Below are 56,915 nucleotides of genomic sequence, written 5' to 3'. Positions count from 1 at the left end.
TGCCGGCGCCGTGGCCGACAAACCCGGCGAGCTCAAGCCCAAGGTCGGCGTGGGCGTCGGTGCGCGCTGGCGCAGCCCGGTCGGCCCGGTGCAGGCCGACCTGGCCTATGGCATCGACTCGAAGAAATTCCGCCTGCATTTCCGCCTCGGCTTCACCTTCTGACCCGCTTCATGCCGTCCACGCCCACCACAGCCACGCCCCGTCCCCGCTCGCGCACCCGCCGCGTGCTGCGCGCGCTGGGCTGGACGCTGACGGGCCTGCTGCTCGTCGTGCTGCTGCTCGCCGCGGGCACCTGGTGGTGGCTCGGCTCGAACACCTCGCTGGCCTTCGCGCTCGCGCAGGCCGCGCAGCGCCTGCCCGCGGGCCAGACGCTCGAGAGTCGCGACGTGACCGGCTCGCTGCGCACCGGCGGTCGCATCGGCTGGCTCAAGTGGCAAAGCGAAAGCCTCGCGGTCGAGGTGAACGACGCCACGCTCGGCTGGCAGCTCGCCCCGCTGTTCCAGCGCAAGGTGCAGCTCGGCGAGATCCACGCCGCGAGCCTGTCGATCGAACGCCGCGGCCCGCCCAGCGACACACCGACCGAGCCGCTCACGCAGATCGCACTGCCCGTCGAAGTGGCCGAGGTGCCTTTCCGCATCGACGAGGTGCGCTGGGCCGGACCGCCCGCGCTGGAAGCCAAGGGCCTCGCGGGCCGCTACAGCTACCTCGGCGCGCAGCACGCGCTGGACATCGAAGGCGTCGACATCGCCGACGGCCACTACAGCGCCCGCGTGCGGCTGCAGGGCCCGGCGCCGATGGCGCTCGACGCCACGCTCGACGGCCGCGTGAAGGCCCCGCTCGCCGAAGACCGCCACATCGAGGTGCAAGCCAAGGCCTCGGTGAAGGGCACGCTGGCCGGCCCCGAGGCGCGCCTGCAGGTCGCCGCCGACCTGCAGCCCACCGAGCCCGACACCGAGGCGCCCATGGCCGCCCAGCTGCGCGCGCAGATCGCACCCTGGCTGCCGCAGCCCGTGGTCGACGCCAAGGCCGACCTGCGCAACGTCGACGCCGCCAGCCTCTGGCCCGGCGCGCCCCGGACCCGGCTCACCGGCACCGTCGAACTCGCGCCCGACGCCGCCACCGGCCCCGCTGCATGGAAGGCCTCGGCCGACATCCGCAACGCCGTCGCCGGCCCGTGGGACGAACAGAAGCTGCCGGTCGAACAGGTCCAGGCCCAGGTCGGCTTCGACGGCACCACCTGGACCGTGCCCGAAGCCACCGTGCGCGCGGGCGGCGGCCGCATCGACGCCGAAGGCAGCTGGAGCCCCGCGCCCTCGCCCTGGCAGGTGCGCGCCACCGTGCGCGGCGTGCGGCCCGGCGCGCTGTACAGCGAGCTGTCGGGCGCGCCCGTCGGCGGGCAGATCAGCGCGCGGCAGGCCGAAGACTCCGACACCCTCGTCTTCGACGTGGCCCTCCGCGCCGAAGGCAATGGCGGCGCCGGCAGCAAGGCGCTGCCCGGCTTCGGCCTGGACCGCGCACTGGCGCAAGGCCAGTGGAAAGACCAGGTGCTCGACCTGCGCACGCTGCGCGTCGAAGCGATGCGCGCCAGCATCGACGGCACGCTGCAGGTGCGCGTGGCCGAGCAGGCCGCCAGCGGCAAGCTCGCCCTCTCGCTGCCCGGCGGCAGCGCGCAGCTCGACGGCCGCATCGCGCCCACCACCGGCGGCGGCGACCTCCAGGCGCGCATCGACGACGCCGAGGCCCTGCAGCGCTGGGTGCAAGGCCTGCCGGGCCTCTCGGGCGTGTTCGCGAACGCCAGCGCCAAGGGCAGCGCCCGCCTCGACGCCAGCTGGCAAGGCGGCTGGCAGACCGTGCAGCGCCGCATCGAGAACCCTGGCGCTGCCGCGCGCGGCAACGCCGAGCCCAGCCTCAAGGCCGCGCTCACCGTGCCGCGCCTCGACCTGAACCTGCCCGCGGCCCAGCCCGGCGGCACGGCCACCAGCGTGCAACTGCGCGCACTGCAGGCCGACCTCGCCGGCAGCATTGCCCAGGCCACGCTGACGCTCAAGGGCGAAGCCACCACCGGCACGCAGAAGCTCGCGCTCGACACCCGCGCCAGCGGCGGCCTCGCCAGCGCCAACCAGTGGCGCGCCACCCTCGCCAGCCTGCGCCTGCAGGCCCAGGACACCGTCACCGCGCGCCCCGGCCAAGGGCCTTGGGTGCTGGAGCTGGGCCGCGAAGTCACGGCCACCGTGCGCGCCGCCGACAACCGCCTCGACGTCGAAGCCTCCGGCGCCGACGCCACCCTGCGCGGCCCGCTGCCCGGCACCGTGCGCATCGACTGGCAGCCGCTGCGCTTCAACCAGAGCGGCGCCGCGCCCAACCGCGTGTTCCGCCTGCAGTCCAAGGGCCAGATGCAGGGCCTGCCGATGGCCTGGGCCGGCGCGCTCGGTGCCAACGCCACGCTGAGCGAACTCGGCATCAGCGGCGACCTGCTGTTCAATGGCGACTGGGACATCGACGCCGGCGACACCCTGCGCGCCAAGGCCCGGCTCGCGCGCCAGAGCGGCGACATCCGCGTGCAGGCTGGCGAGGCCGCGCTCGTCACCCGCATCACCAGCACCGGGACCGGCACCGCGAGCGAACGCACCATGAGCTCGGCCAGCGGCAAGAACGAGGTCAACGGCGTCGACGTCACCGCCACCCCGGCCGGCCTGCGCCGCGCCGAACTGCAGCTCGACGCACAGGGCGACGCCGTGCGCGCCACCCTGGCCTGGGACAGCGAACGCGCCGGCCGCCTCGACGCCGAACTCGGCACCCGCATGCAGCAGCGCAGCGGCGGCTGGCAGTGGGCGCCCGACGCGCCCCTGAACGGCACCCTGCGCGCCGCGCTGCCCAACCTGGGCGTGTGGTCCATGCTCGCGCCGCCCGGCTGGCGCATCGCCGGCACGCTCGACGCCAACGCCACCCTGTCGGGCAGCCGCACCGCGCCGCGCTGGAACGGCACCCTCGGCGCCGACCAGCTCGCGCTGCGTGCGCCGGTCGAAGGCCTCGATCTGCGCGACGGCCGCCTGCGCGCCTCGCTCACCGGCGACCGCCTCGAAATTGCCGAGTTCACGCTCAAGGGCGGTGCCGGCAGCAACGCACGCATCGGCGGCCAGAGCGGCAACCGCAGCACCGCGGCCAGCGAAGCGCGCACCGACGGCGGCTCGCTCACCGCGCGCGGCGACCTGAGTTGGGGCAGCAACAACAGCACGACCAGCACCGGCATCCGCATGGCCCTGCAGGCCGAGCTGCGCGCCCTGCGCGTGCTCGTGCGCACCGACCGCCAGGTGTCGCTGTCGGGCAACCTGCAGGCACGGCTGGACGACGGCCAGTTCAACGTGCGCGGCAAGCTCAAGACCGACCGCGCCGTCATCATCCTGCCCGACGAGACCGCCCCCAGCCTGGGCAGCGACGTCGTCGTGCGCTCGGCCGCCAAGGACAAGGCCGCCGCAGAGGCCGCGCAGCGCGAAGCCGCCAAGGCCGACGCCCAGGCGGCCAAGGCCGCCAACAAGCCCCAGACCGCCAAGCCGCCCGACATCGTCGTCACCTTCGACTTGGGCGACGACTTCGCCGTGCAGGGCCGCGGCATCACCACCCGGCTCGAGGGCGAGCTCGAGATCCGCAGCACTCGCCTGGACGCCCCGCCGCGCATCACCGGCGAGGTGAAGACCGTCAAGGGCCAGTACCGCGCCTACGGCCAGCAGCTCGACGTCGAGACCGGCATCGCGCGCTTCAACGGCCCCTTCGAGAACCCCGCGCTCGACATCCTGGCCATCCGCCCGAACATCTCGCAGCGCGCCGGCGTGCAGATCACCGGCTCCGCGCAATCGCCGCGCGTGAAGCTCTATGCGGAGCCTGCGCTGTCCGACGCCGAGACGCTGTCATGGGTCATCCTGGGCCGCGCCTCGGCCACCAGCGGCGGCGAGTCGGCCCTCTTGCAGCAGGCCGCCCTGTCGCTGCTCGGCAAGATCGGCGGCGCCACCACCGGCGGCAGCCTGGCCAGCCGCTTCGGCCTGGACGAACTCGGCTTCAAGGGCCCCGGCAACGGCGGCGACCTGCGCGAGTCGGCCGTCACGCTCGGCAAGCGGCTGTCCAAAGACTTCTACATCACCTACGAACGCAGCCTGGGCGGCACCTTCGGCACGATCTTCATCTTCTACGACCTGACGAAACGCCTCACGCTGCGGGGGCAGGCGGGGCAGACGAGCGGGGTCGACCTGATCTATACGGTGAAGTACGACTGAGGGCGGGGACACCCCAAGCTGGTAAAGTGCGGGCCGCGCCGCAGCAGCAACGGCGCACACCGTCTTCGTAGTTCAATGGATAGAACGGGGTCCTCCTAAGACTCAGATACAGGTTCGATTCCTGTCGAAGGCACCACGCTGACGTCCAAGCAAGTCCACCGATGCGCTTCGAGCCGAAGCCTTACCCTGGAGATACCGGGAAAATTGTCCAGGATCGTCCATGAAGGTGGAACTCCATCCGACACACTTGGGGGCATCTATGGGGGCAACACGCCAAGGCCTGGGGGCATCCATTTTAACCTCGTAGGGACGAGCGCCCCTGCTGAACAACCAGCGTAGCCGCCATACATCAGCAGGCCGCGTGCGACCTTTTACGATGCACACAAGCCTGGGGTGTTGGATTTCGCCGATCTCTGACCCTCTGCGATCCTGAAGCGTGGTACCTCCAGTTTCCCAGACCCATTCGGGTGAACAACCTATTGAGACATCACAGCTAGTCCCGGGCGACTGCCGATGCGAGAGCTTTCTTGTGCGTCGCGTGGGATATGCCGTACAGCTCCGAGAGAAGTTCCGGGCGCGGTGTCGGCGTGCCGACATCCAGCGCCAACAAGCGCTTTTGCAGCGAGGGCGCCACTTCCGACCATCGAGGAAGTCGTACTTGCCGGAGGAGGTTGCCATCGAAGCGCTTCACGCCTCCGGAAAACCTCGGCGACAGCACGGCCGAAAAAATATCGAGCGCCCCGCTCCTGAGCACGGCGAAAAGCGCCGCCAACGGCCATTCAGTACTACTCAATGAATAGATGGCGTTCGATGGTTGAGCTCCTCCATGAGACATCGCCACCCGGGAGAATTTGGACATGCCTGCGACGAGTATCTTCGGCGCGCTCATTCGCGTCCGACTCAGTCGATCTATCGTCCGATACCACTGCGACGGAGCAGCGACGCAGGCTCGCTTCTGCAGAGCTGCCTCGTGAAACTTCAGATGCGCACGAAGCTCAGGATACTCGTCGAGATCGACGAGGCTTTCGCCGTTGTTCCAAACGTCTACCAGTCGTGCGCTCGGCTCGACGGTACCGTCGTCGAGCAGGTCCCGCGTTTTGATCCACGGCACCAGGCGGTCGGATTCGATCGTCGTCTCTGTCTCCACGATGAAGACCGGTGCGCAGCCGAGCGCCATACCGCAACGCACCTCTACACCCGCTTCGGCGAGAGTGGGGGTGGATTCGACGATTTTGCAGAACGTCGCCGCGAGATCCGCACCGGCGAGTACGGCTCCTCCGCTACCCGTCAGCCGTGACGCGTGAGATGCCGTGGAACGCCCGGCATCGGGCAGCAGTCGTTTGCACAGATCGTCGATTGACGTGGCGCGCGCGACGACAACTTCCCCCTTCCGGTCTCGATCGAGAATCGTGATCGCAGCGTATGCGCCCACCTTTCGGGTGCCGACGAAAACGGGGACGTCGTGGACTTCGAGATGCATCGACAGTCGAACTGCGCTCTCAAGGGAACCTCTGGCCTCGGCTCCATAGGCACACCGAAGCCAACGGTCGGCGCAAAGAAAGGCGAGGTGCCCCTTGTCCTGATGCAAAAGCTCGACGGCGCGACAGACGAAGGCGAGGCAGAGATCACCGCGAGCGGCGTACGCCGGCAGGTATTTTTCGTACGATCGTCTCAACTTCTCCGGCACCTTGGACCATCGCATGTATGGCGGATTGCCCACTACATCGCTGAACGATGAGAGGTCGTTTGCTAGCAAAAAATCTTCGCAGCGCACCCAACCGCTAGCCACGCGCGCCGCGACTTTGCGGCTCAAGCCGGTGTTCGCGAGCAACTCAACCACTCGTGCCTTCAGGGCCTCCGCGGTTTCGGGATCGAACTCGAATGCGACGATCGCATCAGCGAGCCGTTGCTCGTCGCACACTCGGTGTCGACGCAGGCTGGCAACAAGGCGCTCAATGGCCGGTAATAGGAACGAGCCGTCGCCGCAAGCCGGCTCAAGCAGCCTGCGGCCCCGCAGGTCCGCATTCGCCGTCCAGCCGACTCGATCGAGCATGGCCTCCGCGACCCGAGGAGCCGTGTAGACGGCGCAGTGCGAATGCACGGCTGCAAAGTCCGCGAGGGAAGGCTTTCCGCTCGTGGACGCGGTCTTCCTCGACAGATTCGACTCGCCGGCTGTGTGCAGTTTCGGCTGTTTGAAGGCGACAGCGGGCGCATGTTCGGCCTTGCTCGTCACGCCGGCGCGCTCGGCGACGAAAGCGATCACCATCCCGGTTTTGCGGGTCGATTCCGCGATGTTGGAAGCGCGACAACGGACGAGGTATAGCGCTGAAGCATGTTGAACCGGGTGAACTGCTTGTCCTCCCACTTCTTGGCGATGTCCTTCAGATAGCTCAACGTCCGGAACTCTTGCCCGTCCCGAAGTACCGACACATCGGCACTGCTCGTCGATTTGTGCTGATGACGCTTCCATTCTTCCGTGTGCAACTCCGAGAGCATCAAGTCAGCGCAATCGGTAGGAAGGAAGGCACCGGTGGGAATGCGAGGTACGGGAAACAGCACATCTTCTTCGTGCACTTGGAAGTGCATCTGCGGGCCCCACTGGTTCGGATTCTTATAGTCGAAATGCATCTTGAAAGCGCGCTCCTCGGCGCGATGGATCTCGACGTGTACGGCGGAATTCGTTACTACCCAGACGGTGCAACCCTTGGCGACTTTTTTTGCCGGCCGGGTGAAGGCGCAGCTGAACGAAACAAGAAAATGAGTCGGTGCATAAGTCCTGCCAGGCCCATCGTATTCCGTACTCGGATTGAATTTGACGGGAGCTCGCGTGCTCCAAGTGAAATTCGGCTGAGCCGCATCGATATGACGAGTCAGATCGCCGACCACGTCGGAGAGGTGCATAGACGAAGTCTTGTCCACGAAAGAATCGGCGAGACGGGCAAACGCCTGGACCTCTTTCAAATAGTCATCGAGATCGATGAGAACGCTCACGATTCACCAGCCCCGGCTTGCGGCTCCGGCTCTAGGTCTGCCTGGTCTTCCAAACGAACTTTTCGTGCAAGCGACTTGTCTTCTCGAGCCGCCTCAATTCGCACCCAGGCGGGTGAGGCTTGGGGTGGAAAGTACTCGTCCGCCGCCCGCACGCATTCCGCAATTGCGGCGACCTCATCCGTCTCTATAAGGTCGGAATCCGAAACGACGACAGGATCGTCCAAGTCCAGTTCGACCAGCTGCACAGGATGCACCAGGCGCCCGAGCACGGCCGTTCGTTCCGAGCCGCTTCTAGGTAAATCCCAATCGATATCGTCTATTCCGGCGGTCCACCATCGTGAGCCGGCAAAATCGTGCAGGATTCCGTTGTAATGCACTTTGCCGAGCAGCTTCGACAATTCTGTTTCGGTGGCGAGCGCCTGCCTCAAGCAGGCGAGCGTCAGCCGCAGACGAACGGCGATATGACGTTCTCGAACCAGGAAGCTCGGATAGGGCAGGACGTGTCGCACCATCCAGGCGATCACGTCGCGCGCCAGCCTGATGTCGGGGCGCACCGTCGGTGCTCCGGGCTTGCTCACGGTCTGCGGCGCGACCCAGACCGGCGGCCTCCATTCGGCTACGTTTCGAACCGCGGAGGCAGACCAGCGGGCGCGTTGCGGCAGTTTGAGCGCCAGCCGCGCCAAATCCGTCGAATACGCCGCCGGCGGAGATTCGCGGAGTCGAGCTCCCAACTTGTGAAGTCGCGCCGTACCGTCCGCAAGGGAGACGATCTCACGAATGGAATCGCTTTCGGTTCCAACCTTCGGCGCGATCCATTCGACGCCTACCTGCTCGGCCAGCACGTGTCGCTTCGCCTGAAGTACCTCGACGCCGAGGGCGTCCGGCAGATGATTGCTGACCAACACAGCCGGCGGCCGAGCGTCGCCCACTAGCAGTCGGAACTGCTGGAAAACGCTCAGACCGTTGGTCTTGACGCCATCGAGATCGGGATCCGTCCGTTGCTTGTCGTCGTTGAAGAAATCGAAAACCCACAGGTTCGCCTTAGCTGCTGCGCGGGTCGCTGCCGGCTCGGCGGGCTGGAAATCCGCGAAGCGTTCGTCGGCTCCGACGGCTCTAGCTGGCGTGAGAAGCTCGTTGGGAGCGTCGTCGATATAGAGGATGTCTTGCGTCTTCGTCATCGCACCGGCACTTCGAATCGAATAGCTGTGGCGAAATCCGGGCTGGGCTTCACGAATTCGATCGTGCCGCCGTATTCTTGGACGAACGCACGCGTGATGGTCAGACCCATGCCCATGCCTTGTCCGAGCACCGCATCGGGCCTCTCGGTCGTCGAATGAAAAGCCTCGAAGAGGCGCATCGACTTTGCGATGTCGACGTGCATGCCGGTGTTCTCGACTGTCACTGCCATCACGCCCTTCGACAGGGTCGCATGCGTGCGAATCCGACCGCCTTTCTCTGTGAACTTCACAGCGTTCGAGACTAGGTTGGTGAAGATGCCCGCGAGTTCAGCCGGAAACATCGGTGGCGTTCTCAGGTCGACGCCTATAGCGTTTTCTAACACAATTGCTTTTTGTTTGATTCGTGTCGCGAAGAACGGCACTACCGCATCGAACCGTTCACGAAGCGGCAACCGGGAGCGCCGGCGTCGACCCTGGAACGAAGTGGAATCGACTAGGAAAATCGCGTTGCGCCGAATTCGATCCGCGAGTTCTAGCGCCGACTTCCGAGCTCGCCTGATTTTCGAAAGCGCCGCGGGCGTCGTGACATTGGGGATGGCATCGTCGAGATCCGCGACGATGCCACTGGCTTCTAACGCGAGCGCATTGATCTCGTGGACGAAGGCTGCGAGCTCGGTTCCGAGGCTCGCCAACACCCGCCACATGACTGCTTCGCTGCCGAACTCTTCCGAGAGCGCGCTTACTTCAGCGACATGCGGCTGGGCCGCTTTGGCCGCAGCAGCGGCCTTCTTCAAGTCTCCGGACTTGATGGCTGCCTGCACGATGTCCAACTGACTCGCTGCCGCCTGCGCGCTCTCGCGAACTCGCAAGGCCGACGGCGACTCGCCGACGTCCGCCCTCTTGGCGATGGCCTCTTGACGTTCGCGGTCTACGCGCTTGACCTCCTTCACGTCACGCCTCACGGAGTGACCTAGGCGAACGATCAAATCGGTCGTTACTCTCACCCATTCCGTAACGAAATCCAAGCCGGGGCCCGCTAGGAATCCCTCGCGATTGACAAGCATTTGCAGCTCGGGAGAGCTCGATCTCTGCAGGAAAACAGCACCCATGTAAGCGGAGCTCCCTTGCAACACGAGTTCCTCGGTTTCATTCGCTTCCGGAAGGTCCGGCGCCTCGATTCGATCGAGCGACGTCAGGCGGCGGCGTGCGCGCGACTTGTAGTCGCGATCCAGGCCCAGCCAATCGTCCGTCGCGTCACCGTAGGGAGGGACACGAAAGCCTTCCATGAAGACACGTATACCTTGAACCACAGGATCCCACACCGTATTCGAGCGCTGCAAAATTCTCGCCCTGAAGGTCGGACCTGACTCCTTGCCCAAGTGCTGCTCGAACCGAAATCCGGCGGAATCCTTGAATTTCAAATGCGTGGCCTTGGTAGGCGCGATCGCGACTCGCAGTAAGCCCGTTTTGCGTTCGAAATCGATCTCGGCGATCCACCCCGCGGACGCTGCGATGTCGGGCGAGAAGACGTCTGGAACTGCGAGATCACCCGAAAACTGAATCCTAAAACCCGGGTCTTTCAGCTGGTCGCGAACCGGCACCTTCTTGAACAGCAAAGGCTCGGTCACGATGTCTTCGGGCAGTTTGTCCCACAGAACGGGAGTAGGTGCCAGCGTCACCGCCTCCTTGAGAAAGCTCTCGATCGTGCGCTGCGTCCAGCCCCTGCGGAGCGGGGTCATCAGCAGCGACGTTCCGCTCGGGATCGACTTCCCTTTTGTCTGCTTCTCGACCTTGACGAGAACCGCATTCGATGCCGGTACCTGGTCGAGCGTTTCGAGCGCTTCGATCGCGTCCCAATCGATGGATGCGACTACGGTTTCGATGGCGGCAGGCAGCACCTCTGCTCCTCGTTCCGCGTGTTGGGCCTTCGACGAACGAATCGCCAGGCGCCTGGCGAGTTTGTGGGCCGCTAGTCGGCCCACGCCCTTTTCGCCCGTAAAACGCCTGCCGAACACCAGAGAACGCCGATCCGACGCGACTTTGGTTCGGCCCGCGATTCGCAGGAACCCATTCTCGAAGTCGGCCTGGGCCATACCTGAGCCATCGTCTGTCACGGCGATGGAACCCTTGGCGCCGTCTTTCAGATTCGAGCCGTGGACCGTTACGACAGTGGCGTCCGCATCGTACGAGTTCTTGATCAACTCGGTAAGCGCAGTCGACTCTTTGGCGACCAGAAGCTCTCCCAACTCCTGGAACAGTTTCGTGTCGACTGTGAATGCGGCCACGCGGGTCCCCCTCTAAGCCTGTTGATCGACGACCGTTTGTACTTGCCGGGCGCAGACTAAAAATCGTCATTTTGCCTGAGGGAATTCAAGGCCCGCCGGCACAGATAGAACCGCCTCCTCCACCGGTGTCTGAGCCCTTCGTCGCAGATGCCAGATATATGCCAATACATACATATGCGTTTACACATTTTAAGCGTGTGTGATGGTAGGATGCAATCCATGAAAGTAGCAGGATTGTTCGCGGGTATTGGTGGGTTCGAACTGGGCTTGGCCGAGTCGGGGCACGCGGCCGAGCTGCTATGCGACATCCTCCCGACATCACAGGCGGTGCTCAAGCACCGCTTCCCCGGCGCCGAGCTCGTCTCCGACATCGTCGACATGAATGCGCTCTCTAGCGACATCGAGATCGTCACCGCCGGGTTCCCTTGCCAGGACCTTTCCCAGGCGGGCAACACTGCGGGCCTAGCCGGCCACCGCAGCGGCTTGATCGGGGAGGTTTTTCGTCTCCTCGAGAAGCGCAAGAAGGCTCGACGTCCCGTGCCTTGGGTCGTCGTCGAGAACGTGCCGTTTATGCTCCAGCTCGGCGGCGGCGATGCGATGAGAGCCATCATCGGCGAGTTCGAGCGCCTGAAATATCGATGGGCCTACCGGGTCGTCGACACTAACGGATTCGGGCTCCCACAGCGACGCGAACGGGTGTATCTCGTTGCGACAACGGAAGGCAACCCGGAGGACGTGCTGCTGTCGGACGACAACCCGCTGGCGAGACCTGTCACCGATCTGAAGAAATTCGCGCACGGGTTTTATTGGACGGAAGGGCGCGGTGGCTTGGGCTGGGCGGTCGACGCCATTCCCACCCTCAAGAACGGCAGCACGATCGGTATCGCCAGCCCGCCCGCCGTTCTGATGCGCAGTGGCGCTATCGTCAAGCCGGGCATTCGCGCGGCAGAGGCGCTCCAGGGCTTCGATGCCGACTGGACGCAGGCCGCTGAGACGGTGGCCAAGCCGTCCATGCGGTGGGCGCTCGTTGGCAATGCGGTGAGCGTGCCGGTGCCGCGTTGGATCGGACGCCAGTTGAACAACCCCGGCTCGTACGACAAGAGCAGGGATGCGGCTTTCCCCGAAACCGGCCGTGCGCCGCGAGCCGCTCGGTTCGACGGGAAGAAGCGCTACATGGTCGACATCGGGCCGGATCCGCTGGGCCTGCGATCGGACAGCCTCGAAGCGTTGATCGGGCGCGACTACACCTTGCTATCGCGTAGAGCGACGTCGGGGTTTCTCGAACGCACGCGCCGCGCGACGCTGCGGTTCGCTCCGGGCTTCATCGAGGCCGTCGAAAAGCATCTCGACGTCGTCACCGGGTTAGAGGACAAGGCACCGGCAGCGAACTTGCGCAAAGCCGCGTAGCAGCGGAAGCCGCTTCGTCCTAAATCCGCGCGAAGCGCGTCGCGTAGAGCTGAGCGAGTCGCCTGACGAATCTCGCGTAGTCGAAGTTGGCCGTCGGGCCGGGGGCGGGCGGCGACTCGGTCACGACCCTGACTACGCTACCGTCGTTGCGGCATGCGATCACTACGACGCCGACCGCGTCGAAGCCGTCGTCGTCGATCTTCGCTCTGCATTGAAGCTTTTCGAGCCCCTCCAGGATCAACGTCGCCGCGTTTGCCTTATGGACCGAGATTCGTGTCGGGACGGAACCGAGGGGCCATTCGTTTCGATCTGGCGAGATGAACGTCTCGGACGCGTTCACGAGAACGATGCCCGCGGCGATGGCCTCGCTGTTGTCCCCATGAATGGTCTGGTGCGAACTGGTCAGCTCGTCATGAAGGCGCGGGCGGGCCTTTTGATGAGCAGTCATCGCCGCCTTCGCCTCAGTCGCTACGAGAACCGACGACACGCCGGAGCGAGCCAGCGTGGGCAAAGCGTGAAGCTCGTCCGACTCCTTAGGCGTTAGGTCGATGCCGTAAACGCTCGCGAGGGCTGCGAAATCCGCGGCCTTGCGAGCGCCCGCCTTGGAGCCGCCGCTGGATTCGAGCGGCGCACGTGTGCAGATCACCAAATCCAGATTCTTTTTCTTGTTGTTCCGGAAGTCGTGCATCTCATGGTTGATGCCCAAGCCCACTTTGGCTTCGGCAGCGTGCTCCCTCAACAACGAGCAGTGACGCATCATGTCGAAGACCAAGCCCCAGCAAGCGATCTTAGAGTGCCTGTCACTGCGCGAATGGTATTGCCACTCGTTTCCGTGCGCGAATTTGCTGGCGCCGGTGCCGGAGGTCGGCTTGCCGAGGGTTCGAGCTAAAAGCCCCGGGCCGTACATCTCCACTAAGAAACGCTCCCAAGGAATCGCGCAATGCCCTGACGAATCACCTCGCTGATCGTCACGCCGCGCGAAGCCGCCATGACCTTCAGCCGCTGGCGCTCGTCCTTCGTGATCAACACGGAAATACGCACCGCGTCCTCCGGCTCCGTGGGAGCTGCGGAAACTGGGTTAGAACGCCTGCGCGGTAACTGCTGGGCCATGGAGAACGCGAAAGCACGCGTAGATGCATACACGCGTACAGTTTAACCGGAGAGAATCGCCGCTATGGCCGACAACCTGACCCCGGAAGCGAGAAGTCAGTTGATGTCGCGCGTCAAGCAGAAGGACACCAAGCCCGAGCTGGTACTCCGCAAGGCGCTTCACGCGGCAGGTCTGCGATACGTTTTGCATCCGCGGTTACTACCGGGTAAGCCCGATATCGTCTTTCCGAAGTACCGCACCGCCGTCTTCGTTCACGGGTGCTTTTGGCACGGACACGACTGTCCAGCGGGATGCGCTCCGTCGTCGAACACAGAATACTGGGCGCTGAAGATTTCCGCCAACCGAGAACGTGACCGACGTAAGGAATCGGATCTGGAGGAGCAAGGATGGCGCGTACTGACGGTATGGGAATGCGAGACGAAGCCAGCAAACCTGCGGCTCTCCGTCGAAGCCCTCGTAAAAACGATTCGTGGTTCAGCTGCTTCGCCGCATAAGGTCTCGATGCGATGACCGCACCCCCTCGTGTTCGACCGCGCAGTCGTTCGCAGGCCCCGCGCCGTTTTCAACTGCGCGAAGCGGCAAGCGATTTTCGTACGGCCCGCAGTTTGATCAAGAGTTGGTCTATCTGTTAGTGCCAGTGCAATCTTGACCAGCTAAACCGCTGATCTCGATTGCACTGGCGCTAACAGTCTGCTGGAACGGAGACAACGCACGGCACAGCACCCGCGTACGCCCCGCCCCGCGCAGGGACGCGATTTCAATCGACGACCCGACGGCGCGATGGACTACTTTTAGATGCATTGCGTAACGACATGCTTTCCTTCGTAGCAAGAGACAAACAACAGGGGGCACACAATGAACAAGACCGAGGCCTTGGCGGCCATGGTGGAAGTGGCACGGATCGGGCGCGGCATGACGCCTGCCGATGCACTCACGCAGCTGGGCGAGCTGATTGCGCAGGAGTCGCCGGACGATCCGGCGCATGACGTGAAGGTCGAAAAGCTGCTGCGCCTGGGCGCCTGCATCTGGTCGCTGCGGCGCGGGGTGTTCCTGCCCGAGCCGCCCGGGCGCGGCATGGAGCCCGAAGAGGCCACGGCGCCCGCCCGGCCCCGCGAGATCGCGCCCATCGGCACGGTCCCCGCGCGGGTCTCGCACCCCGCCGCCTATCAGCCGGTGATCCCGGCGCTGAGCACGTCGGTGCACTACGCACGCGCGGCCTTCACACCACCCGAAACTCCTCCACCACAAAGGCCGTGATCTCCGCCAGGAAGGTCTTGGCGTGCGCCATGGTGCGCTGGCCTTCGGGCGAGGCGAACGCGGCGTTCAGCGTGTTGGTGTTCTCGAACCACAGTTCCACGATGCCGTCGATCGGCAGCTCGGCGTAGCCGCAGGGCGTGCCCTTCTCGAACTCGCGCGCTACCACCACGTTCTGGCGGTAGCCGGCCACGCCGGGCATGCGGCGCACGTGGTCGGCGTGTACCTTCCATTCGCGGCGGAAGTCTTCTTCGGACTGCGCGACCGGGCGGCGCAGGGTCGAAATGCGCTTGAGCATCGCCGGCCCCGCCGACGATGCGGACGACGGCGGCGCGATGACCTCGGTCTGCTCGACCGTCACGATGTGCAGCCCGCCCAGAAAGTGGCGCTCATCGGCGCGGATTTCTGCCGCCAGCTCGCCGGTGTTGAAGGCCGCATCGGCCTGCGCCGCCGCATCGAACTGCAGCTGCGAGAAGCCATCGAAGTCCCACGGGCCACGCGCGAAGTCGATGCCGCGCTGCAGCCTGTCGGTCACGCGGTTCTGGCGGTAGGCGCGCAGCGTGGGCAGGCGCGCGACGAGCGGGCCGTGGCGTTCGCGCCAGTGGCGGCTGAAGGCCTCGTCGGCCCAGCCGGGCTGCTTGCGGATCAGGCCCATGCGCAGGGTCGTGGTCGTCGTGGGTTCGGTCATCGGTCGGTCTCCTTGTGGGGTTGCGCGTTCTGCGCTTCGGCGCGCGCACGCGCCAGGCCGGGCGCGCGCTTGGCGAGCCACACGCCGTGGCGCACAGGCCAGCGCTGGTACTGCGGATCGGCACCGAGTGCGGCGGCCGCGTGGTGCGGCCAGTAGGGGTCGAACAGGGCTTCGCGGCCGAGCGCGACGAGGTCGGCCTGTCCGGCGGCGAGCACGGCTTCGGCCTGTTGCGCGTCGACGATCATCCCGACGGCCTGCGTGACCACGCCGGCCTCGCGCCGGATGCGTTCAGAGAACGGCACCTGGAAGCCCAGGCCGCGCGGCACGGGCAGTGCGCGCGTTTCTTCGGTGAGGCCGCCCGACGAGCAATCGATCACGTCGACGCCGCAGCGCTTCAGCGCGCGCGCGAGCACCACCGAATCGTCGAGGTTCCAGCCGTCGAGCGTGCCGTCCACGGCCGAGAGGCGGCAGAACAGCGGCTTGCCGGCGGGCCATGCGGCGCGCACGCGCTGCGCGATTTCCAGTGCGAGCGACATGCGGTTGTCGCGGCTGCCGCCGAGCGCGTCGTCGCGGTGGTTGGCGTTGGGCGACAGGAAGCTCGCCACCAGGTAGCCATGGCCGAAGTGCAGTTCGACCACGTCGAAGCCGGCCTGGTCGGCGCGCACGGTGGCATCGACAAAACGCTGCACGACCTCGGCCATGTCTGCGGCGTCGAGCGCGCGCGGCGCCGACCAGCCGGGGCCGGCCGCGAGCGCGCTGGGGCCCAGGCGCTCCCAGGGTTCTTCGTCGGCCGCCATGCGCGCCGGGTCGATGGCGGCACCGCCCTCCCACAGCGGCTCGCTGCCGGCCTTGCGGCCCGCGTGCGCCAGCTGCACGCCGATGGCGCTGCCCTGCGCGTGGACGAAATCGACCACGGCCTTCAGCGGCGCGATCTGGCTGTCGTTCCACAGGCCGAGGTCGGCGGTGCCGATGCGCCCGCGCGGATCGACGGCGGTGCTCTCGGTGAGGATCAGGCCCGCGCCGCCGAGCGCGAACTTGCCCAGGTGCACCAGGTGCCACGGTGTGGCATGGCCGCGCTCGGCGGCGTGCTGGCACATGGGCGAGATGACGATGCGGTTGGCCAGCGTGAGCTCGCGCAGCTGCAAGGGCTGGAACAGCAGGGGAAGAGATGAATCAGGCATGTGAAGGAATCAAGGGGCCGGCGCGGCCACCGGCCGCGTGCCGAGCCAGGTGCCGCTCATCACCGCGGCAAAGCCGAACAGGTGCCACCACGTGAGCACTTCGCCCAGCAGCAGCGCCGCGAACAGCACGCCGAACACCGGCACCCAGTAGAGAAAGACGGCCGTGCGCGCCACGCCGATGACGGAGATCGCACGGTTCCAGATGAGGTTGCCCGCGGCGGTGGCCGCGATGCCCGAGAACAGCACGAGCGCCCACGGCCACAGGCCGGGAAAGAGCTGCGCCGCGCCGAGCCGCGACGGCCCGAGCAGGGTATGCACGACGAGCATGAACGTGCCGATGAGGTAGATGACCCAGCTGATCGACAGCGGGTCGACCTGCCGCGCCAGCCGCTGCACGCCCACGCCGCCGACCGCGAAGCTCACCACCGACAGCGCGAGCATCAGGTCGCCGATGCCCGCGCTCGACAGCCCCGCGCCCGGGTGGCTCAGCACCACCGCCGCCACGCCCGCGAAGCCCAGCGCCACGCCCACCATGCGGCGCGCCGTGAAGCGCTCGCCGAAGACCAGCGCGGCCATCAGCGCCGACACCAGCGGGCTCAGCGCCATGATGAGTGCGCCGTTGGTGGCGGTGGAGCGCAGCAGCCCCTGCGCGAACAGGATCTGGTTGCCGTAGACCATGAGGAACGCACAGCCCGCCATCACCGCGAGTTGCCGCGCCGTGAGCCGGGGCACGCCGCCGCGCCGCCACAGCACGATGGCGCTGAGCGCGATGCACGCCACGCCCATGCGCAGTGCCGCCAGCGGCAGCGTCTCGAAGGAGGCGGTGAGCGCCTTCACGGCGGACACGTTCACGCCCCACACCAGCATCGCGAGCAGCATCCAGCCCTGCACGGACGCGGGCGTGGCGCCGTGCGAGGGCACGACTGCATTCATCTCAGAGCTTCCAACGCGCTTCGCACGATTCACGACACGCGAAACTGGCGCAGCCAAGGCCAGGAACACCGCGGAACCGGCTTTGCCGGGCCGCTGGTGTTGCCCCCGGTGAGGGGGTTGGCGAAGCGACACGAAGTGCGCGAAGCCTGGGGGAGAACATCCTAGCTTTCGAGGGCGTTCCACATCTCGATGTCGCGCTCGGCCGTCCAGATGCGCGGGTGCACATGGCCCGTGGCCTCGTCGTAGGCACGGGTCACGTCGAAGGGCATGCAGTGGTCGAAGATCACCCAGTGGCCGTAGGTCGGGCGCAGTGCGGCCACGGTTTCCTTGTAGATCACGTTGAGCGACTTGCCCTCGGCCACGCCGTTGTTCACCAGCGTGTAGACGTCGGAGATGAAGGCGCGCGTCGAGGCGATGGCCTTGCGCACGTCGGCGGCGTTTTCCAGCGCGGCGCCGCGGCCGGGCACCAGCTTTTCGAAGCCGAAGCCGGCCAGGCGGTCCAGCGTGGTGGGCCAGTCGCGGAAGTAGCAGTCGCCCGCGTAGGCGGTGCTCTGGTATTCGACGAGGTCGCCGGCGAAACAGATCTTCTGGTCTTCGAGGTAGGCGATGGTGTCGCCCTTGGTGTGGCCGCGGCCGACCTGCGCGATCTTCACTTCGAGCTTCTTGCCGAGCCACACGCTCATCGTGCCATCGAAGGTCATGGTGGGCCAGGTGAGGCCGGCGGGCACCGACTCGACGTTGCGGAACAGGCGCGGGAAGCGGCCGATCTCGCTGGCCTTGTCCTGCTCGCCGCGCTCGACGATCAGGTCGTAGGTGTCGCGGCTGGCCAGGATCTGCTCGGCGCCTTCCTTGAAGTACGCCGACGCGCCCAGCACGCGCACCGCGTGGTAGTGGCTCAGCAGCACGTACTTGATGGGCAGCGGCGTGACTTCGCGGATGCGGCGGATCACGTCCTGCGCCATCGCGGGCGTGGCCTGGGTGTCGACCACCATCACGGCCTCGTCGCCGATGAAGACGCCGGTGTTGGGGTCGCCCTCGGCGGTGTAGGCGTAGGCGTTCTCCGAGAGGCGGGTGAACGAGACTTTCTTTTCTTCGAGGTCGGCCTGGCTGGCGAATTTCTTGGTGGTCATGGATGGTCCTTTGATGTGAGCGATGAATTCAATGCGTACCGAGGTACGCCGACTTCACCTTGGGGTTGTCGAGCAGCTCGCGGCCGGAGCCTTCGAGCGTGATGCAGCCGGTTTCGAGCACGTAGGCGCGGTCGGCCACGCCCAGCGCCTGCTTGGCCATCTGTTCCACCAGCAGGATCGTGAGACCCGAGCTGCGCAGCTGGCGGATGGCGTCGAAGATGTCCTTGATGATGAGCGGCGCCAGGCCCAGCGAGGGCTCGTCGAGCAGCAGCAGGCGCGGCTCGCTCATGAGCGCGCGGGCGATCGCGAGCATCTGCTGCTCGCCGCCCGACAGCGTGCCGGAGAGCTGGTGGGCACGCTCCTTCAGGCGCGGAAAGCGCGCGAACTCGCGTTCGATGGCGCGCTCCACGAAGGCCTTGTCGCTGCGGCGCGAGTAGGCGCCCAGCATCAGGTTCTCGCGCACGGTCTGGTCGGGGAACACGCCGCGCCCCTCGGGCGACAGCGCCACGCCCAGGCCCACGCGCTGGTGCGCGGGCACGTGCGTGCAGTCCTTGCCGTCGATGAGCACGCGGCCTTCGGCCACGGGCTCCAGCCCGACGATGCTCTTGAGCAGCGTGCTCTTGCCGGCGCCGTTGGCGCCGATGATGGTGACGACCTCGCCCGCGCGCACTTCCAGGCTCACGCCCTTGACGGCCTCGATGGCGCCGTACGAGACCTTCACCGATTCGATTTTCAACATGATGGTTTCGGTCCTCTGGCTCAGGCGGGCACGGCGGCCATGTCTTCTTCGTCGTCCACGCCCAGGTAGGCCTCGACCACGCGCGGGTTCGACTGCACCTCGGCGGGCTTGCCTTCGGCGATCTTCACGCCGTAGTCGAGCACGATCACGTGGTCGGAGATCGACATCACCAGGTCCATGTGGTGCTCCACCATCAGGATGGACACGCCGCACTTGCCGATGCGCACCAGCAGTTCGCCGAGCTCGGCGGTTTCCTGCGGGTTGAGGCCGGCGGCGGGCTCGTCGAGCAGCAGCAGCTGCGGCTCGGTGGCCAGCGCGCGCGCCAGCTCCACGCGGCGCTGCAGACCGTAGGGCAGGCTGCCGGCGGGCCAGTGCGCCAGGTGGCCCAGGCCCACGAGGTCGAGCAGCTGCAGCGCGCGTTCGCGCGTGGCGCGCTCCTGCTTGCCGGCCGTGGGCCAGGCCACGAGCGACGACAGGAAGCCGTTGCTCATGCGGCTGTGCCGCCCGAGCATCACGTTGTCGAGCACCGAGAGGTCGGCGAACAAACGCAGGTTCTGGAAGGTGCGGCCCATGCCCAGGCAGCAGATGGTGTGCGCCGGCTGGCCCACGATGTTGCGGCCCAGGAAGCGGATCACGCCCGCGTCGGGTTCGACCACGCCGGTGAGCATGTTGATCATGGTGCTCTTGCCGGCGCCGTTCGGGCCGATGAGCGCGTGGATGTGGCCGCGCTGCAGGCGGAACGACACGTCCTGCGCCGGCTTCACGCCGCCATACGACTTGGTCACACCCTGCACCACCAGCAGCTCGCCTTCGCCGCCGGGACCGATCTGCCCCGGCACGCCGTTGCCGCCCGCCCCTTCGCCGCGGTGGCGCGACTTCAGGAACCACTTGTTGAACAGGCCCACCACGCCGCCCGGCATCACGTAGAGCGCGAACAGCAGCAGGAAGCCGTACAGGAAGTGCTGCGCCGAGGGCCAGCGCGCGAGCAGCGCGTCGGTCGCCGTGAGCAGCACCGCGCCCACGATGGGGCCGTACATCGAGCCTGCGCCGCCGAACAGCACCAAGAGCAGGATGAAGATCGACAGGTGGAAGGTGATGAAGTCGGAGTTGATGTACTGGTTCTGCTGCGCCACGAGCGCGCCCGCGATGCCGCAGGTGACGGCCGCGACCACGAAGGCCATGACCTTGGCGCGGTACACGCGCACGCCCACCGACGACGAGGCGATCTCGTCCGCCTGCAGCGACAGCAGCGCTCGGCCGAAGCGGCCCTGCAGCAGGTTGCGCAGCAGCAGGTGCAGCGCGGCGCTGAGCACGATGCCCAGGATCACCCATTGCACGCTGCTCAGCGGCTGTCCGTTCCAGGTCAGCGGGCGGATGCCGTAGATGCCCTGCGCGCCGCCGAACACGTCGGTCCATTCGCCCACGAGCTTCTCGACCACGATGCCGAAGGCCAGCGTGACCATCGCGAGGTACGGCCCCTTCACGCGCAGCGAAGGCAGCGCGATGAGCACGCCGCACACGCCGGAGACGACAGCCGCGATCACCAGCGCGAGCCACGGGCTCAGCTCGGTGCGCGAGGTGATGAGCGCGACCGCGTAGGCGCCGGCCGCGAACAGGCCTGCCTGGCCCAGCGATTTCTGGCCTGCGTAGCCGACCAGCACGTTCATGCCGGCGGCGCACAGGTAGTAGACGCACATCATGAAGGCGATGCGCAGGTAGTAGTCGTTGCCGGACAGCGAGACCAGGCCGCACAGCACGGCCGCCACCAGCACCACGGCGGCGGGATGGGCAAGGCGCTTCATACCTTCTCCACCGTCGAGCGGCCGAACAGGCCCGTGGGCCGGAAAGCCAGCACCAGGATGACGAGCGCGAACACCGCGACCTCGCGCCACTGCGCCTGCCAGAGGTTCACCATCGACTCGAGCACGCCCAGCAGGAAGCCGCCGATGACGCAGCCGCGCGGGTTGCTCAGGCCGCCGATCATGGCGCCCGAGAAACCCTTGAGCCCCACGGTCAGCCCCATGAAGAGCGACGCCTGCGCGATGGGCGCGAGCAGGAAGCCCGACAGCCCCGCCAGCGCCGAGCTGACGACGAAGGCGCCGATCATCATGGCGTTGGTGTTGATGCCCATGAGGCTGGCGACGTTGCCGTTCTGCGCCACGGCGCGCATGGCCTTGCCGATCATGGTGCGGTTCATCACGCGGTCGAAGCCGATCATCACGACCACGGCCACGCCCAGCGTGAGCAGTTCCTGCGGGCGCACGCCCACGCCGAACATGCGGATCACGGTGTCGCCCACGGGCGCGGGCACCACCACGGGCTTCGGGCCCCAGATGGCCAGCCCCACGCTCTGCAGGATCACGCCGAAACCCAGCGTGCTCATGACCCAGGCCATGCCGGGGCGGCCCGCGAACGGGCGCACGCCGAGCACGTAGAGCAGCCAGCCCAACAGGCCCATCACGCCGAGCGCGGCGACCAGCGCAAACAGCTGCGCGCCCGCGCCGGGCACGGCGTCGCCGAAGGTGGTGGAACTGAGCGGCTTGCCCAGCACGAGGAACAGCGCGCTCATGCCGATGAACGCGCCGGCCGAGACGAACTCGCCGTGCGAGAAGTTCAGCGTCTTGGTCGTCGTGAACGTGATGCTGAATCCGAGCGCCACCAGCGCATAGGCACCGCCGACGGCGAGCCCGCTGATGAGCGCCTGCAGGAGCGCTTCAACCATGGTGTGTATCTCCGTTGCGGAACGAGGCGGCGCCCCGCTCCTTTGTCTCAGACGTTTATTGCTTGAAGTCGGCCGGCTTGAGCGCACCGATCAGCGCGTCGCTGTAGGGCAGCAGCTTGCCGTCCTTCCAGCGGATCCAGACCAGGTCCTTGGCCGTCAGGGCTTCGTGGTTAGTCTTGCTGAAGGGCTTCTCGTAGGTCTTGAGCACGCCCTGCACCGGCGTCTTCAGGTCTTCGAGCGCAGCACGCACGGCGGCGCCGTCGGTGCTGTTGGCCTGCTTCATGGCCTGGGCCAGCAGCAGCACCGAGTCGTAGCCGTGCAGCGCGAAGGAGAACGAGCCCGGTGCCTTCAGCTTGCTGCCGATGCGGTCGAACAGCTTCTGCTGCACGGGCGTGCGCGTCTCGCTCACGGTGCGCATGAAGATCGGCTTCTCGGCCAGCGCCTTGCCGGCCGCGTCGTAGAAGGTGATGTTGTCGGCGGCCCACGAAGTGAGCGTCAGCGGGAAGTAGTTGATCTTCTCCATGCTGCGCACCAGCTGCGCGATGGGCGTGCCCTGCGCCCACACCACCACGGTGTCGACGTTGGCGGCCTTCATCTTGGACAGCTGCGAGGTCATGTCGGTGTCGCCGACGCCGAAACGCTCGGTGGCCGCGATCTTGATGTCCTGCAGCTTGGCGATGTCTTCCATGTCCTTCAGGCCGCCCTGGCCGTAGCCGGTGGTCTCGGCCATGAGGCCCACGACCTTGGAACCGGCCGTGTTGCGCTTCACGTAGGCCATGAGCGCGGCGACCTGTTCACGGTCGACCATCGAGACGCGGAACATGTAGTTGTCGGCGCCGGGGCTCATCGGCTTGGTGATGTCGGTGCCCGAGCCCACGTTGCCCAGCACCGGAATCTTCTTCTGGTTGGCGATGTGCTTCCAGGCCATGGCGTTGCCCGAGTTGGTGGGGCCGAAGACGGCGACGACCTTCTCGTTGTCGACCAGGTCGCTCATGTTCTGGATCGACTTCGGCGGTGCCGAGACGTCGTCGCGCGTGACCAGCGTGAACTTCCGTCCGAGCGCGCCGCCGGCGGCGTTCAGGTCGGCAATGGCCGCCTCCATGCCCAGCACCGCGGCCTGGCCGCTCTGCGCCGAAGGCGAAGCCGAGAGGTCGCCGTTGTAGCCGAGCTTGATGTCTTGCGCGTAGGCGCCTGCCGAGAACGCAGCGAAGGCGGCGGTCGCGAGCAGGGTCTTGTACAGACGGATCGTTTTCATTCTTTGTCTCCTAAGGGTTGACGGACGGGGAACGGGAAATCGAAAAGGAAGGGGCGTGGCTCAGACGGCGAGGAAGCCGCCGTCCACCGGCAGCGTGATGCCGGTGACGTAGCGCGACATGTCGCTGGCCAGGAAGATCACCGGGCCCACCAGGTCTTCGGTCTGGCCGACGCGGCCCAGCGGGATGCGCGTCATGAACGATTCGAGGCGCTGCGGGTTCTCGCGCGTGGCGGCGGTCATGGGCGTCTCGATCACGCCGGGTGCCAGTGCGTTCACGCGCACGCCGGCCGGTGCGAGTTCTTGCGCCAGCGACTGCGTGAGCATCTTGATGGCGCCCTTCGAGGGCGAGTAGCCCAGGCTCGCGGCCTGCCCCGCGTAGGCGGCAATGGAGGCGATGTTGATGATCGAGCCCTTCGTCTGCTTGAGCACGGGGATGAAGGCCAGCGTGGTGTTGAAGGTGCCGTGCACGTTCACGTCGATGGTCTTCTTCCAGTTGGCCGCGGCGTTCGGGCTGCTGGTGGTCTCGCGGATGATGATGCCGGCGTTGTTCACCAGCAGGTCGACGTGGCCGACCTCTTGCGCCACGCGCGCCGCCAGCGCCTGGCAGGCCTCGGGCGCGGTGACGTCGAGCACGAACGACCAGGCCTCGCCGCCTTCGTTGCGCACCAGTTGCGCGGTCTCGGCCACGGTGGCTTCGTTCATGTCGGTGACGACGACGCGCGCGCCCGCCTGGGCCAGGCCGAGCGCGAGCGCACGGCCGTTGCCCTGGCCGGCGCCGGTGATCAGTGCGAGGCGGCCTTCGAGCAGGCGCGGTGCGACGTGAGGAGGAAAGGGCATGGTCGGCTCCTTGGGTTGACTATCGGAACGGGGATCAGGCGCCGCGCGGCACGGCCACGGCTTCGCGCTGTTCGACGTGCAGGGGCACGGCCACTTCGGCCTGCGCGACCTGCAGCCCCGCGACGTAGCCGAAGGTGAGCGCCGGGCCCAGCGTGATGCCCGCGCCGGGGTAGTTGCCGCCCATCACGCTGGCCGCGTCGTTGCCGACGGCGTACAGGCCCTTGATCGGCTGGCGGTCGGCGTCGAGCACGCGCGTCTTCTCATCGGTGACGAGGCCGGCGAAGGTGCCGATGTCGCCGATGACGAGCTTGATCGCGTAGTACGGCCCGTTGTCCAGCGGCGCGACGCAGGGGTTGGGGGTGACGTTGGCGTCGCCCTGGTAACGGTTGTAGGCCTTGCTGCCCTTGCCGAAGGCGGGGTCGTCGCCGGTGCGCGCGCCCTGGTTGAACTCCTGCACGGTGGCTTCGAGTGCGGCGGGGGCGATGCCGATTTCCTTGGCCAGCTCGCCGATGCTCGCGCCGCGCTTGAGGTAGCCGGTCTTCAGGTGGCGGCCGATGGGCAGCGGCGCGGGCGCGACGCAGCCCAGGCCATAGTCGCGCAGCGCCTTGTGGTCGCACAGCAGCCAGGCCGTGACCTCGGGCTCGCCTTCGCAGGCCTTGACCATCGCCTGCACGAAGTCGTGGTACGAGTTGCCTTCGTTGGCGAAGCGCTGGCCCTTGGGCGTGACCGCGATCACGCCGGGCTTGGCGCGGTCGATGAAGTGCGGCATGACGCCCTTGCTGCCGTCGGGCCGCGTGGTGACCGAGGCCGGCACCCAGGCCGCGGCATGCGGGATGGTGCCGTCGACACGGCCGCCCACGGCTTCGGCCAGGCGCAGGCCGTCGCCGGTGTTCGTGGAAGGCGACGGCGAGTAGTGCTCCTTGCCGGTGGGTGCGTGCGGGAAGAGTTGCTTGCGGCGCTCCACGTCGTAGGGGAAACCGCCGCAGGCCAGCACCACGCCGCGTTTGGCGGTGATGCGCACCGACTTGCCTTCGTGCTGCACCACGGCGCCCGAGACGCCGTCGTACTCGACCACGAGCTTCTTCACGGGCGACGAAAGCCAGACGGGAATGTCCAGGTCCATCGCGGCCTTGGCCAGCCGGCCGGCCAGCGCGTTGCCGTTGGTCAGCGTCATGCCTCGGCCGTGGCGCACCACGTCCAGGAAGTGCCGGGTCAGGCGCTTGGTGACGTACCAGAACGAGGTCGGCGACTTGAAGGCCCGCATGAAGTGTTTGATCTCGGGGCCCGAGCCCAACATCATCCCGAACACCGTGAGTTCGGGCAGCGGCGGCGCCAGGTGCTTGATGCGCGCACCGAGCTCGCGACCGTCGAACGGGCGCGTGACCATCGAGCGGCCGCCGGGCTGGCCGCCGGGCGCTTCGGCGTGGTAATCGGGGAAGACGGCCGGCATGTCGAACTGCACGCAGGTCTGGCGCGTGAAGAAGTCGATGGCCTTGGGGCCCATGTCGAGGAAGGCGCCCACGCGCGCCGCGTCGAAGTGCGTCGTGGTCTCGTGCTTCATGTAGTCGAGCGCGGCGCCGGGCGGCTCATGGATGCCCTGCTCCGTGGCCAGGCGCGTGCCCGGAATCCACAGCCAGCCGCCCGAGCGCGCAGTGGTGCCGCCGAAGCGCGGCTCTTTCTCGACCACCAGCACCTTCAAACCCTGCGACGCCGCCGTGACGGCGGTGGCCATGCCCGATGCGCCGCTGCCGACGACGAGGACATCGCATTCCCACGTGTTCTGTTCCATCTCTGCCTCTGTTCGCTCTCGTGTTGTGTGTACGACTTAAGTTGCGGCGGAGTGTAGGCAGCGATGTTGATATGGTCAAGTCGTTTAGTTACTATCAGATGATCAGTCATCGTCGATTGAACACGACAATATCAGTAGAAACCCTGATGGCTATACTCGCTCCCACTCTCAACCCCCACGCCGGGCGCCCCATGGAAAAGCCAAGACGTGGCATTCAATCCGTCGAAATCGGAACGCAATTGCTGGTCGCGCTCGGGCGGCACGTGGCACCCATGGCGCTGCGCGACCTCGGCAAATCGGCCGGCATTCCGGTCGGCAAGGCGCACCCCTACCTCGTCAGTTTTCTGAAGGTCGGCTTCGTGGTGCAGGACGGCGCCGGCCGCTACGAGCTGGGCCCGCTGGCCCTACAGCTGGGTCTGGCCAAGCTGCAGCGGCTCGACCCGATCAAGGAAGCGTCGCCGCTCATCGAAGCGCTCGCCTCCGAGACCGAACAGAGCATCGCGGTCGCGGTCTGGGGCAACTTCGGGCCGACCGTGGTGCGGCTGGAAGAACCGATCCACCCGCTGCACGTGAACCTGCGCACCGGCACCGTGATGTCGCTGGCCTACACGGCCACGGGCCGGCTGTTCGCGGCCTACCTGCCGCCGAAGGTGGTGGAAAAAATGATGCTCGAAGACCTGGCGCGCACGCGTCCGGCCGACGGGCGCGGCGCCAGCGAAGAGCTGTCGAAGTCGCAGATCGAGGCGCTCCTGGTCGAGACACGGCTGCACGGCGTGTCGCGCACGCTGGGCCAGCCGATTCCGGGCATCGATGCCTTCTGTGCGCCGGTGTTCGACTCGACCAACAACCTGGTGCTGGGCATCACGGCCATGGGCCCCGAGGCCACCTTCGACAGCGACTGGAACGGCCGCGTGGCCGTGCCGCTGAAGGCCTGCGCGCTGGAGATCTCGCGCCGCCTGGGCTTCGTGCCCACCGACGAAGCGGGCTGAACCGCCGGCCCGAGCCGTGTAGGCAGGCGCTCACGCGCGGGACCTGATTTTTCCCGCATGCGGCGCATGCCGAGGGCCTCATGCTGAAGGCCTTCGAAACGGAAACTGCCCGATTCCTCCTCACGGCGCCCCCGGCGTCGTTCAGCGCTTCCCCACCCGGGAGGCGCTTTTTTATGCCCGGCGCCGCCGTGCGATCAGGTCAGGTCAGTGCGTATCGCGGCGCAGCTGCTGCACGTCTTCATGCAGCGAATGCGCCCAGCTGCGGCGTTCGCGGCTGTACGAGGGCTGCGGCTCGCCGAAGCGCACGATGGCCAAAAGCGGCGGCGCGCGCAGCGTGTTCCACACCGAGGCCAGCAGGTTGTCCTCGTCGATGTAGCGCGGCGCCTGGCTGGTCTCGCCGGTGGCGGCGTCGGCAAAGCGCAGCGCGGCCGGGATCACCGGCGCGCCCGAGGAAATCGCGGCCTGCAGCAGGTTGGCGTGGAACGGCAGCAGCCCGCGCCCGTCGCTCGTGGTGCCTTCGGGGAACACGCCGATCAGGTCGCCGCCGCGCAGCGCCTCGGTCATGTGGTGCACCACGCGCATGGCGTCGCGCCGGCGTTCGCGCTCGATGTAGAGCGTGCCCGAGCCGGTGGAGAGCGTGCCGATCACCGGCCACTGCTTGACGTCCGACTTCGACACGAAGCGCACGTGGCGCGCCGCATGGATGGCGGTGATGTCGAGCCACGACAGGTGGTTGCAGATGAGCAGCGCCGGCCCGTGCACGGGCGGCTCGCCCTGCACGCGCAGCGTGACGCCCATGATCTGCAGCATGCGCTGCGACCAGGCCTGCACGCGCGCGTTGCGCTCGTCCTGCGGCAGGTGGGGGAAGGTGAAACGGATCGTCCACCAGCCCGACAGCGCATGCGAGGCCGCATGCAGCAGGCGCCAGCCGGCCTTCAACGAGTGCAGCATCTGGACGCGGGCCCTCTTCTTCTTTTTGACGGCGTGCTGTGTGGCGGGCGGCTGTCGCTCAGCCGTGCACGACGCGACCGGCCACCAGCGTGTGGCGCGCGCGCCCCTGCATCGGGTAGCTGGAGAACGGCGTGTGCTTGCCCTGGCTGCGCAGCGCCTCGGGCACCACCTGCCATTCGAGCGACGGATCGGCAATGCACAGGTCGGCCACGCCGCCCTGCACGATGCGCCCGATGCCGCTGGCCGCGTCGGCCGCGTTCAGCAGCCGCGCCGGCGCCGAGGTGACGACCTCGATGGCGCGCGCCACGCCCGCACCGCTGCGCTCGCCCCACTGCAGCGCGAGCGGCAGCAGCAGTTCGAGGCCGGTGGCGCCGGGTTCGGCTTCGGCAAAAGGCAGCGTCTTGGCGTCGGCCTCGACCGGCGTGTGGTCGGACACCAGCGCGTCGATGGTGCCGTCGGCCAGCGCGGCCGAGAGCGCGTCGCGGTCGCCCTGCTGGCGCAGCGGCGGGTTCAGGCGCGCGCGGCTGTCGAAGAAGCCGATGTCGGTGTCGGCCAGGTGCAGCGAGTTGATGCTGACGTCGCAGGTGATCGGCAGGCCCTGCGCCTTGGCCTCGCGCACCAGCGCCACGCCGCGGGCGCTGGAGATGCGGCATAGGTGCACGCGCGCGCCGGTGCTCTTCATGAGCTCGATGATGGTGAAGATGGCGATCGTCTCGGCCGCCACCGGCACGCCGCCCAGGCCCAGCCGCGTGGCGAGCGCGCCGCTGGCGGCCACGCCCTTGCCCAGGTCGCGGTCCTGCGGGCGCAGCCACACGGTGTAGCCGAAGGTGCTGGCGTACGACAGCGCGCGCTGCAGCACCTGCGTGTCGGCCAGCGGCACGTCGGCCTGGCCGAAACCGATGCAGCCGGCCTCGGTGAGCTCGGCCATTTCGGTGAGCACGCCGCCGGCCAGGTTGCGCGTGAGCGCGCCGAGCGGGAACAGGCGCGCGCACTGCAGCTTTTCGGCGCGGAACTTGAGCATCTCGACCAGGCCGGGCTCGTCGAGCACGGGGTCGGTGTCGGGCGGGCACACGAGGCTGGTCACGCCGCCCGCGATGGCCGCGGCCATTTCGCTTTCGAGCATGCCTTCGTGCTCGTAGCCCGGCTCGCGCAGGCGCGCGGCGAGGTCGACGAGGCCGGGGGTGACGATGCAGCCCGTGGCGTCGAGGGTGCGCTCGGGCTTGAAGCCCCCCGGTGCGCGTCCGATGCCGGCGATCTTGCCGTCGGCGATGGCGATGTCGGTGGGCTTGTCGGTGCCCGAGGCGGGGTCGATGACGCGGCCGTTGGTGATGAGGATGTTCATGCTTCGTTCCCTGCCACGATGCTCATCACGGCCATGCGGACCGCGATGCCGAAGGTGACCTGCGGAAGGATCACGCTCTGCTTGCCGTCGACCACGGCGGAGTCGATCTCCACGCCGCGGTTGATCGGGCCCGGGTGCATCACGATGGCGTCGGGCTTGGCCAACTGCAGCTTTTCCTGCGTGAGGCCGAAGGTCTTGAAGAACTCCTGCGACGAGGGCAGCAGCGCGCCGCTCATGCGCTCGTTCTGCAGGCGCAGCATGATGACGACGTCGCAGTCCTTGATGCCTTCTTCGAGCGTGTGGCACACGCGCACGCCCATGCCGGCCATGTCGGCGGGCACCAGCGTCTTGGGGCCGACCACGCGCACTTCGGCGCAGCCCAGCGTGGTGAGTGCATGAATGTCGGAGCGCGCCACGCGCGAGTGCAGCACGTCGCCGACGATCGCGACCGTGAGGTTCGAGAAGTCTTTCTTGTAGTGGCGGATCGTGTACATGTCGAGCAACCCCTGCGTCGGGTGCGCGTGGCGGCCGTCGCCGGCGTTGACCACGTGCACGTGCGGCGCGACGTGCTGCGCGATCAGGTAGGGCGCGCCCGACTCGCTGTGGCGCACCACGAACAGGTCGGCGGCCATGGCGCTCAGGTTGGCGATGGTGTCCAGCAGCGACTCGCCCTTGGTGGCCGAGGAACGCGCGATGTCCAGGTTGATGACGTCGGCCGACAGGCGCTTGGCCGCGATCTCGAAGGTGGTGCGCGTGCGCGTGCTGTTCTCGAAGAACAGGTTGAACACGCTCTTGCCGCGCAGCAGCGGCACCTTCTTCACCTCGCGGTCGCTCACGCTCGTGAAGTTGGCGGCCGTGTCGAGGATGTGCGTGACGATGTCCTTGGGCAGGCCCTCGATCGACAGCAGGTGGATCAGCTCGCCGTTCTTGTTGAGCTGCGGGTTTCGCTTGTAGAGCATTAGGTGTTGTCCTCCACCTTGAGGCTGAAGGCGCCGTCGTCGGCGCGTGCGAGGGCGAGCAATTGGGTGTTCGGCAAGGTGAGCGTCGTCGCGGCGAAGTCGGCGGCCACGGGCAGTTCGCGACCGCCGCGATCCACCAGCACGGCGAGCCGCACGCAGGCGGGGCGGCCGAAGTCGAACAGCTCGTTGAGCACGGCGCGGATGGTGCGGCCCGTGTAGAGCACGTCGTCGAGCAGCAGCACGTCGGCGCCGTTCACGTCGAAGGGCAATGCGGTCTGCGCGCTGGCCGAGAGGCCGCGGCGCGCGAAGTCGTCGCGGTGCATGGCCGACGAGATCACGCCGGGAGCGCCGGCCAGGCCCAGGTCTTTTTGCAGGCGCTCGACCAGCCAGGCGCCGCCGGAGGTGATGCCCACCAGTTTCGTCTCGGGGCGCATCAGCGCCTTCACGCCGGACAGCAGCGTCGTGTAGAGCGCTTCGGCATCGGGGATTGAACTCACGGGAGACTCCTCAAAAACTGTTCCAGGATGATGCAGGCGGAGGCGGCGTCGGCATCGCGGGCGCCGGACGACAAGGCCTCGGTGGTGCTGTAGCGCTCGTCCACCTCGAACACCTGGAGATTGAAACGGCCGCGCAGCTGGCGCGCGAACTTCTGCGCGCGGCGGGTGTTCTCGTGCGGGGCGCCGTCGGGGTGGTAGGGCACGCCGACCACCAGGGCGTCGGGCTGCCATTCCTTGATGCGCGCCTCGACCTGGGCAAAGCGGGCGTCGGCGCCCTCGGCCTTGATGGTGGTCTGCGGGGTCGCCGTGCGCAGCAGCCGGTTGCCGCTGGCCACGCCGGTGCGCTTGGCGCCGAAGTCGAAGCCCAGGAAGCTCTGGAAATGCGCGGGAACGGCGGCAGGGACAGGAACAGGGGCGGATGCGGGCGCGTCGGACATGACGTCGCTCATGCGTGACCCGCGTCGGGAGACAAGGTCCAAGCCTCGAGCCCCAAGAGCATCAACGCCTTGTCGTAGCGCTTTTCCACCGGCGTATCGAAGATCACGGCCGGGTCGGCCAGCACGGTGAGCCAGCTGTTCTCGGCCAGTTCGGACTCCAGCTGGCCTTCGCCCCAGGCCGAATAGCCCAGCGAGACCAGCACCTTGCGCGGGCCGGCGCCGGTGGCCAGGGCCTCCAGCACGTCCTTGGAGGTGGTCATTTCAAGCCCGCCGGGGATGGTCATGGTCGAGGCGTAGACCGATTCCTCGGGCTTCTCGGCCTGGGTGAACACCGGCTCGTGCAGCACGAAGCCGCGCTCGGTCTGCACCGGGCCGCCCTGGAAAACGGGGGCCTCGCCCAGCTCGGGGCGGGCCAGGTGGAGTTCGATCTTCTCGAACAGCACCTTGAGGTTGATGTCGCTGGGTTTGTTGATCACCAGCCCGAGCGCGCCGCGCTCGCTGTGTTCGCAGAGGTAAACGACGCTGCGGTTGAAAGTTTTGTCTTCCATCCCCGGCATCGCGATCAGAAAGTGATGCGTCAGGTTCATCGGGGCAGAATCGGCAGCCATATGCCCCCGATTTTACTGGCCGTCGATAAGACCTATCCCAAAGGGCTCATGTGGTTTCGCCGGGACCTCCGGGTGGACGACAACGCAGCGCTGTACCGGGCGCTGCGGGCCTGCCGGCAGGTGGTGTGCGTTTTCGTGTTCGACCGGGCGATCCTGGACGCCCTGCCCGGCGCGGACCGGCGGGTCGAATTCATCCGCGAGTCGCTGGTGGAGCTCGAAGCCGAGCTGCGCGGCCTGGGCAGCGGGCTCATCGTGCGGCACGCGGTGGCCGCCGAAGAGATTCCGGCGCTGGCCCATACGCTCGACGTGCAGGCGGTGTTCGCCAACCGCGACGACGAGCCCGACGCCCTGGCGCGCGACGCCCGCGTGCTCGGCGCGCTGGCCAACACGGGCATCAGCTTCCACACCTTCAAGGACAGCACCGTCTTCGACCGCGACGAGGTCATGACCAAGGCCGGCCTGCCTTACACGGTATTCACGCCGTACAAGCGGGCCTGGCTGGCGAAGGTGGATTCGTTCTTTTTGAAGTCGTACCCCGTGCGCAGCCACGCCGACGCGCTCGCCCCACCGCCCCCGGCCCTGAACGGGCCCGTGCCCACGCTGGGCGAGATCGGTTTTGAAAGCACCAACCTCCAGACGCTGGAGATCCCCACCGGCACGCGCGGCGCCGGCGCGCTGTTCGAAGATTTCTTCGAGCGCATCGACCGCTACGACGAAGCGCGCAACTTCCCGGCCGTGCGCGGGCCCAGCTACATGGGCGTGCACCTGCGCTTCGGCACGGTATCGATCCGCCAGCTGGCCAGCGTGGCGCACCAGCTGGCGCTGCAGGGCAACACCGGGGCCGCGACCTGGCTCAGCGAGCTGGTCTGGCGCGACTTCTACTTTCAGATCCTGGCGCACTTTCCGCACGTGCACGCGAACGGCGAATCGAAGAGCTTCCGCCCCGAGTACGACAAGATCCAGTGGCACCACGGCAAGCACGCCGACCAGCTGTTCGACGCCTGGTGCGAGGGCCGCACCGGCTATCCGCTGGTCGATGCGGCGATGCTGCAGATCCGGCAAAGCGGCTACATGCACAACCGGCTGCGCATGGTGGTGGCGAGCTTCCTGTGCAAGGACCTGGGGCTGGACTGGCGGCGCGGCGAGCGCTACTTTGCGCAGCACCTGAACGATTTCGAGCTGGCCTCGAACAACGGCGGCTGGCAATGGGCCAGCTCGACTGGATGCGACGCCCAGCCCTACTTCCGCATCTTCAACCCGGTGACGCAGAGCGAACGCTTCGACCCCGAGGGCAAGTTCATCCGCCGCTACCTGCCGCAGCTCTCGGGCCTGTCGACCGTGGCGATCCATGCGCCGTGGATGGCCACACCGGTCGAGCTGGAGGCGGCAGGCGTCAGGCTGGGCGACAACTACCCCAAGCCGGTGGTGGACCACGCCGAGGCGCGCGAGAAGACGATGCAGCGCTATGCGACGGCACGCGCCGCCGCACAGACGCTGCTCAACGGCGCGTCAGCACGATCTGCGCGCCCGCGTCGGACTGGCCCTTGAGCGTGCTCGCGTCGACGCGCTGGAAGGTGACCAGGGTGTCGCGACAGCCGGTGAGCGTCTTGCTGGGCTGGAAGTGCAGCTCGTAGTCGCCGCCCTCCAGGCGCCGCCACTGCATCGGCGTCGGAATGCCGACGCAGGGGTCGGCGGGGCTCTGGAACAGCGTCCGCCAGGTCCCGCCCGTGGTCTGCAACTGCAGGTCCGCATCGAACTGGCGACCGCTCTTGATCGTGATGCGCCCCTTCCATTCGCCCTCCAGCCCGTCGGGCGCCTGGGCTGCGGCCCCGCCGGCGGCCAGCGCGGCGGCACCGGCCGCGCACAGCGCCCCCAGGGCGCGCTTCATGGCGCACCGCCCGTCGTGATGCCCAGCCGGGGCTTCATCGCCTCCCAGGCCACGCCGTTCAGGCGGCGCGACGTGCCGACGTTGTAGCGCGTGTCGGGCTTGACGCCGCGCGCCACGTAGACCGCCCCGTCGTACTCGCCGAAGCTGCGCAGCGTGCGCACGGTGCTCGGCGGACGGCCGCCGTCGAAGACCATCACGCGCGCACCGCCCAGCGTGCGGATTTCCACCTTGCCGGTGCCGGCGGCCGCGCAGGTGTCGAAGGTGTTGGTGGCGGGGTGGAACGTGCAGGCGTAGTACTGCACGGTGCTGGCACTGGTGAATGCAAAGCGCAGGTTCTGGGTCTGCGCTTCGTCCATCAGCCCCAGGCTGTTGGTGCCCGAACCGGCGGGCAGGCCGACGCTGGCGGCGGGGTACGCCGCGATCAACGCCTCGAGCGTCGCGAAGTTGGTCTTGTCCCCGGGGAGGTTGATCGAATAGGGCTGTGTCAGCTCCAGGCCCCGGCGATAGCGCAGCATCGATCCGGCCGGGAAGGTGGGGTCCTGGCTGCCGAAGGCGACCGCCGGCGCGACGCCGAAGATGCTGTTGCCATCGGCTGCCTGCATCTCGGCCACAACCTCCGCCATCTTGCGGCCGGCGATGTCGGTCGACACCGAATGACCCAGGCTGACCGAGGTGCCCCCGCAATACTCGCTGCGGCTCGGTGTGCCGAGGGTGCTGGTGAAGCCCGAGTTCTCGTCGCAACGCACCCAGCCGTTGGGCCCCAGCTGCAGGTAGTTGCCGTAGAGCGTGTCGTGCGTGGCCGGTGCGCCGGCGGTCTGGCCTTCGCGCCGGTCGGTGAGCTTGATCTTGCCGGTGGCCGCATCGGGCACGCCATCGGTCGGGTAGGTCCGGGCAATGTACTGATCGAATTTCGTGAAATCCAGTCGCGCCAATTGGTCCGAGGCCGACGGCGTGACGGTGGCCGGATCGAGCAGGCGCAACTTGACCCCTTGGTCCAGCGCATCGGCCACGATGAGCGCGGCGCTGAAGGCGTTGTCCTCGAAACGGCCACCGTCGGTCACGGCCACGCCCTGGTAGTCGTACAGCTGTGCGACCTCGGGCAGCCCCAGTTGCAGCAGCACCAGCGCCTCGGCCCGCTCCGGCGCGAGGCCCGACGCGATGCCGGCCTGCAGCAGCGTGGTCAGCGGATTGACCTGCGTGCGGTGGCCGGCCGGCGCGCTCAGCGTGAAGGCCTTGGAGAACGCCGGCAGCGAGGGGTTGTCGCCATCCACCAGCGCCAGCAGCGGCGCGGCGGCGAGTTCGGTCGCGGCGGCCTCGTCGGCCGGCGTGTAGCCGAAGCTGTAGGCGCCGTCTTCACCGGTCTTGGCGGCGGCGACGGGCTCGCCTTCGTCGCAGGTGCCGCTGAGGTTGCGGTCCACGCAGACCAGCGCCCCGCTCACCGCACCGAGCACCATCACCTTGCCGGAGACGGTGACCTCGCCTGGCGTTGTCGGCGGCGGGTTGGTGCCCGGCCCGGCGCCGCCGCCGAGGCCGAACGGAAAGCCGCCCCCTCCGCCGCCACCACTGCCTCCTCCGCCACAGGCAGACAGTGCCAACAGGAAGCTTGCGCAGGCCAACGGAACGGCCCCTCTGGTCCAACGAACTTGCATGGTTTTTTCCTCCGGGTTGTGTGTCGAGTACCCCGTTCGCCTGACAGCGAATCCGGGTTCTGGGCAGTGTGGGAGGGGGTTCTGCACGGCGCATCGTGTAAATGCACGATGCGCGGCCGGGGCCGGTCGCGATAAGAAGAAGGGCCGCAGCCCGCGTTGACACCCGGCGACGCGGGCGCGCACCTGAGCAATCGGGAGCCGCCCTGGACCGCGCTCCTCGAAGGCATGCAGCAGTTGATCGGCGGCGACAGCGGCGAGCTGCTGAACTTTCAGCAGCACGACGTCTCGCCGGCCGCTGAACGCGTCTACACCGAACACTTCTTCGCGCACGACATCGTGGCACCGCTGACCATCGGCGCCACGCCCGGCAGCGGGTTCGACACGCAGGAGCGGTTCTCCTCGTCCCTGCTGTCGAAAGAGGCCATCACGCCCGCCAAGGCGCGCGTGCTGACCGCGCTCATGGCCGGTCAGTCATCCAAACAGCATGCGGTTGTGCAAGGGGTGTCGGTGCACACGGTGCGCAGCCAGGTCACCTCGCTGATGACCAAGATGGAATGTGCGCGGCAGGTCGACCTAGTGCGCAAGGCGCTGCTCGCGCACTGAACGGAAGAAGACCGACCGGGGCCGCGGCCCCGGCCCGGGCCCGGGTCAGGCTGCTGCGGCCAGCGCCGACTCGCTCGTGTACGCACGCACCAGGCGCAGCAGTTCCTCTTCCGAGTACGGCTTGCCCAGGTAGTGGTTCACGCCCAGGTCGCGCGCGTACTCGCGGTGCTTCTCGGCGATGCGCGAGGTGATCATAATGATCGGCAACTCGGCCAGCGCGGTGTCGGCGCGGATGTTGCGGGCCAGGTCGAAGCCGTCCATGCGCGGCATCTCGATGTCCGACAGCACCACGGCCGGGCGCTCCTGCTGCAGCCGTTCGAGCGCCTGCAGGCCGTCAGCCGCGAGCGACACACGATAGCCTTCGCGCTGCAGCAGACGCTGCGTGACGCGGCGCACGGTGATGGAGTCGTCCACCACCAGCACGAGCGGAACCTGCGGCACCACCGGAGCGAAAGCCGCCGGGGTTTGCGGCGCACCGGCGTCCGCCGACGCGGCGTGCGTCGGTGCGGCCAATGCGGCGGTCTGGCGCGCACGCGCCTGGTCGCCATGCACTGCCGCCAGCGCCACCGGGTTGTAGATGAGGGCCACCGCGCCCGAAGCCAGCACCGAGATGCCGGCCAGGCCGGGCAGCCGCGCGAGCTGCGGGCCGAGGTTCTTGACCACGACTTCCTGGTTGCCCAGCACTTCGTCCACGTGCAGGGCCACGCGCTGCGCCGCGCTTCGCACGATCACCAGCGTGTTGTTCTTGGTGGCGGCGTGCTCGCTGCGGATGGAGTGCTGCAGCAGCGCACCGGCCCAGTAGAACGGCACCTGCTCGCTGCCGAAGGCAAAGCTGTGGTTCAGGTAGGCGGCCTCGAGGTCGGCACCGCTCACGCGCTGCACGAGTTCCACGAGGTTCGACGGCACGCCGATCGACACCTCGCCCGCACGCAGCATCACCACGTGCGTCACGGCGGTGGTCAGCGGCAGCACCAGCTTGAAGGTGGTGCCCTGGCCCGGCGTGCTGTGCGTTTCGATGCGGCCACCGATGGCGGCGATCTGTGCGCGCACCACGTCCATGCCGATGCCGCGACCGGCCAGTTCGGACACCTGCCCTGCCGTCGAGAAACCGGGCTTGAAGATCAGCTCGGTGGCTTCTTCGGGCGATAGGTCCTGGTCGTGGCCGAGCAGGCCGAGCGCGCGGGCGCGTTCGGCGATGCGCTTCTGGTCGAGGCCGGCGCCGTCGTCGCGAAAGCTCACCGACACGTCGTTGCCTTCGTGGTGCAGGTCGATGACGATGAGGCCGCTGGCGTCCTTGCCGGACGCTTCGCGCACCGCGGCGTCTTCGATGCCGTGCGCCACGCAGTTGCGCAGCAGGTGCTCGAAGGCGGGCGTCATGCGGTCGAGCACGCCGCGGTCCATTTCGATGGAACCGCCGACGATGTCCAGGCGCACCTGCTTGCCGGTGTCCTTCGAGGCCTGGCGCACCACGCGGTACAGGCGGTCGGAGATGCCTTCGAACTCCACCATGCGCGTGCGCAGCAGACCGCGCTGCAGTTCACGCGTCTGGCGTGCCTGCACGCTCAGGTCGTCTTCCGTGGCCTGCACGGTCTTCTGCAGGGTGCGCTGCACGGTGGCCACGTCGTTCACCGACTCGGCCATCATGCGCGTGAGCTCCTGCACGCGGGTGAAGCGGTCGAACTCGAGCGGGTCGAAGCTCTGCTGCGAGTCCTTGGCTTGCGCCAGGCGCGACTGCATCTGGCTTTCGGCCTGCACCTCGATGTCGCGCAGCTGCTGGCGCAGGCGATCCAGGTTGCCCGTCAGGTCGGCGAGCGAGCCGCGCAGCTGGCCGAGTTCGGCCTCGAGGCGCGAGCGCGTGATGATGACCTCGCCGGTCTGCGCCACGAGGCGGTCGAGCAGCTGGGTGCGGATGCGCACCGCCTGGCTCGATGCCGCACGCAACGGTGCGAGCATGGCCGTCGCGGGACGCGGCAGCGAAGACGGCGAGGCAGTGGGCTCGGTCGGCGTTCCATCGGCAGCGGCCTCGGCCTGGTCGTCGTTCGCCGACACCAGGGTGTCGGGCGCCACCTGCACGCGCTGGATGGCGGGTGCGGTCGGGCTGGCGGTCGCGATCAGCTGGGCCACCTCGACCTGGGCGGCGTCGTCGGCCGCGCGCAGGGCGTCGAAGGTGTGTTGCAGCGTGTCGAGGCGGGCCAGCAGCTTCTCGATGTCGGCCCGCTCGGCGCCCTGGGAACCCAGGAGTTCGATCTCGGACTCCATGCGGTGCGCGCGCTCGCCCAGGCGCATGGCGCCGGCCAGCCGTGCACTGCCCTTGAGCGTGTGCAGCGTGCGCAGCACCGAGGCGCGCGGCGCGGCATCGTCGGGGTGGTGCGACCACTGGCGCAGCGCCTCGCCCAGCTGGGGCATCAGTTCGGCAGCCTCTTCCTCGAAGATCGGGAACAGGTCGACGTCGACCGCATCGGCCAGGTCGATGGCGTCTTCGTTGTCGTCCAGTGCCACATCGGCAAAGGCGTCGTTGGCCACGATCTGCTTCGGAATCAGTGTCTCGAACCGGGCCGCGGCGATTTCGGGCGGCATCGGTGCGGCGGCGATTTCGCGCAGCGCCTGCAGCGTCGCTTCGGACGGGTCGCGCAGGAAGCCGACGGCGAACTGGTGCAACAGGCGACGCAGCTCGTCGGCCGCGGCGACCAGCACCACGCCCTGCTCACGCGTGCCGCTGCCCTGCATCTGCAGGTGCTGCAGCGCGGATTCGAGCAGGCGGGCCATGCCCGAGAGGCTGTGGAAGCCGACGGTGGCCGAGCTGCCGGCCAGCGAATGGGCCAGCGCGATGGTCGAGTCAGGCAGGCGCTCGTGGGTTTCGAGCGCCCATTCGCCGACATCGGTCGCGAGCTGGCGGGACCATTCGTCGGCTTCGTTGAGGTAGACGTTGTAGAGCGCGATGCCGATGCGCAGCGGGCCGATCACCTTGACCTGGTCTTCGGCGCTCGGTGCGACGGAAGATTCAGGTTCGGGAATGACCTGGGCCAACACGGGCTCGGGTTCCGACACGGGTTCCGGTTCGGCCACGACCGCTGCAGGCAGCGCTTCGACGACGACGAGGGCCTCGGGTGCGACTTCGATGGCCGCCGACACAGGTTCGGGTTCCGGCTCCAGTTCAGCCGGCACTTCCAGCGCGGGCAGTTCTTCGACGGCTTCAATGACCTCGACAGATGCCACTGCCTCAGCAGCAGCCAGGGGCAGCGGCTCGGGCGTCCATTCGAGATCGGGCAGGCCCGACGCGGTCGGCACCGTCGCTTCGATCTCCGCAGCAGGCTCGGGTTCGACGTGCGACACAGCGGGCTCGGCCGGTGCATGCGTCTTCGGGGGCGCGAGGAAATCGAAATCGTCACCGCTGGGCAGCACGTCGAGCGGCGCGGGCGCGGTCTCTTGCTTGCCTTCGAAGTCGAGGAAATCGGTGGACGCGAAATCGTCGTCGGGCTCGGGTGTGACAGGCTTGGTCGGTGCGTGTGGCGCTTCTTGCGCCTGCTGCCAATCGGAGAAGTCCAACGTGGCGTCAGGGGCTGCGACATCTTGCGGCGTCAGCGACAGGTCGGGGAGCTCAGGCAGCTCCGGCAAAGCGAGCGGCGCCGGCTCCGCGGCGATGTGGCGCGCAGCGACCGCGAGCGCTTCGGCGTCGGCCACGCGCACCGGTACGGGCACGGGCTCGCCGGCCAGCAGCGCATTGGCCACACGGCTGAACGGCGCCGAATGCCAGGTGCCTGCATCGCCAGCGGCAATGGCTTCGACCCACTGGCTGAAATCGCGCAGCATGCGCTCGGTGCTCGACAGCAGCTCGGGCGTGGCGTCGCGCTGGTCGGCCAGCCAGGTATTGACCACCTGTTCCAGCGACCAGGCGGCATCGCCGAAGTCGGTGAGGCCGACCATGCGCGAGCTGCCCTTGAGCGTGTGGAACGCGCGGCGCAAGATGGTGAGTTCTTCGGTGTCACCAGGGCGGCTGCCGAGCGCGGCGATGGCGGCCAGACCGTTGCCCACCACTTCGCGGGCTTCGTCCAGGAAGATGTTCTGCAGGTCGTCTTCTTCGAGCTCGGTGACCTCGGTGTCGGGCAATGCCGACGGGCCGCTGATCTTGGTGGTCCAGCTCTCGGCCTTGCGGCTGAATTCTTCCAAAGGCGATGGCTTGGTCTTGCGGTTGGGCGTGGCCAGCGCGGCGAGCTTGGAAGCGATCTGCGCGTCGACTTCCTCGATGCTGAGCACAGGCTCGGCGGCCGGTGCGGCGGCGCCTTCAGCGGGGGCCGCGGCATCGGCGGCGTGGCGGCCCATCAGCGGCTTGAGTTCGCCGGCCTCAGCGTCGAACACGAACAGGCGCTTGGCCAGTGCAGGCTGGTAGCCCAGCATGTCGATGAGGAAACCCAGCGCGCCCAGGTTGTTGCCGAGCGCGTCGAACGTGGCCATTTCCTCGACGGGCGAGCGATTGACCTGCAGCATCTGTTCGACGTCGTCGCGCATGCGCTGCACGGTGTGCGCGGCCTGTTCGAGCCCCAGCACCGAGAACACGCCACGCATCTGCATGAGCTGGGTGGGCACGGTGCGCAGCAGCGGCTTTTCGGCCGGGCGACGGAAATACTGGTCGAGCGACTTCTCGAGTTCGCTCAGGTGGCTGCGCAGCTCGTCGACGACGGTGCCCATGGTCTGGCGGTCGCTGACGCGGCGGTACAGGTCCTCCATCCACGGCTCGAGCGGCTCGGAACGGCCGCCGTCGCGCACACGCTCGATGCGGCCGGCCAGTTGCAGCGTGCGGGCCGTGAGTTGCGGGTCGCTGGGGTCGAGGTCTTCGAGTGCAGCTTCGAGGTACAGCACCGAGGTGGCGACTTCCATCGCCAGTTCGGTGTCGGGCGGCTGGCCGGAACGCACCGAGGCGTCCACGGCGTGCGTCAGCGCCTGCACCATCGGCTGGCTCGGCGGGTGCAGCTTGTGCAGCGATTCGCCGAGCTGCGCGAAGGTGTCGGCCACCTGGCGCGTGCGCGTGATGTCGCCGCCCGAGAGCGCCGACCACATTTCCTTGGCGGTCTCGATGCGCTTTCGCGCCTGCGAGAGCACCAGCGGATCGAAGCGGCCGAACTGCACCACGGTGTAGTCGACGCTCGGTTCCTGCGTCACGCCCCAGGCGCTGCGCACGGTGCGCAGCGTGGCGGCGTCGTCTTGTGCGCCGGGCACGGCCTGGGCGCAGAAGAACAGCAGGTCCTGGCCGAGGCGGTCGGACACCACGCTGTCGCCGCGCGCCAGCGTGGCGTACTGCAGCAGCACGCGCGAGGCCGCGCGCTTGACATAGGTGTCGAAGGGAATCAGGCCCAGCGCGAGGGCTTCGAAGAAGCCCGCAGCCAGCGTCCAGAAGCTCGCGACGCGCGGCAGCAGCGCACCGCGACCGAGCCCCAGGCACAGCGCATGCAGCCGGCGCGCGGCCTGCGGATCGCTGCTCTTGACCAGCTGCAGCACTTCGCGGTCGAGCCGCGAACGCACGGACGGGTCGTAGGCCAGCGCGGCCTGCGTGAGCGCAGGCTTGACCTCGACCCAGCGCCATGCGGTGCTCCACAGGTCTGCCGGATGGACGCGCTCATTGCCGCCCAGCTCCAGCACATCGCGGTACTGCGGGAACAGCGCCACCGACGACACGGCCTTGCCGGCCAGCAGTGCGCTGAGGAAATCGGTGACGGCAAAGCCGGCACGCTCGATCTTGTGCACGGCACTCTCGGTGCAGCGCTGCGGTTCGGCGATGAAGCCCTGCACCGCGAATTCGATGGTGCCGAGCACCAGGGCGGGCGAGCTGTGGCCCACCATCTGCAGCGCGCCGACGGCCTGGTGCAGTTGCTGGCGGGCCATCTGCAGCGGGCCGCTCTCGGGCTCAGTGGCACTGCCCACGTCGCGCACGAAACGCCGCAGCGACTTGCCGACACCGTCGAGGGATTTCTGGATTTCTCCCAGCACCCAGGCCAGCGGCCCGAGGTCTTCGGTGGCCGGCATGTTGCCGGCGAGGGGGGCCGTGGCAGGGGTTTGAATCGACACGTTGATTGCTCGCCGTTCTGTATCTGTCAGTTTTTCACTGGGCGCCATGCGCCCTCAATGCATCCAACCGTCGCGGTCACTTCAAGGGACACCGCGGAACCGGCTTTGCCGGGCCGCGGGTGCCGCCCCCGGAAGGGGGTTGCCGAAGCGACACGAAGTGCGCGAAGGCTGGGGGAGAGCTTCATTACGCAATCTTGAAACGAGCCACCGAGCGACGCAGTTCTTCGGCCATCTGCGAGAGCTCGCGCACCTGCTGGGCCGTGGTCCGCGTGCCTTCTCCGGTCTGTTCCGTCACGGCAAAAATGTGCTGGATGTTGGCGGCCACCACGTTGGCCGAATCGGCCTCGCGGGAGGCGGACTGCGAAATCTGCTCGATGAGGTCAGCGAGTCGGCGCGACACGCGGTCGATCTCGGACAGCGCGGTACCCGCGTTGTCGGACAGCTTGGCTCCCTCGACCACACCCTGCGTGGAACGCTCCATGGCGCCCACCGCGTCCTGGGTGTCGGTCTGAATCGCCTTCACCAGCGCCGAAATCTGGCGCGTGGCGTCTGCGGAGCGTTCGGCCAGTCGCTGAACTTCTTCCGCCACCACCGAGAAGCCGCGGCCGGCTTCACCGGCGGATGCGGCCTGGATGGCGGCGTTCAGGGCCAGCACGTTCGTCTGTTCGGTAATGTCCGAGATCAGCTCGGTGATTTCGCCAATCTCTTGCGACGATTCGCCCAGGCGCTTGATCCGCTTGGAGGTTTCCTGGATCTGGTCACGGATGGAGTTCATACCGCCGATGGCGTTCTGCACGGCCTGCAGGCCCGACGACGCAGCCTGCAGCGACTGGCGCGCCACCGTGGCGGACTCTTGCGCTTGCGTGGACACGCCGTTGATTCGCTCGGCCATGGTCAGCACCGACTGGCCGGTTTCGCGAATTTCGCGCAGCTGTTCGGTCGAGGCGGCCAGCAGCTCGGTCGAGGTGTTTTCCACCTGCGACGTCGTCTGCGCCACGCGGGTTGCCGTGTTCTGCACGTTGCCCACCAGCAAACGCAGTTCTTCCACCGTGTAGTTCACCGAGTCGGCGATGGCGCCGGTGATGTCCTCGGTCACGGTCGCTTCCTGCGTCAGGTCGCCTTCGGCCACCGTTTGCAGTTCGTTCATCAGGCGAAGAATGGCGGCCTGGTTGGCGTTGTTCACGCGGCCGGCTTCGTCGGACGCCTGTTCGGCAGCCAGACGTTCGCGTTCGGCGACGGCGGCACGTTCACGGCCTTCGCGCACCTGCACGAAACCGATGGCGCCAGCCAGAGCCAGGGCGGCCAGCGAGAGCACGAACAGCAGCACGATGGTGCCGGCGCCCAGGCCGGTGCGGGCCGAGAGCTTTTCTTGCAGGTCGCCCAGCGACTTACGCAGCGGCTCGCTGTCGGTCAGGATGGACGCCTGCGCTTCGCGCGCGGCCACCAGGCCCTGCAAGTTGCCCAGAATGGCGGAAGCCTGTGTGCGCATCTGCTCGTAGGTCTTCAAGATGGCTTCGAGCTGCTGGCGCGTCTGCGGGTCTTTCGAGCCGGGGAAGCGCTGTTGCGCGTTGCCGTCGAGCAGGCCGCGGGTGGTTTCCTGGAAGGTGTTCAGGTCCTTGCCCAGCAGGAACACGGCGTCGGGGTTCACACCCTCGACCGTGAAGAACTCGTTGGTCGACTTGCCGATGCGCTGCGTCAGCATCACGAGCTGGCCGGCGGCCGAGATTTCGGGCAGCGTGGCGTTCTGCTGCATCTTCAGCGACGCAACGGTTTCCGTCATTTCGAGCAGCGTGGACGACTGCTGGTTGATGTCGCGCAAGGCGGCACCCACCTGCGTCAGGATCTGGCGCTGGGCCAGCACGGCCTTGGCGCTCGCGTCGGCGCGGGTGACCAGCGGGTTGATCTTGTTCATTTCCTCGTCGTACTGGTTGCCGACGGCTTCCAGGCGCAAGGCGTCGTCGCCGTTGGTCAGGCCCTGCACGCGGCGCGAGAGGTCGTCGGCGCTGTCCTTCACTTCGACGAACGCCGAGGCGCTGCCGACGAGGGCCTGCGAGATCGATTTCGCCAGACGCTGCGACTGCATCAGCGACTGACCGGTGGCCGCCACCTGCTGCGCGAGACGTTCCGCGCGAAGAATGGCGGAGCCGGCCACCAGCAACAGTGCCAGCACCACGATGGCCAGCAGGATCGCCAGCACGCGCTGCTGCTTGGCGGGGTTGGCACCCATGCCGCCGCCCGTCACGCCAGCCAGCGGCGCCGCTTCGAGCGTGGCCGCGTTGGCGGCCTCGACGGACGCGGGGTCGCCCAGCGCGTCGATGCCGCCGAAGCCGGTGTCGGTCACGGCGGCAGATGCGGAAACGCCGTCGCCCTTTTTGGCGAGGCGGATCGTTTTTTCGTCCGGAACCTGAACCGTGTCGACATCGTCGAGCGATATCGAACCGGAGCCGTCGACGCGGGCCTTGTCGTTCCCGTTGTTCGCGGGGAGTAATTTCTTGAACTTGTCGGCGATCGAGCTCACGGTCGGTCCTTCAGGTGGTTGCCAGTGCCATGTGCCGAAGCACTACGCACCAATACTCAAAAACTGGGGTTGCTGCGAAAGCGCCTGCAGGTTGACTTCCTGCCAGCGCTCCCCTGCTGCGTCGGTGTACAGATGCCCATGCCAGGCAGGTGCGTCTGCGCCCGGGGCGTCGGCGGCCGTGAAGGCCTCCGCACCCCGCAACCCCGCCAGTCGATCGACCAGCAATGCGCAGTTGACTTCGAGCAGCTCGTTGAATGCCACGAGCCGCGATTGCATGCGTGCCGCCTCGGTGGCGGCGGGGGCGCCCGGCGCACCGGACGCGAACGCCGACAGCTGCACGACGCCATACAGGCCGCCGCGCAGGTTGGAGACGCCGAGGAACCAGGGCTCCGTGTAGGGCACGGGCTGGGGCGGCGTCCAGGGAAAGATTTCGCCGGCGTGCGCCAGCGGAAAGAGGTACTTGCCCTCGCCCGCCTCGACCGCCAGCCAGTTCGCGGCCACGCCCGTGGTGCGCGCGGCCTGGAGGCGGCTCGCAAGCCGGGACTGGAAGGCGCGCAGCGCGTCGCGATTCGCCATGGCGTACGCAGGTTCCCGGTCAGGCGAGCGCGCTGATCTTGGACATCAGATCGGCCGCGTTGACCGGCTTCACGATGTAGTCGCGCGCGCCCTGGCGCATGCCCCAGACACGATCGGTTTCCTGGTTCTTGCTGGTGCACAGGATGATCGGGATGGCCGCGTACTTCGGGTCGCGGGCGATGGCGCGCGTGAGCTGGAAGCCGTTCTGGCCGGGCATGACCACGTCCATGAGGATCAGGTCGGGGTGGTCTTCCTCGAGGCGGCGCATCGCGTCGTCGGCGTTTTCAGCCGTCTTCACGGAGAAACCGTTCTTCTGGAGGAGGTCGGTCAGGAACACCAGTTCCGTCTTGGAGTCGTCGACGACGAGGATTTTTCGAATCGGCATTACTGCACTTCCTGTTGAACAATGCCAAACTGCTGCACGGCCTGCAGCAGCTGGTCTTTGGTGAAAGGCTTGGTGAGATAGTCCTGGGACCCGACCATGCGGCCGCGGGCCTTGTCGAATACGCCGTCTTTCGAAGACAGCATGACGACCGGGACATTGGAGAAATGTGCGTTGCGCTTGATGATGGCGCAGGTCTGATAGCCGTCGAGGCGAGGCATCAGGATGTCGCAGAAAATCAGGTGAGGCTTGTGGTCGTTAACCTTGGAGAGCGCGTCGAAGCCGTCTTCCGCGAGAAGAACCTCGTGCCCACCCTGCTTCAAAAAAATCTCGGCACTGCGCCGGATGGTGTTGCTGTCGTCGATGACCAGCACCTTGTAACCAGATCCATTCGGGCCCATTGCAAACGCTCCTGCTCATGAGACTTGGATGCCCGCCGCGCCGAACATCGACGCAGATCGCGTAGCCCTATGCCATGCTTGTCAGATCTCAACCATTTCGAAGTCTTCCTTGCGCGCACCGCACTCAGGACAGGTCCAGTTCATCGGCACCTCGGCCCAGGCCGTGCCTGCCGCGATGCCGTCTTCCGGTACACCAACCGCTTCGTCATAGATCCACCCACAAATCAGGCACATCCAAGTTTTCGTGTTCATCGGAGCTTAAAGTCCTTGTTCATTAAATGCAACGAGTGTATCTATGCGTATCTCACTGGCAGACCGTAAACGTCGCGCCTATGCCACCATCCAGGGGATTTCGCCAGGCGTATGACCATCTACTTACATCCAGACGAGAACGCCCGCAAACCGGGCAATCTTAACGACCCCTCGCAGGACGACGAGGCGCTGAGCGAACGCGACCTGAATCCCCCCTGCGTGCTGGTGTTCAATGCCAGCGATCCGAGCGGCGCGGGCGGTCTGGGCGCCGACGCACTGGCCATGGGATCGGTGGGCGCTCACATCCTGCCGGTGGTGACGGGCGCCTACGCCCGCGACACGGCCGAGATCTTCGACCACTTCGCCTTCGAGGAAGAGGCCGTGGCCGAGCAGGCCCGCGCCATCCTGGAAGACGTCGAAGTCCAGCTGATCAAGGTGGGTTTTGCCGGCACGCCCGAGGCGCTGAGCACCATCGCCGAGACCGCCGCCGACTATCCCGACGTGCCCGTGGTGGCTTACATGCCCAACCTGTCGTGGTGGGACGAGAACCTGATCGAGGCCTACCTGGACGCTTTTCGCGATCTCGTGCTGCCCCAGACCACGGTGTTGGTTGGAAACCACAGCACCCTGTGGCGCTGGCTGCTGCCCGACTGGAGCGGCGAGCGCCCGCCCGGCGCGCGCGACATCGCCAAGGCCGCCGGCGAGTTCGGCGTGCCCTACACATTGGTCACCGGCATGGTGCTGCCCGACCAGTTCATCGACAACGTGCTGGCCTCGCCGCAGTCGGTGCTGGCCAGCGAGAAGTACGAACGGCTCGAAGCCGTCTTCGCCGGTGCCGGCGACACGCTCTCGGCCGCGCTCGCGGCCCTGCTCGCCAGCGGCACCGACCTGGTTGCCGCCACGACCGAAGCGCTCGCTTACATGGACCGCTGCCTCGACGCGGGCTTCCGCCCCGGCATGGGCCACGTGCTGCCCGACCGCCTGTTCTGGGCCGAGCCCGAGGACGACGAAGACGACGACGAACCCGACACCCCTCCCGATTTCGCTTTACCCCCGCACGACACGCGACACTGATGACTGACCAGAACGACATTCTTTTCGAGCGCGCCCGCGCCGTGATCCCCGGCGGCGTGAACTCGCCCGTGCGCGCCTTCAAGGCCGTCGGCGGCACGCCCCGTTTCATCCAGCGCGCGCAAGGCGCCTATTTCTGGGACGCCAACGACAAGCGCTACATCGACTACATCGGCTCCTGGGGCCCGATGATCCTGGGCCATGGCCACCCGGCCGTGGTCGAGGCGGTGCAGAAGGCCGTGCTCGAAGGCTTCTCGTACGGCGCGCCGACCGAGCGCGAGATCGAGCTGGCCGAAGCCATCCTGGCCCTGGTGCCGTCGATGGAGATGGTGCGCCTCGTGAGCTCGGGCACCGAAGCCGCCATGAGCGCGCTGCGCCTGGCGCGCGGCGCCACCGGCCGCAAGACCATCGTCAAGTTCGAAGGCTGCTACCACGGCCATGCCGATGCGCTGCTGGTGAAGGCCGGCTCGGGCCTCGCCACCTTCGGCAACCCGACCTCGGCCGGCGTGCCGCCCGAGGTGGTGCAGCACACGCTGGTGCTCGAGTACAACAACCTGCAGCAGCTCGAAGAAGCCTTCGCGCTGCACGGCCAGGACATCGCCTGCCTGATGATCGAGGCGATCGCCGGCAACATGAACTTCGTGCGCGCCACGCCCGAATTCGCGAAGCGCTGCCGCGAGCTGTGCACGCAGCACGGCGCGCTGCTGATCTTCGACGAGGTGATGACGGGCTTCCGCGTCGGCCTGCACGGCGCGCAGGGCGTGCTGGGCATCACGCCCGACCTCACGGTGCTCGGCAAGGTGATCGGCGGCGGCATGCCGCTGGCGGCCTTCGGCGGTCCGCGCGCCATCATGGAACAGCTCGCGCCGCTGGGCCCGGTCTACCAGGCCGGCACGCTGTCGGGCAACCCGGTGGCCACCGCCTGCGGCCTGGCCACGCTGAAGGAAATCTCGAAGCCCGGCTTCTACGAGGCGCTGGCCAAGAAGACCCGCACGCTGGTCGACGGCCTGAAGGCCGCCGCGGCCGCCGAAGGCCAGCCTTTCAACGCCGACAGCGAAGGCGGCATGTTCGGCTTCTTCCTGATGAACGAGCTGCCGCAGAACTACGCGACAGTGATGACCACCGACAACGCGCAGTTCAATGCACTGTTCCATGGCCTGCTCGACCGCGGCGTGTACATCGCGCCGGCACTCTATGAAGCAGGCTTCGTGAGCGCCGCGCACAGCGAGGACGACATCGCAGCCACCATCGCGGCGGCGCGCGACATCTTCAGCAAACGCTGACGCGCGCCCTCCCCGCTCAGGCGGGGTCGACCGCCGCCACCGGCCCGGCCTCGGCTTCGAGCACCTCGGCCGCGGCCAGGCAGAGGTCTTCGCGGAAGCGGTCGCTCACGAGCTGCACGCCCGTGGGCAGCCCGTGGCGCATGCCCATCGGCACCGACAACCCCGGCAAGCCCAGGATCGCGGTGGACAGCAGCGGGCTCTGCGCATCCAGAATCTCCCGCATCGCGACGCTGCCACGCTGGTCGGCGTCGACCGGGAACGGATGGCGCCACGACACCGGCATCAGCAGCAGCGGATGACGCTGCAGGAACAGCGCCCATTCGCGCATCAGGCCCGTGCGCGCGGCCAGGGCACGCATGTAGCTTGCGGTGTCGAACTGCGGCGCGTGCGCGTCCATGGCGCGGTAGGCCTGGCGGATGGTGTCGTCGCCGTCGCGCATCAGTGCCTCTTCCACCAGCAGCCGGCTGTCGGCCATCGTCAATGACAACCAGAGGTCGGCCGTCTCGCGCAGGCGCGGCGGCTGCGCGGGCTCGACGCGGTAGCCGGCGCGCTCCAGACGGCGCGCGGCGCGCTGCAACGCATCGGCCACCTCCGGGTCGCAGGCGTAGCCGGGCAGCTCGGTGCACAGCGCGACGCTGACGCGGCTGCCCGACGTGGCCGATTCCAGCGGCGCGGGCGCCCACCACGGGTCGCGCACATCGCGCTGCGCCATCGCGGCAAAGGCCAGCCGCAGGTCGCGCACGCTGCGCGCCAGTGGCCCCTGCACCGACGTGAGCTGGACCACCATCGGCCGCTCGCCCGCACCTGAAGGATTGAAGGCCGGCACGCGCCCGAAGCTCGGGCGCAGGCCGTACACGCCGCAGGCATAGGCCGGGTAGCGGATCGATCCACCCTGGTCGTTGCCATGCGCGATGGCGCCGATGCCCACCGCGACCGCCGCCGCCGCGCCACCGCTTGAACCGCCCGGCGTGACGTCGGCGTTGTACGGATTCAGCGTGCGCCCGTGGGCCGCGTTGTCGGTGAACCAGCGCATCGAGAACGCGGGCGTGTTGGTGCGGCCGACCACGATCGCGCCGGCGCGCTGCAGGTTCGCCACCACCGGGCTGTCGTCCTTCGCCACGACGCTGCGGTAAGCCTCCACCCCGTTGGTGGTGGCATGCCCGCGCTGGTCGACGTTGACCTTGATGGTGACCGGCACGCCGTGCAGCGGCCCGATCGCTTCGCCCTTCGCGAGCACGGCATCGGCCTGCGCCGCCGCGCCGAGGGCCTCGTCGGCGCAGCCGTCGACCACCGCGTTCACCCGCGGGTTGACGGCCTCCAGCCGCGCCAGGCTGCTGCGCACCGCCTCGACGCACGAGACCTCGCGCGCCTTGATGCGCTGCGCCAGGTCGGCGGCTTCCAGTTGCCAGAGTTGCATGCGTTGTCTCCTTGAGAAAAATGAAATCGATCGATCGATCGGACGTGCGTCAGTCGCCCTTGACGCCCGCGCGCCGCACCGCGTCGGCCCAGCGCGGCTTCTCGCGCTTCATCAGCGCGCTGAGTTCCTCGGGGCTCGAAGGCAGCGCCTCGATCGACAGCGCGGCGTTGGCCCGGACCACGGCCGGGTCGGCCAGCGCGGTGCGCAATGCGGTGTTGAGCCGGTCGACCGTCTTGCGCGGTGTGCCTGCCGGCGCCATGAGTGCGCCCCAGGCCACCACATCGAAGCCCGGCACGCCGCTTTCGGCCACCGTCGCCACCTCGGGCAGCACGCCGGCGCGCTTCGCGCTGGTCACGGCGATCGCCTTGACCCGACCCTGCTGGATGAACGGCAGCACCGCCGAGATGTTCTCGATGGTCACGTCGAGCTGGCCGTTGACCATGTCGCCGACCGCCTGCGTGCCGGTCTTGTAGGGCACCTGCACCATCGTCAACCCGGTCTCGGCCTTCAGCAGCTCGCCGGTCAGGTGGCCCGCGCTGCCGATGCCGGGCGAGCCGACCGACAGCTTGCCCGGATGCTCACGCCCGTAGGCGACCAGCTCCTGCAGGTTGCGCACCGGCAGGTCCTTGCGCACGATCAGCACGTAGGCATTGCTCGAGATCAGGCCGACCGGCACCAGGTCTTTCTCCGGCGCATAGGGCAGCTTCGAGAAGAAGGCCGGGTTGATGCTCAGCGTGACGAGGTTGCCGTAGCCGACCGTGTAGCCGTCCGGCGCGGAGGTGGCCAGCGCCTGTGTGCCGACGATGCCGCCGGCGCTGGGACGGTTGTCCACCGCCAGGGCCTGGCCCAGTTCGCGCCCCATGGCGTCGGCCACCGGCCGCACCGCGACGTCCACGCCCGACCCGGCGGCGTACGGCACGATGAACTTCAACGGGCGCTCGGGGTACTGCGCCGAGGCGCCGAGGGCGATGGCGGCAAGCCCGGCCAAAAGGGTGCGGCGGGTCCACGCGAATGACAGCAGTGCAGGCACGAAGGTATCTCCTGTGAGAAGCCCGCCGCTCACCATGAGACGACCGGTGCGCAAAGTCTAGAAATCGGCCGCGCGCCCGAAAAGACAATCGCTTGTCGCGATGACAACCTGTGTTTGTCTGGGGATCACCCGGTGGCGCCGCCCGGCAGAATGCCCCGCATGAAGGACCACCAGCTCAAGGCCTGGCTGCGGCTGGCCGACACCGGCAGCATCCGCGCCGCCGCGCGCAGCCTGCACCTGAGCCAGGCGGCCGTGACCAAGGCGATCCGCGAACTCGAGGCCGAGGTCGACGCTCAACTGGTGCTGCGCAGCTCGCGCGGCATCGAGTTCACCGAGTGCGGCCGCCAGCTCACCGTGCGCGCGCGGCTCGCACACCAGCAGCTCGAACTCGCGCGCCAGGACATCCGCATCCTGCAAGGCAGCCAGCACGGCCGCGTGGCCATCGCAGTCACGCCGATGGTGTTCCTGGGCGTGCTGCCCGAGGTGGTGCGCGCCTTTCGCAAGGCCATGCCGCATGCGCAGCTCAAGCTCTTCGACGGCCTGATTCCCCAGGTGCTGCCGCTGCTGCGCGAAGGCACGATCGACTTCGCGGTGGCGGGCCCTGTCGCCGCGGCGCTCGATGCCGACTTCGCGTTCGAACGGCTCGACATGATCGAGATGGCGGTGCTCTGCCGGCGCGGCCATCCGCTGAACCACGCCACCCGCTGGGAAGAAGTGGCGGGCGCCGAATGGCTGATGCACCTGGCGCCGGGCAGTCAGCACACCTTCCTGCTCGAGCAGTACGCCGCGCAGGGCCTGCCGCTGCCGGAGCACCGCATCGAGGTGGCGTCCTTCGGTGTGAGCTGGGGCCTGCTCACGCGCAGCGACGCGCTGATGGTCGGGCCGGCCGGCATGCTCACGATGCCGCCCTACGCCGATCTGGTGGAGCGCGTGCCGCTCGCGATGCCGGTGCCGCCGCTGGAGCTGGGCATCGTCTCGCCGCGTGGCAAGCCGCTGTCGCTGGCGGCGCTGCGGCTGGCCGAGCTGTTCCGCAAGTACCTGGCGCGGCCCGCCTGAGCGATGTCATCGTTTTCGCGATGGCCGCGTGTATATTGCGCCGGCGTTCGCGGGGCCATTCCCGCGCGCGCAGACCCAAGGGAAGCCGTCATCGCAGCCACCATCGAAGCCGCGAGACAGAACAAATTTCAGGATGCCCCGCCCATGACCCCCTTGCGCATGCTGCCGCTGCTGAGTGCCCTTCTCCTGCCGGGCCTCGCGCTGGCGCAGTCTTTCGAGCGGAAGAACATCTGGGTCAACCCCGGCTTCTACTCGGCCCACTTCGACAGCGGCAAGGGCCTGGAAAACGCCAACCCGGGCCTGGGCTTCGAGTACCCGCTGAACGACACCTACCGCGTCACGGCCGGCACCTTCCACAACAGCAACCGGCGCCAGTCGCACTACGTCGGCCTGTACATCCTGCCCTTCGAGTTCTACGGCGTGAAGTTCGGCGCGGTGGTGGGCGGCTTCGACGGCTACCCCGACTACCGCAACGGCAACTGGTTCCCGGCCATCATTCCGACGGCCGCCATCGAGGGCAAGAACTGGGGCCTGAACATCGCCTACGTGCCGACGATCAAGAACCGGTTGTACGGCGCGATCAGCTTCCAGCTGAAGTACCGCTTCGGCACGCACGAGTAGCGGCCACAAAAAAGCCAGGGCCGCGTGAGCGACCCTGGCCTTGTTCTGTTCGGGCAGGCCCCGCAGGGCCGCAGACTCAGTGCCGGAAGTGGCGCACGCCCGAGAACACCATCACCACGCCGCGCTCGTCGGCCGCGTCGATCACTTCCTGGTCGCGCATCGAGCCGCCCGGCTGGATCACGCAGCCCGCGCCCGCGTCCACCACCACGTCCAGGCCGTCGCGGAACGGGAAGAAGGCGTCGCTCGCCACCGCCGTGTCCTTGAGCGACAGGCCCGCGTGCTCGGCCTTGATGCTGGCGATGCGCGCGGAGTCGAGGCGGCTCATCTGGCCCGCGCCCACGCCCATGGTCATGCCGTCAGCGCAGAACACGATCGCGTTGCTCTTGACGTATTTCGCGACCTTCCAGGCGAACAGCAAGTCTTGCAGTTGCTGCGCCGTGGGCTGCTTCTTGCTGACCACCTTGAGGTCGGCCAGCGCCAGCTCGTGGTTGTCGGCGGTCTGGATCAGGAGGCCCGAGCCGACGCGCTTGACGTCCATCGCGTTGCGTCCGTTGTCCCAGTCGGTGGTGCCACCCTTGGGCAGCGCGATCTCGAGCACGCGCACGTTGAGCTTGGCCTTGGTGGCCTGGAACACTTCGAGCGCCTCGGGCGTGTAGCCCGGTGCCATCAGCACTTCGACGAACTGCTTGTTGACGGCCTGCGCGGTGGCCAGGTCGACCGGGCGGTTGAAGGCGATGATGCCGCCGAAGGCCGAGGTCGGGTCGGTCTTGAAGGCCTTGCTGTAGGCCTCGAGCGCATCGGCGCCCACGGCCACGCCGCAGGGGTTGGCGTGCTTCACGATCACACAGGCCGGCTCGTCGAAGCTCTTGACGCATTCCCACGCCGCATCGGCGTCGGCGATGTTGTTGTAGCTGAGTTCCTTGCCCTGCAGCTGCTTGGCCGACACGAGCGAACCGGGCGCCGGGTACAGGTCGCGGTAGAACGCGGCCTGCTGGTGCGGGTTCTCGCCGTAGCGCAGGTCCTGCACCTTCACGAAGCGGCCGTTGCTCTGCGCCGGGAACAGCGAGCGCGTGGGCGCGGGCTGGCCGATGCTGGCGTCGAAATCGATGGCCGAGAGGTAGTCGCTGATCGCGCCGTCGTAGTCGGCGATGCGGTTGAACGCGGCCACCGAGAACGCGAACTTGGTCTTGTCGCTGAGCTTGCCGTCGGCCTGGAGCTCGGCCAGCGCCACGGCGTACTGCGAGGCGTCGGTGAGCACGCCCACGTCCTTCCAGTTCTTGGCGGCGCTGCGCACCATGGCCGGGCCGCCGATGTCGATGTTCTCGATCGCGTCTTCCAGCGTACAGCCGGGCTTGGCCACGGTGGCTTCGAACGGGTACAGGTTGACCACCAGCAGGTCGATGGTGTCGATGCCGTGCTCCTTGATCGCGGCAACGTGCGCGGGCAGGTCGCGGCGCGCCAGCAGGCCGCCGTGGATCTTCGGGTGCAGCGTCTTCACGCGGCCGTCGAGCATTTCGGGAAAGCCGGTGTGGTCGGCGACCTCGGTCACCGGCAGGCCGGCGTCGGCCAGCAGCTTGGCGGTGCCGCCGGTGGACAGCAGCTTGACGCCCAGGCCATGCAGGGCCTGCGCGAATTCAAGGATGCCGGTCTTGTCGGAAACGGAAAGGAGTGCGGTCTGAGCCATGGGATATGCCGTGGAGTTATTTCAAAAGTTTGTGCTCGACCAATTTCTTGCGGAGCGTGTTGCGGTTCAGGCCCAGCCATTGGGCGGCCCGGGACTGGTTACCTTCGGCGCGCGTCATGACGACGTCGAGCAGGGGTTTCTCGACCACGCGCACGAGCATCTCGTACATGCCGTCGGGTTCGGTGCCCCGCAGATCGCGAAAGTAGCTGTCCAGACTGCTGCGAACGCAGTCCTCGATGTGTTTCTTGCTCATTGCTTCTTCTCTTTTTGTCTTCGCTCAATCGACGGCGCAGGCCGTCTCCTCTTCTCCCGCCGGCTCCTCGTCTGCCGTCGGGGCGGGCATGCGGTCCATTCGGTCCGCAAGCCCCTGGAAATAGTCGTCGACCGCGCGCAGCTGGCCGGCGCAGTCTTCGATGGCGTTCATGCGTGCGCGGAACGCCTCACCGTCGGGCAGCGCACGCACATACCAGCCGATGTGCTTGCGCGCCGTGCGCACGCCGCTGAACTCGCCGTACAGCGCGTAGTGCTCCACCAGGTGGTCGAGCAGCAGCCGGCGCACCTCCGCCACCAGCGGCGGCGCCAGGTGGGTGCCGGTGTCCAGGAAATGCGCGATCTCCCGGAAGATCCACGGCCGGCCCTGCGCGGCGCGGCCGATCATCACGGCGTCGGCGCCCGTGGCCGCGAGCACGTCGCGCGCCTTCTCGGGCGAGCGGATGTCGCCGTTGGCCACCACCGGCACGCGCACCGCGGCCTTCACGGCGGCGATGGTGTCGTACTCGGCGTGGCCCTTGTAGCCCTGCTCGCGCGTGCGCCCGTGCACGGTGAGCATCTGCACGCCGGCCGATTCGAAATCGCGTGCGAGCTTCACCGCATTGCGGTGGTCTTCGCTCCAGCCGGTGCGCATCTTGAGCGTGACCGGCACGTTGAATGGTTGCGCCGCGTCGACCACGGCCTGCACGATTTCCAGGGCCAGCGGCTCGTCGCGCATGAGCGCCGAGCCGGCCCACTTGTTGCAGACCTTCTTGGCCGGGCAGCCCATGTTGATGTCGATGATCTGCGCGCCGCGCTCGATGTTGTAGACCGCGGCCTCGGCCATCATGGCCGCGTCGGTGCCGGCAATCTGCACCGCAATGGGGCCCGGCTCGCCGTCGTGGTTGGCGCGCCGCGAGGTCTTCAGCGTGTTCCAGAGTTCCTTGCGCGAGGTGACCATCTCGCTGACCGCATAGCCCGCGCCGAGTTCGCGGCACAGCATGCGGAAGGGCCGGTCCGTCACGCCGGCCATGGGCGCGACGAACAGCCGGTTTTCCAGCGTGTGGGTGCCGATCTGCAAGGTCATGGGAAGGAGTGCTGTGCGGGTCGGCTGCTGAAAAATGAGGCACGATTGTAGCCACGTGGCATTTCAGCGACTGAAACGATTTACGCCTTTTTGCGCTTGCGACACAGGCGTAAGCACCAGTATTTCGCGGGGCCTTCTCCCACGCGGTCGCGACGTGAGCGCTGCCTATACTTCGCCGACCTTATGCAAGCCTGGCTCGACGCACTCCTGGCGCTCCTTGCGCTCCCCCAGTACGGACTTTCGACGCTGTTCATCGCGGCCTTCGTGTCCGCCACGTTGCTGCCGGTCGGCTCCGAACCGATCTTGTTCGGCCTGCTGAAACTCAACCCTGAGATGTTCTGGCAGGCCATCGCCGTGGCCACAGTGGGCAACACGCTGGGCGGCGCGGTCGACTGGTGGATGGGCTACGGCGCGCACAAGGTGGCCGACAAGTACTCGCACTCGAAGCACCACCTGCGCGTGCTCGGCTGGCTCGAGCGGCTGGGCCCGAAGGCCTGCCTGCTGAGCTGGCTGCCGATCGTGGGCGACCCGCTGTGCGCGGTCGCCGGCTGGCTCAAGCTGCCGTTCTGGCCCTGCGTGGGCTACATGGCGATCGGCAAGTTCCTGCGCTATGTGACGATGACCTACGCGCTTCTTTACGTCTTTCCGTCATGAAGCGCGCGGTCGAAAAAACTCAGCTCAGCAGTTCGTAGGGGCCGCCGCGTTCCAGCGCGCGCTGGTAGGCCGGACGCGCATGGATGCGCTCCAGGTAGGCCATGAGCTTCGGCCGCTTCGCATCGAGGCCGCCGCGCGCCCGCGAGGCTTCGACCACGAAGCTCATCTGGATGTCGGCGCCCGTGAATTCATTGCCCGCGAACCACTCGCTGCGGCCGAGCTCGGCCTCCATGAAATTCAGATGGCCCGCGATGTTCGGATGAATGAAGGCCGACTTCGCCTTGCTTGCGATGGCCTTGGCGATCGGCTTGGCGAAGAAGGGCATCTTGCTCGTCTCGATCCGGTCGAACACCAGCTTGAGCAGCAGCGGCGACATCGCCGTTCCTTCGGCGAAGTGCAGCCAGTAGCGGTAGCGCAAGGCCTCGGGCGTGCCCGGCGCGGGCGCGAGCCGGCCCTGGCCGTAGCGCTCGATGAGCGACTCGATGATCGCGCCCGATTCCGCCAGCGTGGCGCCGTCGTCGGTCGTCACCACGGGCGACTTGCCCAGCGGATGCACGGCCTTCAGCGAAGCGGGCGCCAACATGGTCTTGGGGTCGCGCTGGTAATGGACGATCTCGTAAGGCAGCTCGAGTTCTTCGAGCAGCCAGAGCACACGTTGCGAGCGCGAGTTGTTCAGGTGATGGACAGTGAGCATGGCGAATGAAAGCCTTCCGGCGGAGGATGCAGCGGGCGCGCAGTCTAACCACAACGCACGCGGGTTCCGGGCGCCCGCTGCGACAGCGTCACCGCCTACGGCAAACCGTGAACCTGCTTCCTACACTGGCCGGAATGCTCCACCACTTCACGCGGCGCCGCCGCACCTCGCTCATCGGACTCTGGCTC

At 67.5% G+C, this 56,915-nt stretch carries 49 protein-coding genes and 1 tRNA gene (2 of these 50 running past the window's edge); 15 read left to right on the top strand and 35 right to left on the bottom strand.

What is annotated here, in order from left to right:
- The 3 genes from AC07Q9_RS20940 to AC07Q9_RS20930 form a co-directional block, all read left to right on the top strand.
- Window positions 1-163, top strand: the final stretch of a protein-coding gene (locus AC07Q9_RS20940; RefSeq protein WP_495311681.1) for an autotransporter assembly complex protein TamA. The gene continues 1,769 nt to the left of window position 1, outside the view; the window shows 163 of its 1,932 coding nt (coding positions 1,770-1,932); its start codon lies beyond the left edge, outside the window; the stop codon is at window positions 161-163.
- Between the two features lie 8 nt (window positions 164-171).
- A complete protein-coding gene (locus AC07Q9_RS20935; protein ID WP_495311680.1) occupies window positions 172-4,269 on the top strand; it encodes a translocation/assembly module TamB domain-containing protein in 4,098 nt (1,365 codons plus the stop codon).
- Between the two features lie 61 nt (window positions 4,270-4,330).
- Window positions 4,331-4,405: transfer RNA gene (locus tag AC07Q9_RS20930), tRNA-Arg, on the top strand.
- A gap of 357 nt (window positions 4,406-4,762) precedes the next feature.
- On the opposite strand, the gene AC07Q9_RS20925 is transcribed toward AC07Q9_RS20930, so the two are convergent.
- Genes AC07Q9_RS20925 through AC07Q9_RS20910 form a run of 4 tightly spaced genes read right to left on the bottom strand, consistent with a single transcriptional unit; the run spans window position 4,763 to window position 10,723 of the window.
- On the bottom strand, window positions 4,763-6,535 hold the full coding sequence (locus AC07Q9_RS20925) for an Eco57I restriction-modification methylase domain-containing protein (protein WP_495311679.1): 1,773 nt from the start codon (window positions 6,533-6,535) through the stop codon (window positions 4,763-4,765).
- Complete coding sequence (locus AC07Q9_RS20920; RefSeq protein ID WP_307584520.1) at window positions 6,529-7,260, bottom strand: hypothetical protein; 732 nt, start codon at window positions 7,258-7,260, stop codon at window positions 6,529-6,531. Before AC07Q9_RS20920 ends, AC07Q9_RS20925 begins: the two co-directional genes overlap by 7 nt.
- A complete protein-coding gene (locus AC07Q9_RS20915; RefSeq protein WP_495311678.1) occupies window positions 7,257-8,438 on the bottom strand; it encodes a hypothetical protein in 1,182 nt (393 codons plus the stop codon). The genes AC07Q9_RS20920 and AC07Q9_RS20915 overlap by 4 nt, the downstream gene beginning before the upstream one ends.
- The gene (locus AC07Q9_RS20910; protein ID WP_307584516.1) at window positions 8,435-10,723 is read right to left on the bottom strand and encodes an ATP-binding protein; all 2,289 of its coding nucleotides are present in this window, start codon (window positions 10,721-10,723) and stop codon (window positions 8,435-8,437) included. The genes AC07Q9_RS20915 and AC07Q9_RS20910 overlap by 4 nt, the downstream gene beginning before the upstream one ends.
- Window positions 10,724-10,942: 219 nt before the next feature.
- Between AC07Q9_RS20910 and AC07Q9_RS20905 the strand changes: the two genes are divergently transcribed.
- Window positions 10,943-12,130 (top strand): DNA cytosine methyltransferase, encoded by a 1,188-nt coding sequence (locus tag AC07Q9_RS20905; RefSeq protein WP_495311677.1) that lies wholly within the window; start codon window positions 10,943-10,945, stop codon window positions 12,128-12,130.
- Between the two features lie 19 nt (window positions 12,131-12,149).
- On the opposite strand, the gene AC07Q9_RS20900 is transcribed toward AC07Q9_RS20905, so the two are convergent.
- Window positions 12,150-13,043, bottom strand: a complete 894-nt coding sequence (locus tag AC07Q9_RS20900) for a hypothetical protein (RefSeq protein ID WP_495311676.1) — start codon at window positions 13,041-13,043, stop codon at window positions 12,150-12,152.
- Window positions 13,044-13,304: 261 nt separating this feature from the next.
- Here AC07Q9_RS20900 and AC07Q9_RS20895 point away from each other — a divergent pair, with 261 nt between their 5' ends.
- Together AC07Q9_RS20895 and AC07Q9_RS20890 are read left to right on the top strand one after the other, a co-directional pair.
- Window positions 13,305-13,751, top strand: coding sequence for a very short patch repair endonuclease (locus tag AC07Q9_RS20895; RefSeq protein ID WP_495311675.1), 447 nt, complete (start codon window positions 13,305-13,307; stop codon window positions 13,749-13,751).
- Window positions 13,752-14,096: 345 nt separating this feature from the next.
- On the top strand, window positions 14,097-14,498 hold the full coding sequence (locus AC07Q9_RS20890) for a hypothetical protein (RefSeq protein ID WP_495311674.1): 402 nt from the start codon (window positions 14,097-14,099) through the stop codon (window positions 14,496-14,498).
- On the opposite strand, the gene AC07Q9_RS20885 is transcribed toward AC07Q9_RS20890, so the two are convergent.
- From AC07Q9_RS20885 to AC07Q9_RS20840, 10 genes are all read right to left on the bottom strand, one after another.
- Entirely contained in the window at window positions 14,461-15,183 is a 723-nt protein-coding gene (locus AC07Q9_RS20885) for an EthD domain-containing protein (RefSeq protein ID WP_495311673.1), read from the bottom strand. The genes AC07Q9_RS20890 and AC07Q9_RS20885 overlap by 38 nt on opposite strands.
- Entirely contained in the window at window positions 15,180-16,364 is a 1,185-nt protein-coding gene (locus AC07Q9_RS20880; RefSeq protein WP_495311672.1) for an NADH:flavin oxidoreductase/NADH oxidase, read from the bottom strand. Before AC07Q9_RS20880 ends, AC07Q9_RS20885 begins: the two co-directional genes overlap by 4 nt.
- A gap of 9 nt (window positions 16,365-16,373) precedes the next feature.
- Window positions 16,374-17,297 (bottom strand): DMT family transporter, encoded by a 924-nt coding sequence (locus AC07Q9_RS20875; RefSeq protein WP_495311671.1) that lies wholly within the window; start codon window positions 17,295-17,297, stop codon window positions 16,374-16,376.
- Window positions 17,298-17,458: 161 nt separating this feature from the next.
- On the bottom strand, window positions 17,459-18,427 hold the full coding sequence (locus tag AC07Q9_RS20870; protein WP_095746773.1) for an MBL fold metallo-hydrolase: 969 nt from the start codon (window positions 18,425-18,427) through the stop codon (window positions 17,459-17,461).
- A 28-nt stretch (window positions 18,428-18,455) separates the two neighbouring features.
- Window positions 18,456-19,166 carry an ABC transporter ATP-binding protein gene (locus tag AC07Q9_RS20865; protein ID WP_492730914.1) on the bottom strand — a complete coding sequence of 237 codons (711 nt, stop codon included), beginning with the start codon at window positions 19,164-19,166 and terminating at the stop codon, window positions 18,456-18,458.
- 20 nt (window positions 19,167-19,186) lie between these two features.
- A complete protein-coding gene (locus AC07Q9_RS20860; RefSeq protein ID WP_095948048.1) occupies window positions 19,187-20,968 on the bottom strand; it encodes a branched-chain amino acid ABC transporter ATP-binding protein/permease in 1,782 nt (593 codons plus the stop codon).
- Window positions 20,965-21,888, bottom strand: coding sequence for a branched-chain amino acid ABC transporter permease (locus tag AC07Q9_RS20855; protein WP_062469725.1), 924 nt, complete (start codon window positions 21,886-21,888; stop codon window positions 20,965-20,967). The genes AC07Q9_RS20860 and AC07Q9_RS20855 overlap by 4 nt, the downstream gene beginning before the upstream one ends.
- A 55-nt stretch (window positions 21,889-21,943) precedes the next feature.
- Window positions 21,944-23,143 carry an ABC transporter substrate-binding protein gene (locus AC07Q9_RS20850; protein WP_495311670.1) on the bottom strand — a complete coding sequence of 400 codons (1,200 nt, stop codon included), beginning with the start codon at window positions 23,141-23,143 and terminating at the stop codon, window positions 21,944-21,946.
- 60 nt (window positions 23,144-23,203) lie between these two features.
- Window positions 23,204-23,980 (bottom strand): SDR family NAD(P)-dependent oxidoreductase, encoded by a 777-nt coding sequence (locus AC07Q9_RS20845; RefSeq protein WP_139704791.1) that lies wholly within the window; start codon window positions 23,978-23,980, stop codon window positions 23,204-23,206.
- A 34-nt stretch (window positions 23,981-24,014) separates the two neighbouring features.
- Window positions 24,015-25,769 (bottom strand): FAD-dependent oxidoreductase, encoded by a 1,755-nt coding sequence (locus AC07Q9_RS20840; protein WP_495311669.1) that lies wholly within the window; start codon window positions 25,767-25,769, stop codon window positions 24,015-24,017.
- Between the two features lie 191 nt (window positions 25,770-25,960).
- On the opposite strand from AC07Q9_RS20840, the gene AC07Q9_RS20835 reads away from it, so the two are divergent.
- A complete protein-coding gene (locus tag AC07Q9_RS20835) occupies window positions 25,961-26,758 on the top strand; it encodes an IclR family transcriptional regulator (RefSeq protein ID WP_492680154.1) in 798 nt (265 codons plus the stop codon).
- Window positions 26,759-26,962: 204 nt separating this feature from the next.
- Here AC07Q9_RS20835 and AC07Q9_RS20830 read toward each other — a convergent pair whose 3' ends face one another.
- Genes AC07Q9_RS20830 through AC07Q9_RS20805 form a run of 6 tightly spaced genes read right to left on the bottom strand, consistent with a single transcriptional unit; the run spans window position 26,963 to window position 31,552 of the window.
- A complete protein-coding gene (locus AC07Q9_RS20830) occupies window positions 26,963-27,709 on the bottom strand; it encodes a lysophospholipid acyltransferase family protein (protein ID WP_495311668.1) in 747 nt (248 codons plus the stop codon).
- A 58-nt stretch (window positions 27,710-27,767) separates the two neighbouring features.
- Window positions 27,768-29,051: a dihydroorotase gene (locus AC07Q9_RS20825; RefSeq protein ID WP_495311667.1), complete on the bottom strand. Its 1,284-nt coding sequence runs from the start codon at window positions 29,049-29,051 to the stop codon at window positions 27,768-27,770.
- Complete coding sequence (locus tag AC07Q9_RS20820; protein WP_056577783.1) at window positions 29,048-30,010, bottom strand: aspartate carbamoyltransferase catalytic subunit; 963 nt, start codon at window positions 30,008-30,010, stop codon at window positions 29,048-29,050. Before AC07Q9_RS20820 ends, AC07Q9_RS20825 begins: the two co-directional genes overlap by 4 nt.
- A complete protein-coding gene (gene pyrR / locus AC07Q9_RS20815; protein WP_447747116.1) occupies window positions 30,010-30,507 on the bottom strand; it encodes a bifunctional pyr operon transcriptional regulator/uracil phosphoribosyltransferase PyrR in 498 nt (165 codons plus the stop codon). The genes AC07Q9_RS20820 and pyrR overlap by 1 nt, the downstream gene beginning before the upstream one ends.
- Window positions 30,504-30,956, bottom strand: coding sequence for a Holliday junction resolvase RuvX (gene ruvX, locus AC07Q9_RS20810; protein ID WP_492680148.1), 453 nt, complete (start codon window positions 30,954-30,956; stop codon window positions 30,504-30,506). The genes pyrR and ruvX overlap by 4 nt, the downstream gene beginning before the upstream one ends.
- Complete coding sequence (locus tag AC07Q9_RS20805) at window positions 30,953-31,552, bottom strand: YqgE/AlgH family protein (RefSeq protein WP_062479100.1); 600 nt, start codon at window positions 31,550-31,552, stop codon at window positions 30,953-30,955. Before AC07Q9_RS20805 ends, ruvX begins: the two co-directional genes overlap by 4 nt.
- Here AC07Q9_RS20805 and AC07Q9_RS20800 point away from each other — a divergent pair, their 5' ends adjacent.
- The gene (locus tag AC07Q9_RS20800) at window positions 31,553-33,100 is read left to right on the top strand and encodes a cryptochrome/photolyase family protein (RefSeq protein WP_495311666.1); all 1,548 of its coding nucleotides are present in this window, start codon (window positions 31,553-31,555) and stop codon (window positions 33,098-33,100) included.
- Here the strand turns inward: AC07Q9_RS20800 and AC07Q9_RS20795 are convergent.
- Window positions 33,051-33,440 carry a hypothetical protein gene (locus tag AC07Q9_RS20795; RefSeq protein ID WP_495311665.1) on the bottom strand — a complete coding sequence of 130 codons (390 nt, stop codon included), beginning with the start codon at window positions 33,438-33,440 and terminating at the stop codon, window positions 33,051-33,053. The two genes, AC07Q9_RS20800 and AC07Q9_RS20795, sit on opposite strands and share 50 nt — an antisense overlap.
- On the bottom strand, window positions 33,437-35,089 hold the full coding sequence (locus tag AC07Q9_RS20790; protein WP_495311664.1) for a hypothetical protein: 1,653 nt from the start codon (window positions 35,087-35,089) through the stop codon (window positions 33,437-33,439). Before AC07Q9_RS20790 ends, AC07Q9_RS20795 begins: the two co-directional genes overlap by 4 nt.
- A 156-nt stretch (window positions 35,090-35,245) precedes the next feature.
- Between AC07Q9_RS20790 and AC07Q9_RS20785 the strand changes: the two genes are divergently transcribed.
- Window positions 35,246-35,692, top strand: a complete 447-nt coding sequence (locus AC07Q9_RS20785; RefSeq protein ID WP_495311663.1) for a helix-turn-helix transcriptional regulator — start codon at window positions 35,246-35,248, stop codon at window positions 35,690-35,692.
- A 45-nt stretch (window positions 35,693-35,737) separates the two neighbouring features.
- Here the strand turns inward: AC07Q9_RS20785 and AC07Q9_RS20780 are convergent, their stop codons facing one another.
- From AC07Q9_RS20780 to AC07Q9_RS20755, 6 genes are all read right to left on the bottom strand, one after another.
- Window positions 35,738-41,752, bottom strand: a complete 6,015-nt coding sequence (locus tag AC07Q9_RS20780; RefSeq protein WP_495311662.1) for a hybrid sensor histidine kinase/response regulator — start codon at window positions 41,750-41,752, stop codon at window positions 35,738-35,740.
- Between the two features lie 184 nt (window positions 41,753-41,936).
- On the bottom strand, window positions 41,937-44,270 hold the full coding sequence (locus AC07Q9_RS20775) for a methyl-accepting chemotaxis protein (RefSeq protein WP_489061668.1): 2,334 nt from the start codon (window positions 44,268-44,270) through the stop codon (window positions 41,937-41,939).
- A 42-nt stretch (window positions 44,271-44,312) separates the two neighbouring features.
- Window positions 44,313-44,846, bottom strand: a complete 534-nt coding sequence (locus AC07Q9_RS20770) for a chemotaxis protein CheW (RefSeq protein ID WP_489061669.1) — start codon at window positions 44,844-44,846, stop codon at window positions 44,313-44,315.
- Window positions 44,847-44,865: 19 nt separating this feature from the next.
- Window positions 44,866-45,231 (bottom strand): response regulator, encoded by a 366-nt coding sequence (locus tag AC07Q9_RS20765; RefSeq protein WP_062479114.1) that lies wholly within the window; start codon window positions 45,229-45,231, stop codon window positions 44,866-44,868.
- Entirely contained in the window at window positions 45,231-45,629 is a 399-nt protein-coding gene (locus tag AC07Q9_RS20760) for a response regulator (RefSeq protein ID WP_021012487.1), read from the bottom strand. The genes AC07Q9_RS20765 and AC07Q9_RS20760 overlap by 1 nt, the downstream gene beginning before the upstream one ends.
- Window positions 45,630-45,710: 81 nt before the next feature.
- Window positions 45,711-45,881: a rubredoxin gene (locus AC07Q9_RS20755; protein ID WP_099792923.1), complete on the bottom strand. Its 171-nt coding sequence runs from the start codon at window positions 45,879-45,881 to the stop codon at window positions 45,711-45,713.
- Window positions 45,882-45,992: 111 nt separating this feature from the next.
- Between AC07Q9_RS20755 and thiD the strand changes: the two genes are divergently transcribed.
- Together thiD and hemL are read left to right on the top strand one after the other, a co-directional pair.
- Entirely contained in the window at window positions 45,993-46,955 is a 963-nt protein-coding gene (thiD, locus tag AC07Q9_RS20750) for a bifunctional hydroxymethylpyrimidine kinase/phosphomethylpyrimidine kinase (RefSeq protein ID WP_489061670.1), read from the top strand.
- Window positions 46,955-48,235, top strand: coding sequence for a glutamate-1-semialdehyde 2,1-aminomutase (gene hemL / locus AC07Q9_RS20745; protein ID WP_495311661.1), 1,281 nt, complete (start codon window positions 46,955-46,957; stop codon window positions 48,233-48,235). Before thiD ends, hemL begins: the two co-directional genes overlap by 1 nt.
- 16 nt (window positions 48,236-48,251) lie before the next feature.
- Here hemL and AC07Q9_RS20740 read toward each other — a convergent pair whose 3' ends face one another.
- Window positions 48,252-49,652, bottom strand: a complete 1,401-nt coding sequence (locus AC07Q9_RS20740; RefSeq protein ID WP_495311660.1) for an amidase family protein — start codon at window positions 49,650-49,652, stop codon at window positions 48,252-48,254.
- 49 nt (window positions 49,653-49,701) lie between these two features.
- A complete protein-coding gene (locus AC07Q9_RS20735) occupies window positions 49,702-50,682 on the bottom strand; it encodes a Bug family tripartite tricarboxylate transporter substrate binding protein (RefSeq protein WP_492680128.1) in 981 nt (326 codons plus the stop codon).
- 159 nt (window positions 50,683-50,841) lie between these two features.
- Between AC07Q9_RS20735 and AC07Q9_RS20730 the strand changes: the two genes are divergently transcribed.
- Together AC07Q9_RS20730 and AC07Q9_RS20725 are read left to right on the top strand one after the other, a co-directional pair.
- Complete coding sequence (locus AC07Q9_RS20730) at window positions 50,842-51,738, top strand: LysR substrate-binding domain-containing protein (protein ID WP_495311659.1); 897 nt, start codon at window positions 50,842-50,844, stop codon at window positions 51,736-51,738.
- Between the two features lie 144 nt (window positions 51,739-51,882).
- Window positions 51,883-52,359, top strand: coding sequence for a hypothetical protein (locus tag AC07Q9_RS20725; protein ID WP_495311658.1), 477 nt, complete (start codon window positions 51,883-51,885; stop codon window positions 52,357-52,359).
- A 76-nt stretch (window positions 52,360-52,435) separates the two neighbouring features.
- Here AC07Q9_RS20725 and purH read toward each other — a convergent pair whose 3' ends face one another.
- The 3 genes from purH to dusB are packed head-to-tail and all read right to left on the bottom strand — an operon-like array spanning window position 52,436 to window position 55,379.
- A complete protein-coding gene (purH, locus tag AC07Q9_RS20720) occupies window positions 52,436-54,043 on the bottom strand; it encodes a bifunctional phosphoribosylaminoimidazolecarboxamide formyltransferase/IMP cyclohydrolase (RefSeq protein WP_495311657.1) in 1,608 nt (535 codons plus the stop codon).
- 16 nt (window positions 54,044-54,059) lie between these two features.
- The gene (locus tag AC07Q9_RS20715) at window positions 54,060-54,296 is read right to left on the bottom strand and encodes a Fis family transcriptional regulator (RefSeq protein ID WP_056577757.1); all 237 of its coding nucleotides are present in this window, start codon (window positions 54,294-54,296) and stop codon (window positions 54,060-54,062) included.
- A gap of 24 nt (window positions 54,297-54,320) precedes the next feature.
- The gene (dusB, locus tag AC07Q9_RS20710) at window positions 54,321-55,379 is read right to left on the bottom strand and encodes a tRNA dihydrouridine synthase DusB (RefSeq protein WP_070062764.1); all 1,059 of its coding nucleotides are present in this window, start codon (window positions 55,377-55,379) and stop codon (window positions 54,321-54,323) included.
- Window positions 55,380-55,562: 183 nt separating this feature from the next.
- Here dusB and AC07Q9_RS20705 point away from each other — a divergent pair, with 183 nt between their 5' ends.
- Window positions 55,563-56,033, top strand: a complete 471-nt coding sequence (locus AC07Q9_RS20705) for a YqaA family protein (protein ID WP_062479132.1) — start codon at window positions 55,563-55,565, stop codon at window positions 56,031-56,033.
- Window positions 56,034-56,052: 19 nt separating this feature from the next.
- Here the strand turns inward: AC07Q9_RS20705 and AC07Q9_RS20700 are convergent, their stop codons facing one another.
- Complete coding sequence (locus AC07Q9_RS20700; RefSeq protein WP_495311656.1) at window positions 56,053-56,727, bottom strand: glutathione S-transferase; 675 nt, start codon at window positions 56,725-56,727, stop codon at window positions 56,053-56,055.
- A gap of 134 nt (window positions 56,728-56,861) precedes the next feature.
- On the opposite strand from AC07Q9_RS20700, the gene AC07Q9_RS20695 reads away from it, so the two are divergent.
- Window positions 56,862-56,915 carry the start of a S1C family serine protease gene (locus AC07Q9_RS20695; protein WP_495311655.1) on the top strand. 933 nt of this gene lie beyond the right edge of the window, so only the first 54 of its 987 coding nucleotides appear in the window; the start codon lies at window positions 56,862-56,864; its stop codon lies beyond the right edge, outside the window.

Source organism: Variovorax sp. GW821-FHT09A10 (genome assembly GCF_059418385.1).
This window is presented reverse-complemented; position numbering and strand designations above follow the sequence as displayed.

Coding starts and splice junctions, on each gene's coding strand:
- AC07Q9_RS20935 (WP_495311680.1), top strand. CDS start 172: ATGCCGTCCACGCCCACCACAGCCACGCCCCGTCCCCGCTCGCGCACC.
- AC07Q9_RS20925 (WP_495311679.1), bottom strand. CDS start 6,535: ATGGTGATCGCTTTCGTCGCCGAGCGCGCCGGCGTGACGAGCAAGGCC.
- AC07Q9_RS20915 (WP_495311678.1), bottom strand. CDS start 8,438: ATGACGAAGACGCAAGACATCCTCTATATCGACGACGCTCCCAACGAG.
- AC07Q9_RS20905 (WP_495311677.1), top strand. CDS start 10,943: ATGAAAGTAGCAGGATTGTTCGCGGGTATTGGTGGGTTCGAACTGGGC.
- AC07Q9_RS20895 (WP_495311675.1), top strand. CDS start 13,305: ATGGCCGACAACCTGACCCCGGAAGCGAGAAGTCAGTTGATGTCGCGC.
- AC07Q9_RS20890 (WP_495311674.1), top strand. CDS start 14,097: ATGAACAAGACCGAGGCCTTGGCGGCCATGGTGGAAGTGGCACGGATC.
- AC07Q9_RS20885 (WP_495311673.1), bottom strand. CDS start 15,183: ATGACCGAACCCACGACGACCACGACCCTGCGCATGGGCCTGATCCGC.
- AC07Q9_RS20880 (WP_495311672.1), bottom strand. CDS start 16,364: ATGCCTGATTCATCTCTTCCCCTGCTGTTCCAGCCCTTGCAGCTGCGC.
- AC07Q9_RS20875 (WP_495311671.1), bottom strand. CDS start 17,297: ATGAATGCAGTCGTGCCCTCGCACGGCGCCACGCCCGCGTCCGTGCAG.
- AC07Q9_RS20870 (WP_095746773.1), bottom strand. CDS start 18,427: ATGACCACCAAGAAATTCGCCAGCCAGGCCGACCTCGAAGAAAAGAAA.
- AC07Q9_RS20865 (WP_492730914.1), bottom strand. CDS start 19,166: ATGTTGAAAATCGAATCGGTGAAGGTCTCGTACGGCGCCATCGAGGCC.
- AC07Q9_RS20860 (WP_095948048.1), bottom strand. CDS start 20,968: ATGAAGCGCCTTGCCCATCCCGCCGCCGTGGTGCTGGTGGCGGCCGTG.
- AC07Q9_RS20855 (WP_062469725.1), bottom strand. CDS start 21,888: ATGGTTGAAGCGCTCCTGCAGGCGCTCATCAGCGGGCTCGCCGTCGGC.
- AC07Q9_RS20850 (WP_495311670.1), bottom strand. CDS start 23,143: ATGAAAACGATCCGTCTGTACAAGACCCTGCTCGCGACCGCCGCCTTC.
- AC07Q9_RS20845 (WP_139704791.1), bottom strand. CDS start 23,980: ATGCCCTTTCCTCCTCACGTCGCACCGCGCCTGCTCGAAGGCCGCCTC.
- AC07Q9_RS20840 (WP_495311669.1), bottom strand. CDS start 25,769: ATGGAACAGAACACGTGGGAATGCGATGTCCTCGTCGTCGGCAGCGGC.
- AC07Q9_RS20835 (WP_492680154.1), top strand. CDS start 25,961: ATGGAAAAGCCAAGACGTGGCATTCAATCCGTCGAAATCGGAACGCAA.
- AC07Q9_RS20830 (WP_495311668.1), bottom strand. CDS start 27,709: ATGCTGCACTCGTTGAAGGCCGGCTGGCGCCTGCTGCATGCGGCCTCG.
- AC07Q9_RS20825 (WP_495311667.1), bottom strand. CDS start 29,051: ATGAACATCCTCATCACCAACGGCCGCGTCATCGACCCCGCCTCGGGC.
- AC07Q9_RS20820 (WP_056577783.1), bottom strand. CDS start 30,010: ATGCTCTACAAGCGAAACCCGCAGCTCAACAAGAACGGCGAGCTGATC.
- ruvX (WP_492680148.1), bottom strand. CDS start 30,956: ATGAGCGACGTCATGTCCGACGCGCCCGCATCCGCCCCTGTTCCTGTC.
- AC07Q9_RS20805 (WP_062479100.1), bottom strand. CDS start 31,552: ATGGCTGCCGATTCTGCCCCGATGAACCTGACGCATCACTTTCTGATC.
- AC07Q9_RS20800 (WP_495311666.1), top strand. CDS start 31,553: ATGCCCCCGATTTTACTGGCCGTCGATAAGACCTATCCCAAAGGGCTC.
- AC07Q9_RS20795 (WP_495311665.1), bottom strand. CDS start 33,440: ATGAAGCGCGCCCTGGGGGCGCTGTGCGCGGCCGGTGCCGCCGCGCTG.
- AC07Q9_RS20790 (WP_495311664.1), bottom strand. CDS start 35,089: ATGCAAGTTCGTTGGACCAGAGGGGCCGTTCCGTTGGCCTGCGCAAGC.
- AC07Q9_RS20770 (WP_489061669.1), bottom strand. CDS start 44,846: ATGGCGAATCGCGACGCGCTGCGCGCCTTCCAGTCCCGGCTTGCGAGC.
- AC07Q9_RS20765 (WP_062479114.1), bottom strand. CDS start 45,231: ATGCCGATTCGAAAAATCCTCGTCGTCGACGACTCCAAGACGGAACTG.
- AC07Q9_RS20760 (WP_021012487.1), bottom strand. CDS start 45,629: ATGGGCCCGAATGGATCTGGTTACAAGGTGCTGGTCATCGACGACAGC.
- AC07Q9_RS20755 (WP_099792923.1), bottom strand. CDS start 45,881: ATGAACACGAAAACTTGGATGTGCCTGATTTGTGGGTGGATCTATGAC.
- thiD (WP_489061670.1), top strand. CDS start 45,993: ATGACCATCTACTTACATCCAGACGAGAACGCCCGCAAACCGGGCAAT.
- hemL (WP_495311661.1), top strand. CDS start 46,955: ATGACTGACCAGAACGACATTCTTTTCGAGCGCGCCCGCGCCGTGATC.
- AC07Q9_RS20740 (WP_495311660.1), bottom strand. CDS start 49,652: ATGCAACTCTGGCAACTGGAAGCCGCCGACCTGGCGCAGCGCATCAAG.
- AC07Q9_RS20730 (WP_495311659.1), top strand. CDS start 50,842: ATGAAGGACCACCAGCTCAAGGCCTGGCTGCGGCTGGCCGACACCGGC.
- AC07Q9_RS20725 (WP_495311658.1), top strand. CDS start 51,883: ATGACCCCCTTGCGCATGCTGCCGCTGCTGAGTGCCCTTCTCCTGCCG.
- purH (WP_495311657.1), bottom strand. CDS start 54,043: ATGGCTCAGACCGCACTCCTTTCCGTTTCCGACAAGACCGGCATCCTT.
- AC07Q9_RS20715 (WP_056577757.1), bottom strand. CDS start 54,296: ATGAGCAAGAAACACATCGAGGACTGCGTTCGCAGCAGTCTGGACAGC.
- dusB (WP_070062764.1), bottom strand. CDS start 55,379: ATGACCTTGCAGATCGGCACCCACACGCTGGAAAACCGGCTGTTCGTC.
- AC07Q9_RS20705 (WP_062479132.1), top strand. CDS start 55,563: ATGCAAGCCTGGCTCGACGCACTCCTGGCGCTCCTTGCGCTCCCCCAG.
- AC07Q9_RS20700 (WP_495311656.1), bottom strand. CDS start 56,727: ATGCTCACTGTCCATCACCTGAACAACTCGCGCTCGCAACGTGTGCTC.